The sequence below is a fragment of the Leptothoe spongobia TAU-MAC 1115 genome, from assembly GCF_018739885.1.
GTDB lineage: Bacteria > Cyanobacteriota > Cyanobacteriia > Phormidesmidales > Phormidesmidaceae > Leptothoe > Leptothoe spongobia.
Window position 1 is genome coordinate 57,672 of sequence record NZ_JADOES010000004.1, and the last position, 57,671, is coordinate 115,342.

Annotated in this window: 35 protein-coding genes (2 of these 35 cut by a window edge); 18 read left to right on the forward strand and 17 right to left on the reverse strand. The window is 47.4% G+C overall.

Features of this window, described 5'->3' with window-relative positions; all coding sequences use genetic code 11:
* The 9 genes from IXB50_RS03155 to IXB50_RS03195 form a co-directional block, all read left to right on the forward strand.
* Positions 1 to 142, forward strand: partial view of a hypothetical protein gene (locus IXB50_RS03155; RefSeq protein ID WP_215607484.1) — the 3' portion only. It extends 98 nt beyond the left edge of the window; the window shows 142 of its 240 coding nt (coding positions 99-240); its start codon lies beyond the left edge, outside the window; the stop codon is at positions 140 to 142.
* Between the two features lie 976 nt (positions 143 to 1,118).
* Positions 1,119 to 1,877 carry a DUF928 domain-containing protein gene (locus tag IXB50_RS03160; RefSeq protein ID WP_215607485.1) on the forward strand — a complete coding sequence of 253 codons (759 nt, stop codon included), beginning with the start codon at positions 1,119 to 1,121 and terminating at the stop codon, positions 1,875 to 1,877.
* A 63-nt stretch (positions 1,878 to 1,940) separates the two neighbouring features.
* A complete protein-coding gene (locus tag IXB50_RS03165; protein WP_215607486.1) occupies positions 1,941 to 5,861 on the forward strand; it encodes a CHAT domain-containing protein in 3,921 nt (1,306 codons plus the stop codon).
* A 62-nt stretch (positions 5,862 to 5,923) separates the two neighbouring features.
* Entirely contained in the window at positions 5,924 to 8,464 is a 2,541-nt protein-coding gene (locus IXB50_RS03170; RefSeq protein ID WP_215607487.1) for an EAL domain-containing protein, read from the forward strand.
* A gap of 263 nt (positions 8,465 to 8,727) precedes the next feature.
* Positions 8,728 to 10,011, forward strand: coding sequence for a polyamine aminopropyltransferase (gene speE, locus IXB50_RS03175; protein ID WP_215607488.1), 1,284 nt, complete (start codon positions 8,728 to 8,730; stop codon positions 10,009 to 10,011).
* A 1-nt stretch (position 10,012) separates the two neighbouring features.
* Positions 10,013 to 11,110 carry an agmatinase family protein gene (locus IXB50_RS03180; protein ID WP_215607489.1) on the forward strand — a complete coding sequence of 366 codons (1,098 nt, stop codon included), beginning with the start codon at positions 10,013 to 10,015 and terminating at the stop codon, positions 11,108 to 11,110.
* Positions 11,111 to 11,261: 151 nt separating this feature from the next.
* Entirely contained in the window at positions 11,262 to 13,448 is a 2,187-nt protein-coding gene (locus IXB50_RS03185; RefSeq protein WP_215607490.1) for an NHLP family bacteriocin export ABC transporter peptidase/permease/ATPase subunit, read from the forward strand.
* A 199-nt stretch (positions 13,449 to 13,647) separates the two neighbouring features.
* Entirely contained in the window at positions 13,648 to 16,551 is a 2,904-nt protein-coding gene (locus IXB50_RS03190; protein ID WP_215607491.1) for an NHLP bacteriocin export ABC transporter permease/ATPase subunit, read from the forward strand.
* A gap of 342 nt (positions 16,552 to 16,893) precedes the next feature.
* Positions 16,894 to 17,718 (forward strand): phycobilisome rod-core linker polypeptide, encoded by an 825-nt coding sequence (locus tag IXB50_RS03195; protein ID WP_215607492.1) that lies wholly within the window; start codon positions 16,894 to 16,896, stop codon positions 17,716 to 17,718.
* A gap of 159 nt (positions 17,719 to 17,877) precedes the next feature.
* Here the strand turns inward: IXB50_RS03195 and IXB50_RS03200 are convergent, their stop codons facing one another.
* Both IXB50_RS03200 and IXB50_RS03205 read right to left on the reverse strand, forming a co-directional pair.
* Complete coding sequence (locus IXB50_RS03200; RefSeq protein WP_215607493.1) at positions 17,878 to 18,891, reverse strand: SDR family NAD(P)-dependent oxidoreductase; 1,014 nt, start codon at positions 18,889 to 18,891, stop codon at positions 17,878 to 17,880.
* A 404-nt stretch (positions 18,892 to 19,295) separates the two neighbouring features.
* On the reverse strand, positions 19,296 to 20,876 hold the full coding sequence (locus tag IXB50_RS03205; RefSeq protein WP_215607616.1) for a cation:proton antiporter: 1,581 nt from the start codon (positions 20,874 to 20,876) through the stop codon (positions 19,296 to 19,298).
* Between the two features lie 472 nt (positions 20,877 to 21,348).
* On the opposite strand from IXB50_RS03205, the gene IXB50_RS03210 reads away from it, so the two are divergent.
* The 3 genes from IXB50_RS03210 (at position 21,349) to IXB50_RS03220 (ending at position 28,093) form a co-directional block, all read left to right on the forward strand.
* Positions 21,349 to 24,243 carry a DUF4347 domain-containing protein gene (locus IXB50_RS03210; RefSeq protein ID WP_215607494.1) on the forward strand — a complete coding sequence of 965 codons (2,895 nt, stop codon included), beginning with the start codon at positions 21,349 to 21,351 and terminating at the stop codon, positions 24,241 to 24,243.
* Between the two features lie 195 nt (positions 24,244 to 24,438).
* Complete coding sequence (locus tag IXB50_RS03215) at positions 24,439 to 26,307, forward strand: hypothetical protein (RefSeq protein WP_215607495.1); 1,869 nt, start codon at positions 24,439 to 24,441, stop codon at positions 26,305 to 26,307.
* A 112-nt stretch (positions 26,308 to 26,419) separates the two neighbouring features.
* The gene (locus IXB50_RS03220) at positions 26,420 to 28,093 is read left to right on the forward strand and encodes a DNA repair helicase XPB (protein WP_215607496.1); all 1,674 of its coding nucleotides are present in this window, start codon (positions 26,420 to 26,422) and stop codon (positions 28,091 to 28,093) included.
* Positions 28,094 to 28,999: 906 nt separating this feature from the next.
* On the opposite strand, the gene amt is transcribed toward IXB50_RS03220, so the two are convergent.
* From amt to IXB50_RS03240, 4 genes are all read right to left on the reverse strand, one after another.
* The gene (gene amt / locus IXB50_RS03225; protein ID WP_215607497.1) at positions 29,000 to 31,612 is read right to left on the reverse strand and encodes an ammonium transporter; all 2,613 of its coding nucleotides are present in this window, start codon (positions 31,610 to 31,612) and stop codon (positions 29,000 to 29,002) included.
* Between the two features lie 286 nt (positions 31,613 to 31,898).
* Positions 31,899 to 33,500, reverse strand: coding sequence for a gamma-glutamyltransferase family protein (locus IXB50_RS03230; protein ID WP_215607498.1), 1,602 nt, complete (start codon positions 33,498 to 33,500; stop codon positions 31,899 to 31,901).
* 30 nt (positions 33,501 to 33,530) lie between these two features.
* Positions 33,531 to 34,394 (reverse strand): hypothetical protein, encoded by an 864-nt coding sequence (locus IXB50_RS21965; protein WP_246564060.1) that lies wholly within the window; start codon positions 34,392 to 34,394, stop codon positions 33,531 to 33,533.
* Positions 34,395 to 34,501: 107 nt separating this feature from the next.
* The gene (locus IXB50_RS03240; protein ID WP_215607499.1) at positions 34,502 to 35,608 is read right to left on the reverse strand and encodes a nucleoside 2-deoxyribosyltransferase domain-containing protein; all 1,107 of its coding nucleotides are present in this window, start codon (positions 35,606 to 35,608) and stop codon (positions 34,502 to 34,504) included.
* A 684-nt stretch (positions 35,609 to 36,292) separates the two neighbouring features.
* Here IXB50_RS03240 and IXB50_RS03245 point away from each other — a divergent pair.
* From IXB50_RS03245 to IXB50_RS03270, 6 genes are all read left to right on the forward strand, one after another.
* Complete coding sequence (locus tag IXB50_RS03245) at positions 36,293 to 38,035, forward strand: ABC transporter ATP-binding protein/permease (protein ID WP_215607500.1); 1,743 nt, start codon at positions 36,293 to 36,295, stop codon at positions 38,033 to 38,035.
* Between the two features lie 315 nt (positions 38,036 to 38,350).
* Entirely contained in the window at positions 38,351 to 38,845 is a 495-nt protein-coding gene (locus tag IXB50_RS03250; RefSeq protein WP_215607501.1) for a Nif11-like leader peptide family RiPP precursor, read from the forward strand.
* A 5-nt stretch (positions 38,846 to 38,850) separates the two neighbouring features.
* Positions 38,851 to 40,110, forward strand: a complete 1,260-nt coding sequence (locus tag IXB50_RS03255; RefSeq protein WP_215607502.1) for a nif11-class peptide radical SAM maturase 3 — start codon at positions 38,851 to 38,853, stop codon at positions 40,108 to 40,110.
* Between the two features lie 455 nt (positions 40,111 to 40,565).
* Complete coding sequence (locus IXB50_RS03260; RefSeq protein ID WP_215607503.1) at positions 40,566 to 40,898, forward strand: hypothetical protein; 333 nt, start codon at positions 40,566 to 40,568, stop codon at positions 40,896 to 40,898.
* Between the two features lie 199 nt (positions 40,899 to 41,097).
* Positions 41,098 to 42,186 carry a hypothetical protein gene (locus IXB50_RS03265; protein WP_215607504.1) on the forward strand — a complete coding sequence of 363 codons (1,089 nt, stop codon included), beginning with the start codon at positions 41,098 to 41,100 and terminating at the stop codon, positions 42,184 to 42,186.
* A 14-nt stretch (positions 42,187 to 42,200) separates the two neighbouring features.
* Positions 42,201 to 43,220, forward strand: a complete 1,020-nt coding sequence (locus IXB50_RS03270) for an iron-containing redox enzyme family protein (protein WP_215607505.1) — start codon at positions 42,201 to 42,203, stop codon at positions 43,218 to 43,220.
* A gap of 85 nt (positions 43,221 to 43,305) precedes the next feature.
* On the opposite strand, the gene IXB50_RS03275 is transcribed toward IXB50_RS03270, so the two are convergent.
* From IXB50_RS03275 to rfbF, 11 genes are all read right to left on the reverse strand, one after another.
* Positions 43,306 to 44,529: a calcium-binding protein gene (locus IXB50_RS03275; RefSeq protein WP_215607506.1), complete on the reverse strand. Its 1,224-nt coding sequence runs from the start codon at positions 44,527 to 44,529 to the stop codon at positions 43,306 to 43,308.
* A gap of 423 nt (positions 44,530 to 44,952) precedes the next feature.
* Complete coding sequence (locus IXB50_RS03280; RefSeq protein WP_407658785.1) at positions 44,953 to 46,140, reverse strand: class I SAM-dependent methyltransferase; 1,188 nt, start codon at positions 46,138 to 46,140, stop codon at positions 44,953 to 44,955.
* Between the two features lie 116 nt (positions 46,141 to 46,256).
* Positions 46,257 to 47,471 (reverse strand): L-2-hydroxyglutarate oxidase, encoded by a 1,215-nt coding sequence (gene lhgO, locus IXB50_RS03285; RefSeq protein ID WP_215607508.1) that lies wholly within the window; start codon positions 47,469 to 47,471, stop codon positions 46,257 to 46,259.
* Positions 47,472 to 47,504: 33 nt separating this feature from the next.
* Positions 47,505 to 48,740: a class I SAM-dependent methyltransferase gene (locus IXB50_RS03290; RefSeq protein WP_215607509.1), complete on the reverse strand. Its 1,236-nt coding sequence runs from the start codon at positions 48,738 to 48,740 to the stop codon at positions 47,505 to 47,507.
* 57 nt (positions 48,741 to 48,797) lie between these two features.
* Positions 48,798 to 49,655 (reverse strand): FkbM family methyltransferase, encoded by an 858-nt coding sequence (locus IXB50_RS03295; RefSeq protein WP_215607510.1) that lies wholly within the window; start codon positions 49,653 to 49,655, stop codon positions 48,798 to 48,800.
* A gap of 21 nt (positions 49,656 to 49,676) precedes the next feature.
* Positions 49,677 to 51,833, reverse strand: a complete 2,157-nt coding sequence (locus IXB50_RS03300; RefSeq protein WP_215607511.1) for a hypothetical protein — start codon at positions 51,831 to 51,833, stop codon at positions 49,677 to 49,679.
* 8 nt (positions 51,834 to 51,841) lie between these two features.
* A complete protein-coding gene (locus tag IXB50_RS03305; protein ID WP_215607512.1) occupies positions 51,842 to 52,660 on the reverse strand; it encodes a PIG-L deacetylase family protein in 819 nt (272 codons plus the stop codon).
* A gap of 4 nt (positions 52,661 to 52,664) precedes the next feature.
* Positions 52,665 to 54,743, reverse strand: coding sequence for a glycosyltransferase (locus tag IXB50_RS03310; protein WP_215607513.1), 2,079 nt, complete (start codon positions 54,741 to 54,743; stop codon positions 52,665 to 52,667).
* Positions 54,744 to 54,836: 93 nt separating this feature from the next.
* Positions 54,837 to 56,081: a class I SAM-dependent methyltransferase gene (locus tag IXB50_RS03315; protein WP_215607514.1), complete on the reverse strand. Its 1,245-nt coding sequence runs from the start codon at positions 56,079 to 56,081 to the stop codon at positions 54,837 to 54,839.
* A gap of 200 nt (positions 56,082 to 56,281) precedes the next feature.
* Positions 56,282 to 57,325, reverse strand: a complete 1,044-nt coding sequence (locus tag IXB50_RS03320) for an NAD-dependent epimerase/dehydratase family protein (protein ID WP_215607515.1) — start codon at positions 57,323 to 57,325, stop codon at positions 56,282 to 56,284.
* Positions 57,249 to 57,671, reverse strand: partial view of a glucose-1-phosphate cytidylyltransferase gene (gene rfbF, locus IXB50_RS03325; RefSeq protein ID WP_215607516.1) — the final stretch only. The gene runs 435 nt beyond the window's last position; 423 of the gene's 858 nt are visible here — the last part of the coding sequence; the start codon falls outside the window, past its right edge; it ends in the stop codon at positions 57,249 to 57,251. Before rfbF ends, IXB50_RS03320 begins: the two co-directional genes overlap by 77 nt.

Here is a 57,671-nt window from a genome sequence, read left to right on the forward strand (position 1 = left end):
TGATTACAATGAGCAACGGTTGAATCAAGCTCTAATTGATTACATTGCTCGTGAATCCAGAAGTAAGAGTAACTCTAGATACGGTAGTCAGTCCAACGCTAAGTCTGGGAAAAAGAGCTTAAAATCAGATAAGCGACGCTAATATCTAACGATTTTTCGATAACTGCACCTCAGCCGTCTTGAACCTGTTTCAAGGCGGTTTTTAGCTTTAGGCATCTGTTTAAAAGAATGGCGACACCGGTATGTTGAGTTATATAAATAATCCATTCTGTTATCTGTATATCCGATTAAGGAGCCATCAAAGCGTCTAATGATGGTTCTAATGATGGTTAATATCCCCTGATGTCACTTCATAAAAGTTAGATGTATGGCTAATGACAATCATCTATGAGCTGGGGTAAAGACTTGCCCAAAATGGTAACTTCAAGGATGGTTCAGGGCCCCAGCCTCCTGATGTGATCAGATTTCTGTACCCCCTACTCCGTATCCCCTACGTAGTTGAATTATTTGCAATTAGGCTACCGAGGAAATAAAATCATTGTATTCGCTTATTTTTATACAGGTCATCTACGCCAAATGGCGAAACTCTCTGGTTGACTTTTACGCAGGAAAATCTCTATAAGTGACTTCTTATTCTTAAAATATCCACACTAAAAAACTCTAATTGAGAGGTTTTTAGCGAATCTAAATCCCTTGATTTAAGTCGTGGATCTCTCTACTTTTGCCTAAATAGGGCTACGCATTTTCGCATAAAACACATAATCAGGTAAGTACTACCACGGTTTTGATCAGGGGGTTTGATGCCCTAGAAAAGTTACAGAGAGGCATGCATGGGGTGATTGAATTTAGCGTTACTGAATCTTTAGAATAGCTTGAACTGCCAAGCACTAGTCCATAGTGAACAGAACAGATTAAGACTATTCTCTACCTCAGCAACGACTTAAAATTCTGACTTCATCGATAGAATGTGAATGTAACTTTGTTTTTCTATCTGCGTCCAGTTTTATACGCTTTATTGGGCAGTATGTCTCCTATGGGGGATCTCTAATCTAAAGTCTCATAGAAGACTAACGATGCATATGCCATTTACCAACAGGACGTCAGATTCACTATCTCATATGACACTTTTTAATGTTTTATTTGCGCAAACTCCCTTGGAGTTTCCCAAGCGGTTTTGCCGATGCACTGCCCTAGGGCTAGTAATTGCACTAGGGGCACTATGTTTCTCTCCTACATTAGCTCAAGCTGAAGACGATCAGGTACGCCAGGGGTTGCCGGGTAGACGCATCAGCGGTGCGTCTCGGCTACCCACATCTGCCTGTGCTCAAAATGCTAATCCGCTAGTGGCTATTGTTCCTGAAACTAATTTGGGTACAACGGCGGTGGCAGAGCCAACACTGTGGCTCAGCGTGCCGAAAGTGACGACGGCTAAACAGCTAGAGTTTCGTTTGTTTAATGCTCAAGACAAGATTATTTATCAGACTAGCGTTACAGTAGAACCTACGGCTGACTTAATGGGGTTGGACCTAGGTACTATGACCAATGCGCCTAAACTAGAAGTCGCTCAGCGTTATCGTTGGACTGCTTCAATTATCTGTAATTCCAACAATCCCTCGGAAAATATTTCAGTAGAAGGATGGGTTGATCGCGTTGATGTATCTAACCCTGGCGGTACTGGTTCAGGGAGTATAGACCTCTGGTACGATCGATTAGGATTATTAGTTGAGGAACTTCAACGTCAGCCCCACAATCAGGATGTATTAAGCCAGTGGGAGACGCTGATGGCATCAGCAAGACTTGATCAAATCGTTCCTTTATCTGTAGATGCTGACTCTGTGGATATTACGTTACCCATAACCGTGGTCGAACCTGATTAGAGAGTCGCGACAGGAGCGAAACTGTTATGGCGCGTCCCAGTCACCGGAGCAGTAGCAATTGTCATGGACAGCTTGCAAGTGTTATGGCGCAGTCGCTTTCAAAAGATATGTGCTGTTGGGATAACCACTACAACCCTTTGGGCTGCGATTCATCAATGGGCTCATGGCCAAGTTATTTCGGCCCCAGACTCTATCCAAACCCAGGTTGTTCAACAAGGCAATCGGTTTGACATTGTTGGAGGGACTACTGCAGACGATGCTACGTTGCTATTCCATAGTTTTGAGCAGTTTGATTTAGACCGTGGTCATATCGCTGGATTCCAGGTAGCTCCTGGTATAAACACTGTTTTTGGCCGGATCACTAATGGCCTACCCTCCCATATCAATGGACTGGTTGAGGTAGAGGGTGCTCCAGCTAGTCTGTACTTGATGAATCCAGCTGGAGTTTTATTTGGACCTGATTCATCGATTAACTTGGCGGGTGATTTTGCCGTTTTAACGGCTGATCGGTTGGACTTTAGCCAAGGTAATTTTGCTTTAATGGGTCACCCCCATGGCGTGCAGGGTAATATTCTGCAACTGCATTTCAATCCTGACCACCCTGGTACCATTGTCAACTTGGGCGATCTTCAAGTTGAGGAGCATCATGCTTTATCTCTAATTGGTCATACTGTTGTTAATCATGGAACTTTAAAGGGTGGGGTCATTAACATCGCTGCTGTTGGTGCCCACAGTGATGTTCACCTTACCGAAGGGAGATTTCAGTTTTCTCCCGTACAGACTGTACAGACATTGCCACCGTGGCTGACGTCTGCTGGCACTGAGCATGCAGCCACGATAGAAATCGCTAAGAATGGATCGCTTTATCTGAGCGGATCATCACTACCAGAGCTGCCCCTTGGCACTGCGTTAGTCGATGGTGAACTGGTGGCAACCAATCGTATTCGGGTTTTAGGCGATCATGTTGCCACGATGGGAGCCACGCTACGTGCGACTGACGGTGGGCAAATTTTAATCGGTGGTGACTATCAGGGGAGTGGCGTCATACCCACTGCTCAATCCACCTTTATTGATGCTGCTACCACCATTATTGCCGATGGCGAGAGGGGGGGGCAGGTAGTTATTTGGTCCGATGAAATTACTCGATTTAGAGGCTCAATCAGTGCTCAAGGGGTGACAGCTGGTGGCAAAGTTGAGATATCGGGTAAGGAACAGCTTGACTTTGGCGGGCGAGTGGATCTGCGATCGCACGGTCCCCCAGGCACCCTCCTGCTGGATCCAGAGAATCTGGAGATCCGAGCCGGTAGCAATCCCAACGGTACTGACACCAGCGAGCCCGACGTTCTGTATGAAGATACCTTAGAATCCTCCATCATCGGCAATGTCAATTTAATCTTCCAAGCAGACGATGACATTACCATCGCCCCCCTCAGCGATGGTGCGTTAACCTTTACCCAGGGAATAGGTAGTATTAGCTTTTTGGCCGATGGAGATGGAGACGGCAATGGTAGTTTCACCATGGCCCCTGGCAATCGGATAGCGGCACCGGGGCAAGATCTGGTGATTAAAGCAGCTGACATTATCGCTGGTGACCTAGATACCAGCATATTTTCAGCGATTGACAATTCTGAGGGGGCTGGTGAGATTCGGTTGACGGCTACCCAAGGAAGCATCAATGGTGGCAATCTGACCGCTACAGCTCGCGGCGTTCTCAATAACAATGGCAACGGCGGCATGGTTGTTTTGTCGGTAGCTGACGCTATTACTGTTGGAGATATTACAACTGCCACTGCTGGCCTGAGTAACAATGGTAGTGCTGGTGCCATTACCCTCAATGGGCAGACGGGGACCATATCCACTGGTCTTTTAGACGCGAGCGCCTCAGGTAATAATAATACTGGAGCTGGAGGAGATATCACGCTCACGACGACAGACAGTATTACGATCGGTGATGTCATTTCATCAGCAAGTGCAACCACCAATAACTCAGGTGATGCCGGGGCTGTTGCCCTGACTAGTAGAGTAGGTAATATTACAACAGCTGCCATTGCTGCCGATACGAGAGCCGATAGTAGCAATACAGGCAACGGTGGGGCCATCTCTCTAAATGCGACCCAAGGGGCCATCTTGAGTCAACAAATCACGTCTACAACCGTTAGCCCTGATTTGGCATCAACCCAGGGAGGTGATGTCCAGCTTACGGCGGCGGACAACATTGTTATTGACTTTATTAATGTTGAGGGGGAGGGGCAAGGGGGAGATATTGACCTAACTACGCAACAGGCATTGCGAGTGTTGAAGCGTATTCCTGATAGGAATGCTCCCATTAGTCTGTTGACTACAGGAGATGGAGCCATTCGTTTAACCTATAACCTGGACCCAACGACTCCGTTTAATTTGGGTAATAGTGATATCCATGGAACATCGGGGAATATCACCACAGGGGTAGATACCTTGACGGCTCCGCAAACGGTTACCCAAATGATTAATTTGAGTACCATCAAACTCAATAATCTATTTGAGCTTCCCCCAGTATCCTCTCCTCTAGTTGAACCTCCCGTTTCCACACCAGACGCTCAGCCTAATCATCTCCCAACTCCTCAGGGATCGAAATCTCCATCATCAAACGATTCCTTGTCAGAAAATCCATCGTTAGAACAGCTATTCTCAGACAGTCTAAACCCATCTGAAATTGAGATTCTTGATGCTCTAAATAACAGACAAAATGAGACGAAGACTAACACCGAGAGAGAACGCGAAAGTGCCATTAGCAACGGCGAGCTGATCTGGGCCCAAATAGAAAATTCATTCTCGACCGACTTTGTCAAAGCCCTAAATTTACCCATGCCTGCAGCTCCATCGTTGCAGACCACTCAGCAGGCTTTAAAACAAGTGAGTGTGAATCAAGGTATTGCGCCAGCCCTGATGTATATCCGGCTCAAAGATACCCATATAGAACTTGTGTTGGTGAGTGGTGAGGGACCACCGGTATATCACCCCGTTGCGGTTAAGGCAGCAGACGTGCAAGCTGTCGTAGAGACCTTTCACCAAACCATTACCAATCCAGTATTGCGGTCTGCTCAATATTTACCCGCAGCACAGCAACTGTTTGATTGGTTGATTCGACCGATGTTAGACGATTTGGAAATGGCCAACATCGACCATATTGGCTTTATTTTGGATGCAGGGCTACGGTCTTTGCCGATGGCGGCACTCCATGATGGACAGCATTTTTTAATCGAGGACTATAGCATTGGATTGTTGCCTAGTGTCGGTTTGACCGCCCTAAGCACACCACCGGCTCTGGAGATATCATCGGGTGCTGAGGCGACCCTGGCTATGGGAATTGCCAATTTTGCAGAGCAGGCTGATCTAGCCGCTGTTCCTTTAGAACTGGAACTAGCCAGCCAAAGTCAGAGCGATGAACAGTACTTAGACCAGGAAGCAACCTTAGCCGCGCTAGAACATCGTTTAGCCCAAGGTAAATTCACGAATGTTCATCTCGCTACCCATGCTGTATTTCAACCGGGTAACTTAGATAATTCCTATGTTCAGCTTTGGGATCAAACGGTAAAGCTCAATCAGTTGCAAAAATTACCGCTTGATGAAATCGATTTCTTGATTTTGAGTGCCTGTGCTACAGCCCTTGGCGATCTATCGGCTGAATTTGGATTTGCCGGATTAGCGGTAAATGTCGGCGTGCAAACCGTTTTGGCTAGTCTGTGGTCCATTAGCGATGAAGGTACCCTGGGGCTAATGTCAGAATTTTATCGTGCCCTTGAGCCACCGTTAACCCGGAGTGCGGCATTGCGTCAGGCTCAAATCGCTATGCTGCAAGGCAAAATAGGCGTTACAGACGGTACCGTATACGGAGATGGGGAGCGTATAATTGGACATTTACCTGACTTAGAGGTCAGTGGTAGTTGGGATTTTAGTCATCCTGCTTATTGGTCTGGTTTCACGATGATTGGGCATCCTTGGTAAGCGCATCTATTGCCTGGTTGTCCGTTATTTTGAATCCAATTTACTTGATTCCCTACTCTTAGGTGGTCCTATTGCGCTTTGGTAGACTTTACCGACGTAGTTTTCGTTCATTTCAGCTGTTGCTATGGCGACAGCTGCAGCAATATGGGTATGTATTAATTGCCTGTGGCGTGGCCCTTTTTGTGATTGGAATCCGTCAGTTAGGAGGATTACAGGGGTTAGAGCTAAAAACATTTGATAGTCGAGTTCGCCATTATGCAACGGATGTAGAGTTGCCTGAAGTCATTGTTGTGGGAATTACTGAGGCGGATATTCGTCACCATAATCATTGGCCATTAAGTGATAATACGGTAGCGGAACTTTTAGAGCATCTACAGACCTATCAACCGGCAGCAATTGGGTTAGATATATATCGGGATATTGATCATCCTCCTGGGCGTGAACGTCTGGTCAGTCAGCTGACCAGGGAGAATGTCTATGGTGTTTATGATGTGGGTCTGAATCCGGCCCGGAGTAATCCTGCACCTCAAGGTATGGAGCACGACCGGACAGGGTTTGCAGATTTTGTTGCAGATACTGACGGGGTGATCCGACGCAACTTTATGTTTGCATCGATTAAACCTGATGAATTTTACTCTCTGGGATTGCGGCTCAGTCTACATGTTTTAAGACAGCGCTATGGTCCAGATATTTTTGAGAAGAGTTTGGATGGTCTGACAATTGCAGGCACATTGTTTCCTACGCTGAAACCCAATACCGGGGGATATCAGAATGAGGATACGGGTGGTTATCAGGTCATGTTTAAATATCAGACCCAAAATGATGCCATTCGCCAAGTCTCTTTAATGAGTGTGTTAAACGATGAGGTCGACCCCGATTGGTTTAAACATAAGGTGGTTTTGGTTGGGACCGTCGCTCCCAGCATTAAGGACACCTTTTTTACATCGCTCAATACTCAATCTAAGTCTAAGGCTACGACCCCTGGTGTGATTTTACATGCCCATGCTGTTAGCCAAATTTTGTCGGTGGTGGAGGGAAATCACGCTCTGATTTGGACCTGGAACCAATGGCAGGAAATGGTGTGGATTGGGTTTTGGTGTCTAATTGGCGGGGTATTAGTCTGGCATATTCAGCGATTTGTATTATTAACGTTGACCGGTGCGATCGCACTGATCATTCTGGTCAGTACTGGCTGGTTGGTATTTCTCTATGGAGGCTGGATTCCTATTGTCCCAGCGGTTTTAGGCTTTGCCATGGTGGTTAGTAGCACCATTACCTATCAGGTTTTCTATCGCACCTTTTACGATCCCCTCACCAGCCTTCCCAATCGAATTTCCAGTCTGAAACGGCTACAGCATTATCTAAATCAGCGCAATACCCCAGAACCGATGGTAGCTTTGCTGCTGATCGATTTGGATTTATTCAAATCAGTCAACGAAAGTCTAGGGGTCAATGTAGCCGATCGGTTATTACAGATCGTTGCAGAACGGATTGTTCAACAAATGCCTGGGGCTTCAGTGGCAAGGGTTGGAGGCGATCAATTTGCTGTGATCTTGCCAGCAATAGCCCATACCCAAGCAGCCATAGCGATGACTGATCGCCTGCAAAAAAGTCTGATGAGTTCGATTCATATTGATGGTCAGGCTGTGAGTACTACTATCAGTATTGGGATCGCACTGCATCAAAAGGGACAGGGCTATCGGGCCCATGAACTTTTGCAAGATGCCCACCGAGCCCTTGGCAAAGCTAAAAACCTGGGTCGTGATCGCCATGAAGTCTTTAATGAGGACATGCGGACCCACTCGGTTTCTCAGTTTCAGTTGGAAATGGAACTGCGTCGTGCTGGCGAAGGTGAGCAGTTTCAGCTGTACTATCAACCCATTATAGATTTGGTCTCTGGCGAAATTGCCGGGTTTGAAGCCTTAATCCGTTGGCAACACCCTGAACGGGGGACAGTTCCCCCCAATGACTTTATTGGTATTGCCGAAGATACAGGGATCATTTTAACCATGGGAGACTGGATTCTAGATGAAGCCTGTCGTCAAATTCGACAGTGGCAACAGCTATTCCCCAAGGTCAACCCTCTATTTATTGGCGTCAATCTCTCCAGTCGTCAGTTTGTGCAACAAGATCTTGCAACGACGATTGCGTCGGTTGTTCAGGAGCATCAAATTGATCCCCGTGGTCTCAAATTAGAACTGACAGAAAGTGTGGCTATGGAGGATGTCGACTCAGCTATCCTACAGCTCCTCAAGTTGAAGAATAGGGGATTACACATTAGTCTTGACGATTTTGGAACGGGTTATTCATCCTTGAGTTATCTCCATCGGCTACCGATTGACTCCCTGAAAATCGACAAGTCATTTGTTGATCGGATGGAAATTATTAGTGAAAATGCAGATATTGTTGGCACCATTGTTTCCTTAGGTCATCGTCTCAAGTTAGATATTATTGCTGAAGGCGTAGAAACGATGGCTCAAGCACGTCTGCTAAAACAACTGGAGTGTCAATATGCCCAGGGGTACTTCTTTGCTAAACCGTTGCCCAGGGAGGCAGCGGCTCAACTTCTGATTCAAGATAAGCACTGGCATATTGAGAAGTAGTGTTGGTTGAAGGGCACTGTGCGCTTTCGTCGAGCTACAGGCCATCTATTATTTTTTTATAGAGAATTGTTATAACAACTAGACTTGTTCAAGTTTATCCATTTAGTTATAAACTGATTGAGCTAAGTTACTTGAACAGTCTGCTATTGGTCTTTATCTCTTTACTTTCTGGTTCGTCTTTGCTCTGGGTTCATCGTTGGCATCGAGACTGTTCGATTCTCCTGAGGGTAACTTTTAGATAGGTTGTATCGGGTTTTACGTTCATGAAATCTCTTGGTCGCCATATTTTAGTTGAATTCCACGGCTGTTCTTCAGAAATACTTAATGATGTGCCATGTATAGAATCCAGCATGGTCAATGCGGCTAAAGAGTCAGGGGCTACCATTATCAGTTCTGTATTTCATCATTTCTCACCCTTTGGTGTATCAGGGGTCGTGGTTATTCAGGAAAGCCACCTGGCAATTCATACCTGGCCAGAATATCGCTATGCTGCGGTAGATCTATTTACCTGCGGTGATTCGGTCAATCCGTGGACGTCTTATAAAATTCTCAAGCAAGCGTTTCAGGCTGAACATGGCTCAGCTGTGGAGATTAATCGAGGCCAACTGGATCTTTTAGAAAAAGCTAGTATTGAATTGGGAGAACTCCGTAATGAAGCTACGCAGCAGCTAATAGTCCCCAAATATAGTCGCAGCGTTTGGTTTACGGATCGCAACGAAAATATGGCCTTGTCGATTCGGCATAAGGGGGACTGCTTATTTCGAGAGAAGTCTCCCTATCAGACTGTTGAGGTGTTTGACACATTTGAATATGGCAAGCTATTGGCCGTTGACAAGATGGTCATGTGTAGTGAAAAGGATGAGAAGGCCTATCATGAAATGATTATTCATGTGCCGATGGTGATAGAGCCACATGTGAAGAATGTTTTGGTGATTGGCGGTGGTGATGGTGGTAGCATTCGTGAGATTTTGCGGCATGCTCATGTTGAGCGCGTCACCATGGTAGAAATTGATGAGGCTGTTGTGAGGGCATCTAAAGAATTTTTGCCTAGTTTATCCTCGGCCTTTGATCATCCTAAACTTAAATTGATTATCGATGACGGTATTGAATATGTGAAGCAGTCGCCTGAGAATCACTTTGATATGATTGTTGTGGATTCATCTGATCCAGTAGGGCCTGCTGAGGGGTTATTCTCGAAAGAATTTTATCAGGATGTATATCGTTGCCTGCGGCCAGGAGGGGTGATGACGGCCCAAAGTGAGTCGCCTCACTTTAACCAGAAGGCATTTGTGGAACTAAATCACTGTCTCAAGGAGATTTTTGATCCTAAGAGTGTGTTTTGTTATTTAGCTTTTATTCCCACCTATCCTACTGGTATGTGGAGCTTTACCTACTGCACAAAGGGAGGCAAACATCCTGTGACAGATTTAGATCAACAGCGGTCCCAGCAGATTTCTAAGGAATTTAATCTACAGTATTACAACAGTAATATTCACGGGGCGGCGTTTTGTCTGCCCACATTTATTAGCACCATGCTTGGGGAATAGTATGGGTAAACAGTCTCAGTCTGGAAATATCTCTTCTGAGTCGGATCAAAGTGTTTTAGATAAAATTGTCAACTTTGATCCGGGGGGAGTGGGTGAAGTCAATGGCAACTTATTTGGGTTTCCCCATGACTATACCCATGCCAGTACGGTGGTGATTGGGGTGCCTTGGGATGTGACGACGTCCTATCAGGATGGAACCTGTCAAGGGCCAGCGGCCATTTTGCGGGCGTCGCCCCAGCTTGATTTTTACGATTTTGATAATCCAGAGGCATGGCGACAGGGGATCTACATGCTGCCGATTCCTGAGTGGTTGCTGGCTGAGAATCGACGGTTACGACCGGATGCGATCGCAATTATCCGCGAGGCCGAGCAAGGCATTACGGCTAAGGATAACCCTGACTTGGCCACAGCCCTGGAGCGCGTAAACCAGGGCTGTCGCACCATGAGCCGTTGGGTTAGCGAGCAGACTCAAGCAGCCCTAACACAGCAAAAAAAGATCATCATCATGGGTGGTGACCATAGTGTCCCCTTGGGAGGGTTAGAAGCCCTGGCTCAGGAATATCTCAGTTTTGGTATCCTCCATTTGGATGCCCATGGTGATCTGCGCAATGCCTATGAAGGATTTCAGGAGTCCCATGCCTCCATTATGTTTAATGCGATGCAGCTACCCCAAATTTCAAAGCTGGTGCAGGTGGGCATTCGGGATATTTCCCATGGTGAAATGGCGTTTATCCAGCAGTCCGGTGGTCGGATTGTGCTCTATCTGGATACTCAGCTCAGACAGGCAGCCTATGCTGGCCAGAGTTGGCTGCAGCAGTGCCAGGCCATTGTCAGTAACTTGCCCGAGCATGTTTATATCAGCTGTGATGTGGATGGACTGGATCCAAAGCTATGTCCCCATACGGGGACTCCTGTACCAGGGGGTCTAAATCTTGAGGAAGTCTATTGCCTATGGCGTGAAGTGGTGCGCAGCGGTCGACATATTATTGGTTGTGACATCTGTGAGACGGGCAACCACGAGTGGGACGGCAATGTCAGCGCTCGCATTCTCTACAAGCTATTTAGCTTTATGAATATGGACGCATTGAGTGGTCGGTAGCTTCGGCGTCCCAAGTTAAGAAGTATTGACTTCTCAACGTTTTCTAATTATTTAATCAGATGCTTGTTCAGATGCTGCTCCAATGGTGATTGAGTTGCTAAAACTGGGGTTGAGTATTCACTTATAAGCTTTCTATTAGAGGAGTATTTGGATGGCGCGTCGGATTAATTCGCCAACAGTCTTGCAGATGGAAGCGGTGGAATGTGGTGCTGCTGCCCTCAGTATGGTGTTGGGCTACTACGGGCGCTATGTGCCATTGGCCGAGTTGCGCCATGCCTGTGGTGTGTCGCGGGACGGGGTGACGGCAGCGAACGTACTTAAGGCGGCACGGACCTATGGACTAGAGGCGAAGGGCTTTAAGAAAAGTCTGGATAGTTTAGAACAGCTCAAGCCACCGTTCATCGTATTCTGGCATTTCAACCACTTTTTGGTGGTAGATGGATTTGAGGCTAACCATGTCCGGCTTAATGATCCAGCGACGGGTCCGCGTCGAGTCACCCGGCAAGAATTTGATGAAGGTTATACGGGGATCGCCCTGACATTTACCCCCACTGAGGCATTCGAGCCGGGGGGGCTGAAACCCAACGTGATCGGCTCCCTGGTACGGCGACTGGCAGGTTCGACGGGGGCGCTACTCTATTGCACGTTGGCAGGTTTTTTGCTGGTATTGCCCAGGCTGGCGCTGCCTGCGTTTAGTCGCATCTATATTGACAATATTCTGTTGGCCAAGCGTCTGGACTGGTTGCCCTATGTGCTGGTAGGGATTGCCCTGATAGTAATAGTCCAGGCCCTGTTGACCACGCTGCAGCTGCGCTTTTTGCGGGCACTCAAGATTAAGCTGGCGGTGGGTATGGCCAGCCGCTTTGTGTGGCATGTGCTGCAGCTGCCGGTGGGGTTCTATGCCCAGCGATTTGCGGGGGAGATCAGCGGTCGGATTAGTCTGAATGACAGTGTGGCGACGGTGCTGTCGGGGCGACTGACGACGACGATTATTAGCTCGGTGATGATCGTGTTTTATGCGATCGCAATGCTCCAGTATGATATCCCCCTCACCATTATCGTCATCTCCTTTGCCATCATTAATGTCGGCGTTTTACAGTGGGTATCCCGCCAGCGTAAGGATGCCAACCTACGACTGGTGCAAGAATACGGTAAAGCCTCAGGTATTGCTGTAGCCGGGTTGCAAGGAATGGAAACCCTCAAGGCAGGAGGGCTAGAGTCTGACTTTTTTGCTCGCTGGGCTGGTTATCACACCAAGGCGGTCAATGCTCAGCAGAACCTGGGATTAGCCAACCGGGTGATTGGTTTACTACCCTCGCTACTGTCTACATTAGCTGCGCTATCCTTGCTGATCATTGGCGGTTGGCGGATTATCCACGGCAGTCTCACTGTCGGTATGTTGGTAGCTTTTCAACTATTGATGCAAAGCTTCCAGGGACCGGTGAATGCCCTAGTGCAATTTGCCGGGACATTACAAACACTGCAGGGCAATCTCGACCGTTTGGATGATGTCCTGGAAAATGAGACAGATATCGCTTTTTGTCAGCACTGTAAGCACAATGTCTCCGAAGCAGAGGAAGCGGTCAATAATCATCGTCTTTCAGGGGCGGTGGAGATTCAAAATCTTTCCTTTGGCTATAGCCCATTGGATCCCCCTTTAATTGATGACTTCAATCTGACGATTAAGCCAGGGCAGCGAGTTGCCTTAGTTGGCGGTAGCGGCTCGGGTAAATCTACGCTAGCTCGGGTGATTGCTGGGCTTTATCAGCCGAGAAGTGGTGACGTTTGCTTTGATGGCCGACCCCGACAAGAGATTTCTCAAGCGACATTAACAAACTCCATTGCTATGGTGGAGCAGGATATTTTGTTGTTTGCCGGTAGCGTGCGGGATAATCTCACACTTTGGGATGATACGGTATCTGATCAAGACTTAAAGCAGGCTTGTCGAGATGCGGCGATTGAAGACGTGATTTTGGCAATGCCCTATGGGTATGATGCCAAATTGTTAGAAGGGGGACAGAACCTTAGTGGTGGTCAACGGCAGCGGCTGGAGATTGCACGGGCATTGGTGAGTAATCCATCGATTTTGATTATGGATGAAGCGACAAGCGCGCTGGATACGGAGACTGAGAAGATGATTGATCAGAATCTACGACGACGTGGCTGTACGTGCATTATTGTTGCCCATCGATTGAGTACGATTCGGGATGCGGATGAGATTATTGTGTTGGATCGAGGAAAGGTGGTGCAAAGGGGGAACCATGATGAGCTTTGGCAAAAGGAAGGTCATTATGGGGATTTGATTCGGAGTTCGGGGACGGCATTGGCGGCTGTCTAGTGAGAGGATTTTGGGGAGGATTGGAAAAATAATGCAATACTCAAGGCAAAAACCGATGCTTTATCCCCTCCTGGGAGGGGCTCCGGGGTGGGTTAGCCATTGTTGCTAACTCTCGATACTCCCCATCCTTTTAGTCACCTTTCTCCAGAGAGGATTTAACTTAAACACCTTTTTCTTCTTAGACACCTTATTAAATCCCATGGTTCTTGCAGATTCACAAAGTACGTCTAATACGTCTGACATTTATTCTATTAACAGTAATGATGTTTTTCCTTTGCTGTCTTCCGGACTTTGGCGAGTAAAGTCTGGTCGCCTGGGCATATTTGCTGTGGGTTGGAAGAATGGCGAACCTGTGGGTGAACGTCGCTACCTGTGGACGGTAGATGTCGGGGATTTGATCATTGAGACTGAAGCGCGGTCGTGTGATCTAGCCTTAGTGGCGGTGGGGTTTGAGGCGAGTGAGATCGAACCTATTGCTAGGGACGCAGATGCTAATGGAGATGGGGGGATTTGTGGCCATGTGACGATACCGTTGCTGAGGCAGGTTGAGCGATGGGTGGGGGGTCTGACTCAGGTGAAGGGATTTCCTGGGAGGTCGATTGCAGAGGTGTCTGAGATTGTTGGGACGGTAAGTCTTGAACCGACTGGAGGATATAGTCCCAAGGCCGCAATGATGTGGGTAAAGCCAACAACGAACCAAGCTTATTGGTTGGATGTGGAGCAGTTTGTGCTGGATCCTTCGTCTCCCTTATTTCCAATTTCACGGACGACTTGGTTACAGGCTCCAGATCAGCCAGTGGAATTAGAGGTTGTCTCAGCTGACCAACTTTGTTCAAAGAGTTCCTATAAGGAATTTATGCGGGGGTTAAACCTGTTTCACCAATATGCATTGGAGGTGATCAACGAGGGTTGGGAAACTGATCGCCAACGGGGGGAACAACAGTTTACAGCTCGGCAGCAGTTGAACCAGGATGTCACTCAAACGACGCTACAGGGGTTGGTTTCGGTACTACAGCCTAGTTCGGGGGATTATTTGTTAGCGGACACGCCGCTGTTGAGAGTGGCGGGGGCTGTGGGCCATGCCTTAGGCTTGAAGATTGAACCGTCGGCGGAGTCTGAGCAGGCCCAGCAGGTGAAAGAGCCCTTGGAAGCCATTGCCAGAGCGTCTCAGCTACGCATGCGGCAGGTGCTGTTGCGGGGTCGCTGGTGGCGGCAGGATGCGGGACCGTTGGTGGCTTACACTCAAGATGGACGTCGTCCGGTGGCGTTGATACCAGTGCGGCAGACTCACTATGAGCTACTAGAGGCGAGTGGTAAGCGAGTGGCTGTCAATGAGACCGTGGCGAGAACGGTGGAACCGGTGGCGTTTATGTTTTATCGCCCTTTGCCTGAGGGGCATTTGACGGCCTGGGATTTACTGAAGTTTGCGTTTCAAGGCCGTCAGAGAGACTTAATGATAGTAGGTTTGGCAGGTGTTGTTGTGACCCTGCTGGGCATGGTGTTGCCCCAGATGACGGCAGTGCTGGTGGACGATGCGATTCCGTTTGGTAGTGAAGGGTTGCTATTCCAAATTGGTTTGGCGTTAGTGGCGGTGGCCATTGGTCGGGCTAGTTTTCAGCTCGTGCAGGCGATTACCACCATGCGCTTAGAAACAGGGTCTGATGTGGCATTGCAGGCGGCCGTGTGGGATCGCTTGTTAAAGCTCCAGACGTCGTTTTTTAGGGACTATGCCACAGGCGATTTGCTATCGCGGGTGTCAAGCATTACGTCGATTCGGCGGTTGCTTAGTGGTTCGGCCTTGGATGCGATTTTGTCAGGAACGTTTGCGCTACTGAATTTGGGGTTGTTGTTTTATTACAGTGGGAAGTTGGCTGCACTGGCGCTGGCAGTGGCGCTGTTGATCATGGTTGTTACTGTGACTTCTGGGGCATTTTTACTCAAGAAACAGCGGCCTATGCTGGAGATTCGAGGAGAACTATATGGTCTGATGGTACAGCTGATCAATGGGGTCTCAAAGCTGCGGATTGCTGGAGCGGAGTCGCGGGCGTTTGCTCAATGGGGTAATAAGTATCGTCGACTGTTGGAGATAGAACTAAGTACCCAGCGATTGGAAGACTCAGTCAATGTGTTTAATACGGTTATTCCCACCGTGACGACGATTGCTCTGTTTTGGGTGGCCAGTACGCTGGTGGGACCATTTGAACTATCGACGGGGCGATTTCTGGCATTTAATGCGGCCTTTGCCATATTCATTAGCGGTATCACCAATCTGAGTTTGACGATGATCGATGTGATGGATGTGATTCCATTGTGGATGCGATCGCAACCTATCCTCGAAGCGTCTCCTGAGGTCACCACTGAAAAAAATGATCCGGGGGCATTATCGGGAGCCTTTTGCATGGATCATGTAACGTTTCGTTATCGAGATGACGGGCCGCTAATTCTCAATGATGTCAAGGTAGAGGCTAAGCCTGGAGAGTTTATTGCTTTAGTGGGTCCGTCTGGCTCGGGTAAGTCAACGGTGTTACGGCTATTATTGGGCTTTGAGAAACCTCAATCAGGTACTGTGTACTTTGATGGTCGGGATATGGCTGGCTTGAATTTGACCGCTGTGCGGCGACAGCTGGGGGTGGTTTTGCAGAATGGTCATATCAGCGCTGGATCGATTTTTGAGAATATCTCAGGTGGGGCATTGATTACCCAGGATGATGCTTGGCGAGCGGCTGAGATGGCTGGGTTTGCGGATGATGTGCGTAATTTTCCGATGCAGCTACATACGGTGGTGAGTGAGGGGGGCGGTAATCTATCTGGGGGGCAGCGGCAGCGGTTGATTATCGCGAGGGCTTTGGCGCTAAATCCAAAATTGTTGTTGTTGGATGAGGCAACCAGTGCTTTGGATAATAAGACTCAGGCGATTGTGAGTGAGAGTCTTGATCAGCTGAATGTTACCCGTGTGGTGGTGGCTCACCGATTGAGTACGATTCGGAATGCTGATCGGATTTATGTGATTAAGGCTGGACGGGTGGTGCAGGTCGGTAGCTTTGATGAGTTGGCCAAGCAGCCCGGTGTTTTTGCCGAACTGATTAAACGACAGTTAGCGTAAGACCCGACTGAGTGATGAACGAGGCGGTATTGGCGTTTGCTCTTTGGGGGTAGGTGAGTTTTCGTTTGTATTTGTCAGTGAGGGTGAGCACTTAGTGACACTATTCATAAAGTAATAATGTCAATATAATGTCAATTATTTTTAGTTAAGTAAAATGCTTATCTCTTTGCTGGCGTTTGATAGTTGGTAGCAATATAGAGTACAGTTTCTTCAGTACAAATCTGATTAGTTTGATCCTGGTAGTCCTAATAACCCCAGGCTTTTCCATGCTGAACCATCCGAACAAATTCAGATTTGACCTCTCTATGTAAGGGGAGTTACAAAATTTAAGGATTAATAAAGATGCTCAAAAGTTTCAATATTGAGAATGCCTTTAATGTTGAGCAGGCAGACTTGGTCATTTCAACTGCTTACAAGCAAGTATTTGGTAATGCCCATCTCATGGAAAGTGAGCGGTTTTTAGAAGCAGAATCAAAACTCCGGAGTGGCCAAATCACCGTCATGGAGTTTATTCGTCAATTAGCTAAGTCAGAGCGTTACCGAGCTTTAGTATTTGAGAAGAATTCAAACCTACGTGCGGTTGAACTCAACTTCAAGCATTTACTGGGTCGTGCACCTGAAAGCTATGCAGAAGTCTCGGAACACGTCGCTCGCTTAGCAGACGAGGGATTTGATGCAGAGATTGATTCTTACATTGACAGTGACGAATACTTAGAAGTCTTTCAAACTGATATCGTTCCCTATTATCGAGGCTATCAAACTCAAGCAGGTCGGAATCTTGTCGGCTATACTCATTCGTTCCAAATCATGCGAGGTGCGTCAAGTAGCGATAAATCAACGCCTGTATCATCTTATCAAAAGTTAGATGAAGGCTTGCTCAACAGTGATGCCATTACGGCATTGCTGGACAGCATGGATGTATCAGAGGTACTACGAAAATTTCCTCAATCTTCCCCTGCTCCGCAATCTCAGGCTCGTAGATATTGGCCCAAAAGAATATGCCCTTCGGCCAATATCTATGAGCCTGAGCAGATCATTCGAAGAGCCTTAAACCTTAACTTCCCCTGTCAGCAACAAGAATCTCCAATGGCTTTAGACGATACGCTAACGATGCCTGCTGTGGATGCTGCTGTTGAGATCATTCGAAAAGCCGTAAACCTTAAGTAATGCAGAAACGTCCTAAAACGCTTTTAGTGTGAGCTGAATTGGGTTGAAGGTTGTGCTCACCTATAACTTGTAATTTGGATTCCTCGAAAGTTTCCAATGGCTCTATCTTGTAGAAGGTGGAGCCATTTTTTTTGACTGTCTGCAAACGATGCTTCTGTACTATGTATCACGCAAGTATCCATTTTGCTGATACCATTGCACCGTATCTTTCACGGTGTCTTTAAAGGGACGATAGGAGGTTTTGAGTCCCTGGGAGGCCTTGCTAGCATCAAACCATTGTCTTGATAACATCACCCTCACCATATCTCCAGGTAAAAAGGGTTTTTGACCTTTGATCCGTCCGATTAGGTTTTGCATAAAGGCCCATAGACGGACGGCAAATCGAGGCAGTTTTTTCTTGGGTACAGGCTGGCCACTGGCTTCGGAAATGTTGCGCATAATCTCACCGACTGAGTAGTATCCGCCAGTTACCAAATAACGTTCATTGGCTTGCCCCGAGTAGACGGCAGAGAGCATAGACATGGCCACATCTCGGGCATCAACAATGGGAAAACCACCACTGGGTATCAATGGAGCCTTACCTTTCATGAAATTTAAAATAAAGCGTCCCATCTCAGTGGGAGCCGCATCATTGGGGCCAATCATGCCCGCTGGCAAAATTAGCACGACGGGTAGTTCGTGGGTTTTGAGAAAACTAGCAATGGCTTCTTCAGCCATCAATTTACTCTTAAAATAAGGGTTTTTGTGGTTGAAATCTTGATATGGAGTGGCTTCGTTACTGGGGGCTCCGCCACGGATAATACCGACACAGCCACAGGCGCTACTGACATAGATCACCTTGGAGACACTTGCTTTTTCGGCTGCTTCGAACAGATGAATCGTGGCATCTACATTAATGGCCTTAAGCTGCTCCCAATGGTTGCCATAGTCGAATGATTCGCGAAAATATGACGCTGTATGAAACAAAACATCACAGCCCTGCAGATACTGCGCAAAGCCACCGACCTCTTGCATATCGCCCTGGACCACCTTTAGGTTTGGATGCTCCCCTAATACCTTGCTGGCTTTGGTCAACTCACGTGTTAGCGCAATAACCTCAAACCCCTGATTTAACAATAGTTGGGTCAGGTTGCTACCGAGCAGTCCGGTACTGCCAGTTACAAACGCTTTCATAAAAACTCCTATATCTGCATAAACTGGCTGGCCATGGGTTGTGCCCTCAGGTCGCACGGTTTGTCGACGGTAAGCTTACCCTGAGTGGGTAACAGTGTAAGGCACTTATATAGCCCAATAGAGTACTTCGCAAGATATTTCCATCACCTTGTACACCAGCACCATATACAAAGTTCAATACCCGTAATCCTGATTCAATATAAATTAAATGATTAAGTTCAACATAAATGATAAACGGCCTCTGATATTTGGCCTAAATATAGGGTTGGTCACATTGGCGAAAACAATTCATATCCTGTGGATGCGTTCAGTTACAACCTCAACGTGACCTACAAACGTCCTATATAGATCAGGACGTTTGCTATATATCATTACAGATGCCCTTTTAACCGGGTGGGTTCCTCCTAATCTGATGACAAGACATCTTGTAATAAGGGTGCGAGTTCATCCTTAATCTGCCCTGCTCGGATAAATTCTGCATAGGTATCGGACTCAATGGCTAATAGTTCTTCCTTGATTTGTTCGGCAGCAAATGCTTGTAGCTCAGGATTACTTGACTGCATTTTCTGCATTTCTTCCTGGAGCTTTTCGACCTGTCCTTCCACCAGGGCCAACTGATAACGGCCAAATTCAGTGTCGACTTCCTGACGTTCTATGAGTTCTTTAACCCGGCTAATCACTCGATTGAGGGCAACGCGTCGGGCAATGCCCTGCATGTATTTTTGCCGGAGAGGCTGATCCCCTAGCAGGTCGAGGGCCTCTAGCAGGGGCTTGGCGGTTAGTCCTTGAACCAGCAACGTAAATAGCATTACCCCAAAGACGGTGGCGATAATTTCTTCTCGCTCAGCCAGAGCCACGGGCACACTCAGGGCCAGGGCCACGGATACGGACCCCCGTAGCCCTCCCCACCACAGTACGGTTTGTCCTTGCCAGCTGATGTCTTCGTTGTCAGGGGTGATCATATTGCTAAAGAAGCTCAGGCCAAAGACACTGATCAGTCGGGCTAGGAGCATGGTTGCAATTGCGATCGCAATAGAGTCCACATAGTTGCCCAAACTACTGAACTGCACCTGGTCTCCAATCAACAAAAACACAATGGAGTTAACAAAGAAGGCCAGAAACTCCCAAAACTCTGATACCACTAGTCGCGTACGAGGATTCATACCGATGCGCGACCCAAAATTGCCTAAAATCAGCGCCGTAGTCACCACCGCAATGACGCCTGATCCCCCCAGTTCCTCCGCCACGATATAGGTGCCATAGGCAGACACTAGCGTTAAAGATTGCTCCACTAGAGGCAGATCAAATCGCTGGGTCAAAAAGGAAATGCCAAATCCGATCAGGGCACCAACACTCACACCAATGCCGGTAAAGACCAAAAACTGAGCAATGGTTACCGACACATCAAACTGATCAATGCCCAGGGCGATCCCCAGGAGCAGGTTAAAGGCAACCACCGCCACCCCATCATTAAAGAGGCTTTCTCCCTCCATCAGCGTGGTCAGTCGTTTATTAACCCCCAGCTCTCGAAATAGAGCCACCACCGAAACCGGGTCAGTGGCTGACAGACTAGCGCCCACCAACAACGCCGTGGCTAGCGAAGCCCCAGCCACATTAGCCAAGCCCCAAAACAATCCCCCGATACAAATCACCACCCCAATGATGGCGTAGAGCACGATGGGGACCCAGTCCTGCTTTAGGTTTTTCCACTTAATATTCCAGGCCGCCTCAAACAGCAGTGGCGGTAAAAATATAAACAGAATTAGCTCAGGTGAAAGGTTGACCAACCGTACATTCAGGACAGCCAAGCCTAAACCCACCAGCAATAGCAATAGCGTATAGGGGATATTGCGTAGCCAGCTGACTACTCGCGATAGGGTAGCTACCCCCAGGGAAACCGATAGCACCAGCAGGAATTGACGCAGATTTTCCTCAATAGCTTCATTTTCGAGCACTAAATCTGCCGCTGTCTCCGCCGTAGCCATGACAGTCTGGGACCCAAGTGAAATGCTATTGAACGCCGTGGCCATGACAGTCTGGGACCCAAGTGAAATGCTATTGAACGCCGTGGTTACGACACCATGAAAATCGAGCAAAACTCTATCTAAAAGCATGACAAACGGATACCGGTGGTCAGGCTACATCATATAGCAATGTCCTCAGTCCTCAGTGCATAAACTCAACCCTATGGAGCAATACTTCCCTTGCAGGCAAATCTGCTGCTAGAGAAGAAGAGATTTTAATAACTCTCTCTGACTAGCCATCAGCCGGTTGGCCAATGTAGCCAATGTGCCAGACGCTGGTGCCAGACACGATAAACCTTGTGAGTCTCATAAAGCTGCGTAAACGTTTGGTGTTATTTGCCTGACAACTGGATCAGCATACTGATGCTGATCGAAGCAGCTGGACATGTTGATAAGGAAAAGACTCATTCCTGACCAGTTTATAAAAGCTCCTATGACATCTTCTATGCACACTGCTAAGTCTGATGCTCGTCAGCCTCTGGGACAGCGGGTCCAGATTGACGAAACAGCCCTTGCCATTTTTGACAGTCGTGTGAATGATTTGCCCCTGTTGTTGGCAGGTCTACGACCGGGAGTGAGCGCCCATGTTCTCGATCCAGATCGCGATGGCATAGAACAGATTAGTGAGCTGATCCAACATCGACCAACTGCATCGCTGACCCTAGTGGCTCACGGTGCTCCGGGAGAGTTGCAGCTGGGTTCCGGCCATCTAGAACTAGGGAATTTAGAACAGTATTCTCACCATCTACGTAACTGGTTTAGGACGGCAGAGGCCTCCCAATTAACGTTGTTGGCCTGTCATGTGGCAGCCGGTGATGCGGGCATGGAGTTTGTGGAGGAGCTGTCAGCGCTGACAGGTACAGCTGTGACAGCTGCGGCCACAGCTGTGGGCAATGGCCAATGGCCCCCTGTCGCCGCTCAAACATTTCGACGCACTGTGCTGGAGCAGTACACCGCCACATTGATACTGACATTTAAAGAAGAGATTAAAGATGGCACCCTTGATGGGGGGAGTGAGGCTGCCAATCGGTTGTTTGGCACGTCGGGGGTGACGGTGAGCCCCGATGGTACCCAGGTGTTTGTCACCAGTGCTGTTGATGCGGCTTTAACGGTATTCAATCGCGATCAATTTGGCAATTTAACCTTTCACCAAGTGATTCGAGACAGCTTTGAGGTGGACGAGTTGCTGGGGGCATTTGGGGTGACGGTGAGTCCCGATGGTGGCCAGGTATTTGTCGCCAGTGTAGGCGATCATTCCTTGACGGTGTTTAGTCGGGATGAGACGGGCACCTTAACCCAGCAACAACTGCTGAGAGATGGTCGGGGCGAGATTGAACAGCTGAATGGGGCGATTGATGTTGCGATCACACCCGATGGCCAACAGGTCTTTGTCGTTAGCCTGGTAGACTCCGCCATCACGGTACTCGACCGCGATGCCTCTGGCAATTTAACCTTTCGACGCACCTTCACCGATGGCCTCGGCGGGGCCGATCAGCTAGCGGGCGCTGCAGGCGTCGCCGTCAGCCCTGACGGCACCCAGGTGTTTGTCACCAGCCATGTGGATGGCGCGATCACTGTATTTGACCGCGACCCCTCCGGCAATTTGACCTTTCGGCAAGCGATTAAAGATGGTACCGGCGACGTCCAGTCACTATTTGGAGCCTCAGGTGTGGTCGTTAGCCCCGACGGCAACCAGGTCTATGTAGCCAGCGCCACAGATGCCTCCCTGACGGTATTCGATCGGGATGCAGCGGGAGCCCTAACCTTTGCCCAAGTCATTCAAGATGGCGACGAAGGGGCTCAGCTGTTTGGCGGAGCCAGCGACCTGTTTGCAGGCACGGGCGTTGCAAATATTCCGACCATTAACGGCTTTAGCGGCGTCACCGTTAGTCCCGACGGCAATCAGGTGTTTGTCACCAGCTTTGCGGACAATGCCATCACCGTATTTGACCGTGATGCCGTTGGACGATTGACCCTTAATCAAGTGATTCAGGACCAAGATGGCCTCAACGGTGCCGACGAGCTGGCCGGGGCCGTTGGTGTGGCTGTCAGTCCTGACGATGATCAGGTATTTGTCGCCAGTATTACTGACTCTGCTTTGACAGTCTTTGATCGAGACCTCGCCCCTAACCTACTCAGTATTACTCGGCAAACTCCGGTCACCACCACTACCGATGCCGACAGTCTAGTCTTTCGCATTACCTTTGACGAGAGTATCCAAGCGATTGATGTGGCCGATTTTAGCGTCACAGGCGGTACTACAGCCACTGTTACCGAGGTGAGGGCCGTAAGCCCTACTGAGTACGACATCACTGTCTCTGGGGGAGACTTGGCCAGCTTCAACGGTACCGTTGGTCTTGATCTGGCCGCCAATCAAGACATTACAGATCCCATAGGCAATAATCTACCCACAGAAGAACCTGCTACGGATGAGACCTATACCCTCACCAATGACGGCACCACGAATCCCACATCCCCCGCTAAACTGACTCCCGTATCTGGTCTAGAAATCACGGGTCTAGGTGATGCCAATACGGTCCGTCTACTGGTAGACCAGGTAACTATTGATCAGATTGGTGAGATTCTCGTCTTTAGTGTTGACTCGACCAGTCGTACTCAGATTGCCAGCTTCTCCATTCTTGAAGGGGGACAGCTGCCTGACTCCTACGCTCCCACCTTTAGCATTGATAACGGCCAGGTTACTGAGGGACAGTTTTTAGAGTTTGAGTTGGTGGTCAATGGAGTAACGCGTTTGGCCACAGCCACGGCGATTAGTGAGACTCAAATCTCCCTCGATTTTGGTGACGGTACTCAATTAACTGCAGAAACATTTACCCAAACGTCGACCACAAATCTCTTGGTGGGGGATGCCACCGCCATTGACCTCAGTGGCCAAACTGGTATCGTCAATGTTGAGTTTACGGTGTACCGTGAAGCATCCAGGGCGAATACGGTTGGTTTTTACTCAACTGACTTTGCCGATGGGAGCATTCGTGATGCCCTCACAGGCAACATGCTACGTCCTGGTGATGCGGGCTATAAGGATGCGGCCTTAGCTAATCAGATCGATGTGCAACTGTCTGGAGAGAATGGCCAGGCAAGAACATTTTCTGCTGGTCTTACCGGTGGGGGGTTCTTAGGGATCTTTCTGGTGGCTGATGGGAGTAACCCAGCGACGGGAGAGGTGTTCTTTAGCCATGCTGGGGCTAATGGTAACAGCCATGATCATGCCAGGCTATTGGGTGACAATGCCTTTGGCTTTGAGGATTTGAACGGTCTTGGGGATCAGGACTTTAATGATACAGTTGTTCAGTTTTCTATTGTCTAATCATCAATATTAATGGCTGGAATTGGCATTTGGCATTGGGTAGTGGGTTATTTTTAGTGGTTTTAATACATTTGAGTGATTTACGTTCTGTATCTTCATTTTGGGAAGGAGTATGGGGTGGTCAGATAGATGGACCGCTAACATACTATAGTGACGGCTGCATTGGCCGTTACTGCATGTCCAACCTGTTGACCCATGGCAAGAACCTCAGACATATCCCTGCTAACCACCGTAGACGAAGGGTTATCCTTTGTCACAGTGGACCAACTCAAAAAACTGCTGCCCCTCTTGCCCAAGTCCGTTAAAGCCACCCGCAAAGCAGACCTAGTTGCCGCGATTGCAACCCAACTAACCGGCAAATCCCTCAAAAAACTATGGCAAGGCCTGGACGAAATCCAACAGGCCGTCGTCGCAGAAGCCGTGCATGTCACCAACGGCACCTATGCAGCTGGGCCATTTATCGCCAAATATGGCCAAAAACCCAGCTGGGGTACCTATGGCTCCTACAGCTATCGAGCAGAACCGTCGCTATTACAGCTATTTTTCCTACCGACAGGGACCTATGGCAGTGGTCTCCATATGCCCATCACTATGCAGCTTGAACTGCAAGCCTACGTACCAGAACCAAAACCATTAGCCTTAAATACTCTGGAGCATCCCCCCAGTGGTTTCAAGGTCGTTGACAACTACTACGATTATAAAAATCGTCGCCCGGTCTCCCAGGAAAGAGACGTGGAAGTCCGCCTGTGTGAAACAGAACGGCTGGCCCAACAAGACTTACAAGCCGTACTGCGATTAGTAAACCTGGGTAAGGTCAGCGTCAGCGACAAAACCCTGATGCCCACCAAGGCCACCCTAAAAGCCATGGCTAGTGTAATCCAGGGAGAAGACTACTACACCGAAGCCGATGCAGAACCCGATCTGGATTACCTAGACCCCATTGGCACCATTAAACCCCTGGCCTGGACGATGCTGCTACAGGCATCAGGCTTGACCATCCTGGAAGGCAAAAAACTCAAGCTCAGCAAGGCAGGCCAAAAGGCCCTGACAGCGTCTCCTGAAAAGACATTGAAAACCCTATGGAAGAAATGGCTTAAAACCACCATCCTGGATGAGCTGCGGCGGGTAGACAACATTAAAGGCCAAACGGGTAAAGGTAAACGAGGTCTAACGGCAGTGGCGGGACGGCGCAGTGTGATTGTCCAAGGGTTAATGGATTGCCCGGTGGGAAAATGGGTGACCTATGACGATCTACAAGACTATCTGGTGGCCAGCAGCCAAACATTTGAGGTGAGTCGTTACCCTGAGCATCTATACATTAGCGACTCAAACTATGGCCGCCTATACGATGCGGGTGGGTACTGGAGCATTTTGGAAACAGTCTACACACGCTGTTTTTTGTTTGAGTATGTGGCCACGCTGGGATTGGTGGACATTGCCTATGTGCCGCCCTCCGATGCTCCTCAGGATGAGTTGAGTAATTTTTGGGGAGGGGATGATCTCAGTTTTTTAAGTCGATACGATGGATTGCTAGCGCTACGGCTGACGCCCTTGGGGGCATTTTGTCTGGGTCTGACGACGGACTACACGGCTCCAGAATTGACCACCGATACAACACTGCGGGTCTTACCCAATCTGGATATTGTGCTGACGGGACAACCGCTACAGCCGACCGAGTCGATGATCATGGATACGTTCACCCAACAAACGTCAGATGCGGTTTGGAAGCTGGACCGGGAGACGGCGCTAAAGGCGGCAGCCGACGGGCATTCCCTGACAGAATTTCAAACCTTTTTAACGGAGGCCAGCGCTGATGGACTACCGAATACGGTGCAACAGTTTTTTGAGGATTGTCTAGAGCGGACCACGAGTGTGCAAGATCGGGGTTTGGCACGATTGATCGAGTGTAAGGATAAGACCCTGGCTGCCTTAATTGCCAATGACTCGCGGACGAAAAAGTTTTGTTATTTGGCGGGGGACTGTCACCTGGTGGTACCGACGGAGAAGGAGACGAGATTTCGGACGGCGTTGCGGAAGGTGGGGTATACGTTGCCGTTGGGGTGAGGTGGAGAAAGGATGAAGGATGAAGGATGAAGGCGGAATTTAATTCATCGTTCCTCGTTCCTAATTCATCGTTTATAGAGGAGACAAGGAGATAGGGTGAACGGGAGATGGGATGAGCTATTCGCCTGATAATGCGTTAATTATTCAAAGCGATCGCACCGTTCTGCTAGATGTGCATGCGGCTAATGCGGAGCAGGCTCAAGTTGCGATCGCACCCTTTGCTGAACTGGTCAAAAGTCCTGAACATATTCACACTTATCAACTCAGTCCGCTAAGCATTTGGAATGCACGGGCAGCGGGTATGGCCGTAACCGATATGGTGGCGGCCCTGGAGGAAAATGCCAAGTATCCCATGCCGGAGTCCGTGGCTCAGGAACTGGAGACCATGGGGCAGCGCTATGGGTTGGCAGTGCTGCGACAGCATCGAGAGCAGGGACTGGTATTGATGGTGGTGGATGAGGCCCTGGCAGAACAACTGCAGCGTCATGAACAGGTGGGTCCGCTATTGGGTGAACGGTTTTCGGGGATTGAGTTTGCGATCGCCCTAGCCCATCGCGGTAGTCTCAAGCAGGCTCTACTGGCAGCTGGTTACCCGGCAGAAGACCTGGCTGGGTATGTGACCGGTGATGCCCTTACCCTGTCCCTGAGAGAAAAAACTCTCTCCGGTCAGCCGTTTAGTTTACGATCTTATCAACAAAAAGCAGCTGATCTATTTTATCAGTCGGGCCATGCCAAGGGTGGCAGCGGTGTGATCGTCTTACCCTGTGGTGCTGGTAAAACCATGGTAGGTATGGCAACCATGGCAGAGATCCAACAACACACCCTGATTCTCACCAGTAATCTCACATCGGTGCGCCAATGGCGACGGGAACTGTTGGATAAAACCAGCCTAACGGAGGACCATATCGCCGAATATAGCGGTGACCGGAAGGCAACGGGACCAGTTACCTTAGCCACTTACCAAATTCTCACCTACCGTGCCCATAAGGACGAAGAGTTTCGCCATTTGGGTCTATTTGATCAGCAGGACTGGGGATTGATTATCTACGATGAGGTGCACCTGCTACCGGCCCCTGTTTTTCGGATTACTGCCACCCTTCAGGCCCGTCGGCGTTTAGGTCTGACCGCCACTCTGATTCGAGAAGATGGCCATGAAGGAGACGTGTTTTCTCTGATTGGTCCCAAACGCTACGATGTGCCCTGGCGCGATCTGGAAACTCAGGGCTTTATTGCCACAGCCCACTGTACTGAGATTCGAATTCCTCAGCCGGAGGATTGGCAGATGGACTATGCCATGGCTCCTAGACGGCAACAGTTTCGCATTGCTGCGGAAAATCCACGTAAGTTGGAGGTGGTCAAGACTCTCCTGGAAAAAGAGGCGGGTCATCGGATTCTGATTATTGGTGAGTATATTAGTCAGCTTAAATCCATTGCTGCCCTGGTAGATTTTCCCTTGATTACGGGTACAACCAGTCAAGCAGATCGGGAGAAAATCTATGGTGCTTTTCGCCAGGGAGATGTTTCTGGCCTGGTGCTATCGCGGGTGGGAAATTTTGCCCTGGATCTACCCGATGCAGATGTGTTGATCCAGGTATCGGGTAAATATGGCTCACGCCAGGAAGAAGCGCAGCGCTTGGGGCGGATACTCCGCCCTAAACAGACAGGCAACAATGCTCAGTTTTATACGCTGGTATCGTCACGCACCTGTGAAGAAGACTTTGCTCAACATCGACAGTTGTTTTTGACTGAACAAGGTTATCGCTATCAGATTGAGGTTCTCACATAAGTAGGTCAGCATAATCTTTTATAAAATACGAATAAACTGTTTAACCTCTTAGGATATGCCCCCAAACCCCCAATTTGCCTACTTTGGAAGACTTAGTTGCTTCCATTGAAGGGTGCCTCGGTATATGGAGCCTAATTTGGATAACCTACTTAAAAGCGGTTTTATCCATGGGGATCAAACTCTCATGCCCTCGTGGAGGAAGGGATAACTTTTTTCTCTCCAGGGAGGGGCGATGGGGTGGGTTGGCTGATAGTGTTACTTCAAGCTTACTGGTTAATAGCGAGGTGGGTTGCTCAGGGCTTTCCTCCCCGAACCCCTCCTGTTCGTGGGGGCCTTAACGCCCCCACACCCCCTGCAAAAATTGGTGTCTTATCCCTTTTAGGCGATTTTAGGTGCTCGGTGGGGCGGTTACGCTGCTCCGCGTTCGCTCCACACCGTAAAAGGGAAGTGATCTCATTGCCCTTTTACTAAGTCTCTCCAGAAAGAATTACCTACCTGAGAATCGAGTACTGATGCTTTTTTAATTTTCTGTGACACGTCACAGAAAATTAAAACTCACGTCACCGACCACCTCCTCTTCACGCCATTTGAGATAACGTTACTATTTTTATGAGGGTTGTAGGGCGGCATCCCGCCCTGCCCATGGGAAACCCCATTATGCCTCACCTTCAGAACCTGAATGCTTCCGGAAAGGGAACTCGAAGGGACCCCAAGCAACACCTTTAAACTCCTCTCCGACCCTACCAAGCAAGAAAACCCCAACCAATCCTTCTCACCATTACCCACGCCTCTGAACCACCACAAAACTATTGACACACCATCGAAACCCCTTGCACAAGAGGCTGGCCGAAGTATGGCTCAAAATAATTGCACTAGTGGTCGGCGAGGTATTGCTGGGCATTCGGTCTAAACAGTTGAAGCAGGCAACGGAATCTCGATGACAAAGGTGGTTTCCTTTCCTGTTGTGGTATAAATCTTACCGTGATGCTGTTTGACGATAATTTGATGGGTTGTCGCTAGACTTAAGCCAGTCCCTTCACCGACGGGTTTGGTGGTAAAAAATGGGTTAAAGATATTGGATTTAATTTCTGGAGGAATGCCTGGTCCGTTGTTCTTTATAGTAATGGTGACAATTTGATCGGTAGCGTGGGTTGCGATCGCAATTTTAGGTTGCTCACAGGCATGCATCGTTACGGCATCCACCGCATTGGTCAAAACATTGAGAAATGCTTGGTTTAAACTTCTGGCATAGCATGGCACTTTAGGTAGTTGTCCATAGTGGCGTTCGATGACAACGGGGGTATGGGCTGAGTCCAGGCGATGGGTTAAAAGCAGTAGTGCATTTTCTAACCCCACATGGAGATCGACTGCTTTAAGATCTGCTTTGTCTTGATGTGCAAAGGTTTGCAGTGATTTGATAATGCTACCAATACGTTCTGCACCAACTTGCATAGAATCAATTAGCTTTGGAAAATCATCTAGCAAAAAATCGATTTCTTGATCGTCAATAACAGATTGAGTCTGTAGTTGAGCCTGGGCCTGGGGCGGTAAAGTTTGGTATCCCTGGCGATAAAGGGACACCAACTGGATCAAGTTCTGAGCATAGTCAGCGGCATGGGATAGATTACCCTGAATGAAGGTCGCCGGATTATTAATCTCGTGGGCCATGCCAGCGACCAATTGCCCCAAGCCTGCCATTTTCTCACTATGTACTAACTGGGCCTGGGTTTGTTTCAGTGTATTGAGGGTTTTAGTTAGTTCGATAGTCTTATTGCGTTCGCGTTGTTCAGAACGGCGTAGTTCAGCCTCGGCTACCTTTCGTGCTGTGATGTCACGAATCATGATGGTATAAAAAAGATCGTCAAAAACCTGTGTCTGGGTAACGGTTATTTCAAGGGGAAATAAATGCCCTTCAATATGTCTTCCTAAGATTTCATGGGGTTGTTGACTTTCGCTAGTTAGCTTCAGTAAACGTTTGAGACAGATTACTTTATTGTTCCAGTCACAGTTTTCCAAATAGATAAAGTGTGAAAAATTGTGTCCGACCATCTCTGACTTGGAGTTGCCAAAGATGCGCTCAACTGAAGGGTTTGTGGTTTGAATCAGGAGCTGATCAACAGAAACTGATAAAATCCCTTCACCCGCTGTTTCAAAAATTGCTTCTGTTTTTTCAACTGCTTTTTCTAATGTTGTGATTACCTGAAAATACCATTGGGACAATTGCCCTTCTTCATAAAAGGTATCGACCGGTATGCGCCGTGTTCGTTTACCGGTGCGGGCATGGTGACTGATGGTGGTGTAAAAATCTTGCAATGGGTTTCTGGCCTGATGTTCAGTGATATTAAGTCCCACATACTCTTGCCGAGGCGTAACCCTGAGGGCAAAGCAACGATCCAGAAGTACCAGGGCCAATAGTGTTGCTGTAAAGCTCCAGAGGCCACAGGTCAGAATGCCAGAGGCTTGAACTTTAAGCTGTGCTAGCGGGCTAAGACCTGTGTTGAGAATTGCCGGATCTGCAAAAATAGCAACGGCTAAGGTGCCCCATATGCCGGCCCCTAGATGCACGGGAATTGCACCAACGGCGTCATCAATATGCCAGTGCTCCATTAGGTTAGTTAGCCATAACATGCACAAGCTGCCGATGCCGCCAATCAGGAGGGATTCAGCTGTGGATACAGCGTGACAGTTGGCTGTAATTGCGACTAGCCCTGCCAGGGCTCCGTTCATGGTTGTGCTAACGGTCAGGGTTTTTTGGCGAATGAGAGCTATGAGTATTGGGGTAACGATGCCAGCAGCCCCGGCTAATAGGGTATGGGTCAAAATGTTGGGAACATTATCATTCAACGCCAAGGCGCTGCCCCCATTGAAGCCGAACCAGCCAAACCAGAGCAGCATTGTGCCGAGAAATGAAAGGGGAAAGTCGGAGCCTGAGATACTCTGGTGCGATCGCTTTTTCGAAAACCGGCCTAAACGGGGACCAATAAATAAAATAGTTGCCAGGGCACTCCACCCCCCTACACTGTGCACCACGGTGGAACCTGCAAAATCAACAAAGCCTTGCTGTCCTAGCCATCCCAGCATTTCCCCCTGAAACAATCCATTCCAGCTCCAGTGGCCAAATAGGGGATAGATCAGACCTGAAATAATTACGGAGATAGCAACGTAACCTTTGAAACTGATCCGTTCAGCGGCTGCTCCCGACAAAATGGTTACGGCTGTGCTACAAAACATGGCCTGGAAGAGGAAAAATGCATTAAACCAGGCAGATAATTGTTCTAGGGGTGGCCAGTAACTATTGTTACCTAACCATCCACCGTAGGATTGGCCAAACATAAGACCATAACCAATGGTCCAGAAAATGAGGACTGAGACACTGAGATCAGCAATATTTTTAATAACAACATTAATGCTATTTTTACGACGAGTTGCCCCGGCTTCTAGACATAGAAACCCTGCTTGCATTAAAAAAACCAGGCCAGCGCTGCACACCAGCCACAATATGTCTATTTTGCCGTGCATTTAATCAGTCAATAGAGAAATATAGCTTTGGTTGATTTGAGCAGATGCAACGTTTGGGAATAGTGAGTGTCGGAGGCAAATGCATATTGGGTTGGATTGCAATATGACTTGCATCTATTCTATCTGTGATTTACATCAATATACTGTATGCAAATTCTACGCTAAGTGCTCAAATGCCGATAGTCTAGCGAAACTTGAGCACATAAATTTCAGTAATTTAACTTCAGTAGTGTAAATTTTGGCACTACCCGTTCTACTCCGGCTCACAAAAACCACAAAACAAAATTTACAAAACAATGGCTATTCCATCTGCTCGCGGCTCCGATCCCGCCACCAGCACCCCATTCTCCAACCGCAAAATCACCTGCCCCTTCCCAAACATCCCCGGCTCCGCTACAACCTGCACAGCATGACCAAGATCACTTAACCCCAACACCACATGTCGCGGTACTGTCTGTTCCAAAAACACCCGATTACCCTGATCAAACCGCCAGCGGGGCGCATCCAAAGCCGCCTGCGGATTTAACCCATGGTCCACCAAATTCGAAACTACCTGCAAATGCCCCTGGGGCTGCATCGACGCCCCCATCACCCCAAACGGCCCTAACGGTTGTCCATCACGACTCAAAAAGCCAGGAATAATCGTATGGAAGGGACGTTTCCCAGGCGCGATCGCATTCGGATGTTCCGCATCTACCACAAACCCAGCCCCCCGATTTTGCACCGCGATCCCCGTACCCGGAATCACAATCCCACTGCCAAACCCCATAAAATTTGACTGAATAAACGACACCATCAGCTGATCATCCGCTGCCGCCAAATACACCGTACCCCCCTTGGGTAATCCTGGCTCAGCCAACGGCATAGCGCGATCGCCAATCAGCTCCCGACGACGGGCCCCATAGGTCTTATCCAACAACTCCGCCGTCGTTACATCCATCGTTCTCGGATCTGCCACATACCGATGGGCATCCGCAAATGCCAACTTCATCGCCTCAATCTGTTGGTGATAATTAGCCACTGAGTCCCTGGGTTGGGCTGTCAGGTCGAATCCCTCAACTATATTCAGGGCCATTAAGGCCGCAATCCCTTGACCATTGGGCGGCAGCTCCGATACCGTCATCCCCCTATAGGTGGTGGAAATTGGCGTCACCCACTCTGCTTGATGGCGTTGCAAATCATCCAGCGTAAATACACCACCAGTTTTCTCTGAAAAGGCAACAAATTGTTCCGCTAATTTACCTTGATAAAAACTCTCTCCTTCTGTTGCCGCTAATTCTCGCAGGGTGGCTGCCTGGTCTGGACAGCGCCAGATTTCGCCAGCCCGAGGAGCCCGATTACCTGGAAAGAATACTTCTAGAAAGGGTTGGTGTAACTCACCGGTTAACGACGAGTAGTTTTTTACCTGCTGCTGCCAGCTACGGGCCGTAATGGGTGAGACCGGAAAGCCATCTTCTGCGTGACGAATGGCCGGTTCAAATAAGCGTTCAAAGGGTAGTTGCCCCCAGCGTCTCCATAGGGTTTGCCAGGCCGAAACAGCCCCTGGTACCGTGGCTGCTAACCAACCGTGCAAGGGTAGTTGCGCCATGGTTGCCCACAGGTCTGGTGAGAGGGCCTGGGGACTTTTGCCCGATGCATTCAGGCCGTGGAGTTTGTCGTCCCATACCAATGCAAAGGCATCTGAACCCAAGCCGTTGGAGGTGGGTTCAACGATGGTGAGATCAATGGCCATTGCGATCGCAGCATCCACAGCATTGCCACCTGCTAGCAAAATTTCTGCTCCCGTTGTTGTTGCTAGCGGCTGAGAAGTTGCCACAGCTCCCCGTTTTCCCAGCATGACAGGACGAGAGGATGGGTAGGGATAGGACGTAAGATTCAAGGGTTGCATGGTTGGGAGTAAACGTCTTTTTAGTGAGGGCTAGTCCTGGGCTTGAGTCTCAGTACTCAGCAACGGGACCCCCGCAATCCTGGCTAAGGCATTGGCGAATTTAGTTAATTCTTGGTTGAGTTGCCTTAACTCTTGACGCATTTGGCTGGCCTCAGGCCATTGGTCCTCATGTTCCTTAGCACTTCGCCCCTCTGGACACTTGGCTTCCCAAGCTCTCAATTTTGGGTGCCATGTAGCTGTAAACGGGCGGATGCCTTCATTCAAGAAAGTAATTGCGATATCACCCACCGACTTTTTTGGCGATGCTCCCACATCAGGCCCGGCATCCTTCAGTATCCCCCTGGTAAGTCCAAATAATGCATACAGAGAATCCAATGCTTCACGCAGCAGTCCTTGATCATCATCCAGTTGTTGAGTCACGATTCGTGTTCTCATCTCAACATAAAGTTTCCAGGCTGCATTTCGTGCGCTTTGAACTGTTTCAAACTCAACCTCACCGACCCAAGGCACTTTTGCTTTGACGGTCTTAACTTTTAGAATATTTCTCTTGGCAAACAGGAAAGCGCCAGCACCTATGGCCAGGAGCGCTAATAGTCCGATAACAGTTTGACGCGTCTGTGTCTGTTGCTGATTCTGTTTGGCTTGACGACTAAAGGCCTCATCATAAATGCTCCTGATATCTTGAGCCGTCAACCCTACTGAGTTATTCTCATATAGTTGAATGACAAACTGACTCCTTCGATCAATGTTGTTGTTAGCATCACTTTTTGCTAACAATGTCAGTTCCTCAACGATGGGGTTACTTGTGTCGATCGCCGTTGACTGACCATAGCTGGGTGAAGCCCCTAGCATTAAAAGCAGAACCAGTAGTTTAATCGAGAATAACTTAACCATGTGTTTCTTGATAAGCTAATTTATCCATAACAACAGAGCTGACTTAGAGATTTTCTGGAATGATATCGGATTAATGACGTCGGTCCGAGATTGATTAGTTGTGTAACTCATCGACTACAATCTATTAACGAAATTTGACCTAACGTCACATAATCGACTAAGTTTTCCTCTATGATTTGCTGTCTGGTCTTTACATATAAGTACGTTTGCTCAGTTTCAGCACGATTACCATGCATTTGTCCCTGTTTGGCGGCAAGGTCATCTATTTCGGAGGAGTCAAGCTCCACCGCCAATAATAAGGCTTTACTCGCCACTAGAGTTGCAGCGAGCTGATGCTCTCCTACAATGCGAAATCGCTCCCGAGAAATCGAAATCCCAGTTTCTTCTTTTAGCTCCTTCATCGCTAGAGATAAGGGATCGATACCAGGCTTAAAGGAAGATCCCCCTGGCAGTTCAAATACAAACCCTTGTTCGTTTATAACGGGTGTTCTGTATTCTTTGACTAAAATAAAACGATCTTGTGCTCTGGTTGTGCCTGCACAATAGGCGCATACCGTTGCCACGCTAGGTCTGATAATGACAGTTTCGTTTGATTTGATTCGATTTTCTCCCTTGACGCGCATCGCAACATGGATAGCCAACAACAGTGGAAAGGACTTGTTGGGACCCACTCGCAGCACCCATTCTATATTGGGTATGTCCTCAAGGATATGGCCTGCTGAGGTTTGTGATTGATACCATCGTTGCAAATGTTCCGTGCGCCAGATGTCTAATGGAATGAGACACTCAGCAGCGGCTCTTTGAGCACCGGTTCCTAATCGTTGGCAAGCTGTTTTCAGGGTTGCTTCCAGGGTGTTATGGGTGGCTATGTTATATTGTCGAGCTAACGTTTCGATGTAACGCGTTTTGTAAGCGCCTGCGGGTATTCCCAGGATGACTTTACCGCTGTGGATCTGGAGCCCAAGTTCAACTCGCGTAGTATTCGCGGGCATCGTGTCTTTCTCTGCTGGAATCCAAAATAGAATGACATCGGAGTGCCGCATGGCGTCTAGCTCCCAGGTCATTTGCTGATCGTAGTCACTCCGGCGCTGGCCATCCTGAGCTTCTGGAATGAAGACGACGCCATCATAGCCAAGCGAGGTCAGAATATCTAAGGCTTGCGGTCTCCAGGAAGAGATTTTGGCATCACGGGGGGTGGGACCCGCTAAGTACAAAGATTTATGAAATTTATTTGGGAATGGTTGACAGGCATATACTGATTTCATTACCAGCTGCAGAATCTATAGTGCAAAACTAGAAGCGGATGGGCCAATACTAGCAAGCTACAGTGGAACAGGCCCTGGGAATAACGCTGCAATAGCGATCGCAGCCAGATCTCCAAAATCATGGATACAAGCAAGGCTTAAGACTTGCTCACAATCCTCCATATATTGGTTGCTTAAGCTACACTTCAGAAGTGATTTTCGCTCGCTAGTGATCAATGCTTTGCAGTGTCAGTCATGCCTATTTTTATAAATGTTTGTTTGAATTAGTTTTTATCTGTGCACTTTGACGATATGTCGTTTGATATTAGCCCCTACCGATTTCAAAATTAGCCGTTATCCATAGGCCATATCATCGAGAGTTTAAAGCCTTAAAGACGTGTTAACCGCAACCTACTACGCGGATAGGAGTATCGCAATGCACATAGATGGACTAGAGAGTGAGCAAATCCACACGATTCTAATGTTAATGGCCTTGAACATTATTGTCTTTGCTGCCCTGATAGTAAAAGTTCAGGCAGAATTTGCATTTTCTTGTTGGTGTCAATTATTCTGATTCGTTAATTTCTGTCATTTTTGATTGAAATATGTTTGAGTACTTGTCCCTGCTCAACGACCGCAATTTTCGCTATCTGGATGCAACGTTTCAACTTTCAAATCTTCCAGCGCTTCTGGACTATTGCCAAAACCTACTGGTTCAGCAACGAAAAATGGAAAGCCCGTGGCCTGCTCCTCCTGATTGTTATCCTTCTACTCGCCTACACCGGTCTCAGCGTCGTCTTAAATAATCAGCGCGGCGAACTGATCTCAGCCCTCTCTGCCAAAAACGAATCCCGTTTCTGGCAAACGGTCATTATCTTTATTGGTGTTCTCGTCATCTACGCCCCGTTGCTGGCGGGGTACACCTATCTGCGAGATCGCCTCGGTCTGGCCTGGCGGCGCTGGCTCACCACCGACTTTGTCCAACGCTACTTTGCTGATCGTGCCTTTTACCAGATCAACCAGTTTCGTACCGATATCGATAACCCCGACCAGCGGATTGCCGAGGACGTCAAAAACTTCACCCAAGAATCTCTTACTCTAGCCCTTGTCCTATCCGACTCAGTTTTAGAAATTATTGCTTTTAGCGGTGTCCTTTTAGGTATTTCTCGTGAACTGGTCCTTTTTCTCCTGGGCTACGCCATTATCGGTACTCTCGCCACGGTCGGTGTTTTTGGTCAACCCCTTGTCCGTCTAAACTTTGAGCAATTAAAACGAGAGGCTAACTTTCGCTTTAGCCTCGTCCGCGTGCGGGAGAATGCTGAAGCCATCGCTTTCTACCAGGGGGAGGCCCAAGAATCAACCCAGGTCAATAACCGCTTTATGGCCGCTTTTGACAACTATAAGCGTCTACTGGGCTGGGAGCTGGGTCTCAATGGTTTAACGAATGCTTACGAATTTATTCCTTTTATTCTCCCGGCTCTGGTGGTTGCTCCTGGTATTTTCAGTGGCGATGTGGAGGTGGGAAAAGTAAGTGAAGCTCAGGGGGCATTTATCCGGGTTTTCTTTTCTCTCAATCTGATTGTTGCCCGTTTTCAATCCCTCAGTGCCTTTGGTGCTGGAATTGACCGTCTCTATGACTTTGCCACCTCCCTGGGGCATGTTGAATCGTCAGAGGGTTTAGCAGACGATGTGACTACTCAACGTCAGGAGAAAAAATCTGGCCATCCTGTCATTGGGTTTGAAGCGTCATCAAAGCTAACTCTAGATAATGTAACCCTGCAAACGCCCAACTATCAGCGTACGTTGATTGAAGCGCTATCCCTGGAACTCGATGCTCAAAGTTCCTTGCTGGTGGTGGGTCCCAGTGGCTGTGGTAAGAGTTCATTGATGCGTGCGATCGCAGGTCTCTGGAATTCTGGCACCGGCACCATCCAACGTCCCGATCTAGAGCACCTGCTATTTCTACCCCAGAAACCCTACATGATCCTGGGCAGTCTTCGCCAGCAGCTGCTTTATCCTTACCCCGACATCGAGATTAACGACACGCAGCTCAAAGCGGCCCTAAAACAAGTCAACCTGCCTGATTTAGACGAACGCTTTGGTGGCTTTGATGCCGAAGAAGAATGGAGTGATGTATTGTCCCTGGGCGAACAACAGCGGTTGAGCTTTGCCCGTGTGCTGTTGCACGAGCCTACATATACCGTTCTGGATGAGGCCACCAGCGCCCTTGATCGAGATAATGAGAAACAACTCTATGATCATCTGGCCGCAACCAAAACCGCTTACCTCAGTGTTGGTCATCGGAAATCTTTAGAAGATTATCACAGCTCTATACTAAGGCTGGCCGAAGACCACACCTGGAAGCTACAGCCATTGGCTAAGGAATCCGGTTCCTAGGAATTTAAAAGTAGTCGTCAGAAATTAGTCAGAACATGTCAGCAAACTATCTCATAATTTAGATTATACGCTCAAAAACTTCTGTAAGACATAGTTCAGGATCTATATAATCGACCCCGCCGTAACCCCAACTTAACGCTATTAGGAATAACTCAGTACGTTCAGGGATTGCCTCTATGGGATTGTCCATCCCCACGTAGCAAAAATAAATGCCATTTTGGCAAGTTTGATATCCCCTCCACAGCTATACCTTTAATTAATCACACTAAACGCTATCACCAACCATTTAGCCAATCATCAATGGGGATAAGGGGTATGCTACCTAACAACATCCTAGAAAAAGTCAAAGAGTTTTTGGTGCGCCTGGTCAAAGACTCTACATTTATCACCCAGCTGCAACAACGATCGGCAGATCAGGTGCAATCATTTTTACAGGACGCTGGGTATGACTTTTCCCAGGATGAGTTTGAATCTGCCACCCTAAAGATCCTAGATCTCAAAGAACAAAACCAGTTTCATGAACTCTCCGAAGCAGAGCTGGTAGGTGCTGTGGGTGGCTGGTTGCGACTATACCCCAAGTATTCTGGTTGGTTGTTTAAACGACCTGGGAGATTTCCCATCGATGACCCCATTGCTCAGCCCATGTATGGTGTTGTGATCGAACCACCAGCAGACGGTCACCCCGTTCCTATCCCTGAACCACCTCCTATTCCAGGGCCACAACCCATGTATGGTGTTGTGATCGAACCCATTGATGGTCCCATTTTTCAGCCAATGTATGGCGTGATTACTCCCCCTGAGATTCTTTAGTGGCCATGGCATATCATCGCACAAGCTACGCTGTCTGGGAGATTACCTTAAAGTGTAATCTGGCCTGCAGTCACTGTGGCTCACGAGCAGGACAGGCTCGCGCTAAAGAGCTCTCCACTGAAGAGGCCCTGGATTTGGTTCAGCAGATGGCTGAGGTAGGTATTAAAGAAGTCACCCTCATCGGTGGAGAAGCCTTTCTGCGGCCAGATTGGTTGGAGATTGCAGCAGCCATCAATCAGGCTGGCATGCGCTGCACCATGACCACGGGGGGCTACGGCATTAGCCTGGCCACCGCCACCAAGATGAAAGCAGCGGGGATTGCCACTGTCTCTGTGTCCATTGACGGATTAGAGGCCACCCACGATACTCTTCGGGGCCGGAATGGGGCTTGGCGGTATGCATTTCAAACCATGGGACATCTGCGCGAAGTGGGCATTCCCTTTGGCTGTAATACCCAAATTAATCGACTGTCTGCTCCAGAGTTGCCATCTATTTATGAGCATATTCGAGCTGCGGGGGCTGGGGCCTGGCAGCTGCAGTTAACGGTGCCTATGGGCCATGCGGCTGACCATGCGGAGATTCTGCTGCAGCCCTATGAGTTGTTGGATCTGTATCCGATGCTGGCTCGGATTGCGGTAAGAGCCCAACGCGAAGGCCTCCAACTGCAACCGGGCAATAACATTGGTTACTACGGTCCCTACGAGCGCTTATTGCGGGGCCGTGGCAAAGACAATGACTGGGCCTTTTGGCGGGGATGCTCGGCAGGACTTTCCACCTTGGGGATTGAAGCTGACGGTGCTATTAAGGGATGTCCTTCGCTGCCAACGGCGGCCTATACGGGAGGGAATATTCGCGATCGCAACCTGCGCGATATTGTTGAATCCACAGAAGAATTACGCTTTAACTTGGGGGCAGGAACTCCCCAGGGAACCGCCCATCTGTGGGGATTCTGCAAAACCTGTGAATTTGCCGAACTCTGTCGCGGCGGCTGTACCTGGACCTCCCATGTGTTCTTTGACCGTCGCGGTAACAATCCTTACTGTCATCATCGTGCCTTGACTCAGGCCCAACAGGGTAAGCGAGAACGGTTGCAGCTTAAGCGACAGGCCGATGGTCTCCCCTTTGATAACGGTGAATTTGAGTTAATGGAAGAACCGGTTGATGCCCCCTGGGATAAAACAGACTCGCTGCACTTCACTGCCGATCAGGTGCAATGGTCCACCAGTTGGCAAGCAGAAGAATCCTTAGCATTGACAACATCATGAGGTAGATATGGAGACGACTATCAGCAATCCCCCAAAAGACATAGATAATTCAGATCCACAGTCTATTGAGCCAATTCCGCTCTTGCCTCGTTCTGCCTGGAACAGTCAACTAACAAAAATGCGGATAGTATTAACAGTTAAGCAATTGCTTGATCAACAAGAAAGAGTTTTATAGATATCATCTTTGCAAACGGGCCCCTTATCCATAGTTGTCGACCTCTCGTCCGAGAGGTCGACATTTTCTTTGTATGTGAACTCCGGAAGGCAGTGTTATCGCTATTGCCTGGATTTAAAAGACTGGATTTTCTCCCATGGATCTAACCGGATTGAATCAAACCAGTTCCCATGCCAAATTGGCAACATATCTCTTGCTGCAAGGAACAGAATAAGAGGCAATATAGCCAAATAATCTTGGCGAAATGTAACCGTAGATAGTGAAAACCAGGGGGAATATCATGGTAAATAAGCGCTTTAAAATTGAGAATCTGGATAATTTAGAAGACCTCACATCTGAGGAGCTTTCCCTTATTCAAGGTGGGATGACAATTGCTGTAGCTGAGCCTCAAGCTGGGCCAACTGAGGCTAAAGCTGATTCAGTGGAGCTTCAAGCAGAAGAACTGATTGCTTATCCACTCCCCCTTCCTCCCCAGCCGATTCCCTATCCACTGCCGATTCCTTGCTATCACGGTGGTCACCGACCTTATCCAAAACCCAAATATATTCCGTGTGTCTGTAGTCCCTACCCTACCAAAGACGGTGACTTACCTTGGTGTGCTGTCATCTTATAAGTTTCTATGGGCATCACCCTAGGAGTGTGTGCCTTAGCCCTGTAATTTTGAGGCATCCTGTTCTACAGGACAAACACCTTAGAGACTTTCTAGATATACCTGGAAAGTCTCTAGACATAAAAAAATGCTTATATCTCAGATATGGCCAGAGCATAAGCAATACAGCCCGATAACGACTTAATCTTTAGAAAATCAGTCGATGTCTAATATTACAATTCCTAACCTGCAGGTAAATAGCACCTCAGATTCAGGCCAAAAGACTAAGCTAAGCACCAAAAAGCCAAAGCAGACAGCTGCTTCAGATTTTTTCCCTCGATTAGCCTGTCAAATTAATCTCTACAACAATCAGCTGATTCTTTCTCAGTATGGCCAAGAGTTTGCTTTTCCAATCAATCAGCCATCGGGGAAAGGATTATACAAACTATTTTTGCTGATGGATGGAACTCGAAGCTTACATGAACTCCAGCAGCTATGTTCTCCTGAGGAACCTACAGCGATTACTAAACTATTGTGTAGTTTAGATGATCAGGGGTTAGTCGATAATGCTGCGGCAGTGACAATCCATTCAGGTCAAGAGACTTTACTAGAGTTAGAAGCATTATCCCAGAAATTACTAAATCAAAAATTATTTGGCCATAGTGTTAAAGATATTGCTTTATGGCAGTTACTTCAGCTAGCAAATCCTGAAATATCAGATAACGTTATCTCTGGCTTTGTGTTAGAACATTACCATTTGTTCTCCCACATCAGCTCTTTCCAGTCTCCCACACTGGGTTTTCAGGGCTCCACCAAGGTTCGATACCTACTCAATGAATTCTATGCTCAAACCTATGGCTATGAGCAGATAATGGTGAAAGCGCTCCATAACATTGACATTACGCCTGAAGAATTGGCTTCTACATTGCCACTGCCAGAGACAATGTCAATGTATAACGGGTTGACGTTTTGGGCAAACTTTGAACCGTTGTTTTTCTTCAGTATTCTAGGCCTCTTGCTCGATAGCATATTAAATTGCTTTAAATGTTATCTTACGACAATTTCAAGGGATGAATTAGGGAGTTGTTTTATTGAAGCTATAGGAGAATTAGTCAGTACTCAACAACAACATAAGCAAATTAATTTGGGTCGGAGTATTTTTCAAGAGATTCCCCATATTGATCCAGAAACAGTGCAACGATTTAAGGGACAAATTCATCTGTTTGTGGAAATGTACAGTAATTTCTACAGAGCTATTGGCCACTACTATCTGGAGACGCCCAATTTATTACGACGACTATTAATTAATTAATGGGGAAAGATGACATGCCATCAGCACAAAGGCTAGAAGAAAAACCACTGTCATTTAAGGATCAGGTACTCTTTAAGTTTAAAGATACGCAGATTGAAATTCGCCATCGTGACCAGGGGTGCGCTATCACCATTCCAGAGGAAGGCCAGCAGGAGATCCTTCACTTTTTAAGGCTATTACAAATTGGCAATTTATCGTTAAAGCAGCTAAGCCAGGCTTGTCCAGATATTCAAAACCAAATTCCAGAACTACTGGATGAGTTTATCCAGCGTGGATTATTAACTGAGACCCGAGATCTATCCAGGGTATCTGGAGTCACCGGACGCCAATTTTATCGAGAACTTTCCCGATTTCTGAAGCGATTTAAGCAACAGTTTCCTCCGTCACCCTTATCGCAACAGTTGGCAGATGGTACGCTGTCTAGAGAGCAGTTAATTGGCTATGCCCTGGAATCCTATCATGTTACCCACCTCTGTCCTCGGCTGTTAGCCCCTGCCTTGGCTCAATACGAAACAACAATGACTCAGAATTTGCTTCAGGAGTTTTTTGTCTCTGAGCTGCATCATGATCATTTAATTAAGAAGTCATTAAAAAGTGTTGGTATTGAGTCAGAACAACTGGCACAGCTCCAACCCCTGCCTATGACCTTCACGGTATGTGCCGCTCTAGGAGTCTTTGCTAGACAGCATCCTCTTAGTTTTAAGACGGCTCTGATGCTATTTGAAGAGGATGATAAGGTATTTCATGAATTGTTCAAACAACGCTGTCAGGCATTGAATATGCCATCTGATTTTTATCGTCCTATCTTGCTCCATGCCCATATTAATGAGGAAGGTGCCCATGATCAGATTACGGCAGATTTACTAACAGACGTGCCTTATGTCTCACCAGAAGAGCAGCTTTTGGTCAAGAAAAATATGACACTGTTAATAGAATCTATGATCCTGCGAACCTATGAAATTCTAGATTACTATGGTAACCCTGATAATATAATTCCTCGTTGTTTTATGACTACTAAGGAGAGCCGGATATGACTTCAAGCCTTAATGGCTAAAGACCTTGAATAATAAGGATCTTGGCTACTAAGGCTTGAGTATGATTGCCAACTTTGAAAGGTTATTAAGCGAAGAGTACATCGGCACTGCCCAGTTCAGCCACAGTTACCCCTGAAAACAACACTTGTCCGCCTGTTTTAGATGTGAATTGAGCACCTGAGGATGTATCTGTTATGTTTTGGAAAAGCCTCCGTTTAACAGCAGAACTATCGACCCCTTGCACCAGGATTTTATCAGTACCAACCTCAAAATCGAGAATTTTATCAACTTCGCCTGCTTTCAACCGATTAAAGACAAACGTGTCGGCATCATCTCCACCCGCAAGCAAATCACTGCCTGAGCCGCCCCAGATAACGTCGTTACCATCTCCACCATGGATTTTATCGTTTCCAGCATTGCCCCACAGTCTATCCTTTCCTAAGCCACCTTCGAGAATATCGTCCCCTGAGCGTCCATAGATGCGGTCATTCCCTAAACTGCCATATATTCTATCTTGACGGTTGGTGCCATGAAGCTTGTCTCTCCGAATTGTGCCATAGATAACCCCTGGTCCCAGGTTGCCGATCAGGGTATCACCGGCAAATTTAGTTTCACTTTCAGTCAGTTGTACAATGGTGACTCGAGAAACATCTTGCTTGAAGGTCTTTTCATAGGTGCCGCTAAAATCAGCTGAGATGAAATCATTACCATTGTTACCTCCCACATCTTTCACTAGATTCTTTTCTATATTGGAGAGTGCGGTTCGAATTCCGGTACTTTTTCCTTTTCTAATATTACCGATTTGTTTCGATGTAACTAATCTCCCTCGAAAGCCAAAATAGTCTAACACCTTAGCCTTCGGTTGGGAGGTATCTAACACCAGAAAAGCTGTTTTTGCAGTGGCCCGATTATATTCAGCATCTGGATTTTCAATTTCTTTAGCTTCAAGATCAATATAGGTAGAAAAATCGAATGAAAGGGGTTGCCGGTCACTCACATCAAACGTTACAACCACCTCTGTTTCACTAGAGCTACTGCCTCTATAGCCGCCGTCAATGCCTTCACCCGAGGCTTCACTAGCACCAAAAATCGTCGCAAAATTGGAATCGCCGGAGAAAAATGCAAATGCATCGGAAATAGCAGTTGCAACTCCCCCTTTAACTAAAGCCTTTGTCTCGGAATTTGTCAGTGAGTCAGTTGTTGTTAAACTATAATTAGAAAAGGCAACACCTTCAGATTCGGCTCTTACATAATTAGGCGTATAGGAAACGGCTCCTGTAGGCTTCATAAAGAGTGTCGTCGATGCCATGTCAATTACCTTTTTTTATAAGTGGTTGCTAATCTGACAAGGTAGGAAATATAGGGCGTTGCTGATCCTCGAGATGATTTCATCTGAAAGATACTGTCATATGGCATATCTAACTGAGCGGTTCATCCCCTAAATCAGCAACGGCAATATAGAACTCGATAGCTGCCAAGCCAGAAAGTTACATTACTATAGACAAGTCAAAGAAAGAAAATCTGCCATTTTGGCAGATTTTCACCTGAGGGGCACCCAGTTTAGGTTCCGCAACTATGGTTCTTGTGATCCGAATCCTGGCTGTTAGACCCCGGTATCCTAGGACTGGCAAGGCACAGCCCCTACAAGACTATCTATATTGAATCGGGTTTAAGGAATTAGGATTTGTAAGCATTAAGCTCATAAGAACCATGAACTTAATGCTTACAAATCTTAAACACTTCTCAGCTCAGGATTTAATCCTAAACTTTCCAAAGTTTGTTGAATCTCATGTTTGTATATCGAATTCATAATAAGTACAACGTCTGGTTGATAGTCTTGCAAGAATTCTGGGGAGACGATTCTTTGCCCCGTTCCAGCTATATACATTCCTTGCTTGCGTGGATTAATATCAACTACATAATCAATTCGGCTTTGAGTTTTGAGTATATTCAAAAAGGTTACACCTTTAGAACCTGCTCCCCATACGACAACACGGTGCCCTTGGGCCAGACTCTTTTCAAGTTCGTGCTGCCAGGTTGTCACCTTACTCCGAAACTTTGTTGCGAAGGTATTAATGTCACGAGTAGTTTTTTTGACGTCATCTGTTAATGAGTTAGTCGTGGCTTCTAATGAATTTCCAGGGGAAACTTCTATGCAAAGAAATTGCCCACGAAACTCTTCAGTTAGGTTATGAATATTAAATCCACTGCGCGTGAAGGTATAGGACAAAGAGATCGGCGTAAAATAGCAGCAGTGCTCATAGATAATATCCCATATTGCCATATGGTGAAAGGTATCTAGCCCATTGGGCACCTCAAAAAAAATGGTTGTGTTGGAGCGATCGCCAATGGCCCGCCGAAGGTTATTTAATAGGGCCGTTGGATTTTGAATATGCTCAAGGGTGTGTCGGCAGACAATAAAGTCACCTTGGTAGTGTGCATAGTCCTCTGAGTAAAGATCCTGGATAAATTGAACGCGATTGCCTAGTCTCTTGTGTTCTGGTAAAGGGACATAGGTCGGATCGAAGCCAACGCCGCGATTGTCCCCCATCTCGCAGAGAGAAACGAGAAAATCGCCTTTGCCACAGCCAATTTCAATGATAGCTTTATGATGTAAGTCGTGATTATTGATTAGCTTCAATGCCAGGTTTTTTGCATATTCTTGAAAACGAGGAGAGAAGTCTAGCGAATTTTCATAGAATTCTGTATATTCCAGAAGCTCTGGATTGAATTCACTATTGCCGATGAACCCGCAGTGATGACAAAAGGAGAGGCGGATATTCCCTCTAGCACAGTCGATGGCTGCTTGACGGTCTGACCAAAGTACATTGCAAAAGATTGGAACGTCTAACATTTCAAAAAAAATGTTCCAATCTGAAGTGCTACATACAGGACACATGCTACGCACCTGGTCTGACATCTGATTTTCAGAGGCGTATATTTCTTTTTCAGCTTTATACTTTGTTGATAGTGTATGCATTTGTAGCCGGATAAAGAGTTGATATGATTGTTGGTGTGGTTTATACAGATCACTGGCTAAACAGTCTTCACCGTCGTTAAACCAGCTAGTTTGTAAGCTTGCTGAGCGATCGTCTTGCCAATCGTCAGGGACGATGTGGCGGCTGGAGAAGGGGCATTACATACATGCAGTGCATTCTGTGCTCGCATAATGAGAAAATCATCCACCAGCCTGCCATCATTTCTCAGGGCTTGAGCCCGTACCCCTGCCTCGGTGGAAATTATGTCGTCAGCCTGAATTTCAGGAATCAATTGTTGTAAGCTTCGCACAAAGGCCGCTTTACTAAAGGAGCGAATCATTTCCTGGATGCCTTCACTGGCATGCTTTGTGGCTAATTTCCAAAAGCCTGGATAAGCTATAACTTCAGCAAAATCTTGCCAATCAAAGTCGGTTTTCTTGTAGCCCTCTCGCTTCAAGCTAAGGACGGCATTAGGACCCGCATGCACACTGCCATCAATCATTCGGGTGAAATGAACCCCTAGAAACGGAAAGTTGGGATTGGGCACTGGATAAATTAGCCCTTTGACGAGGTAACGCTTTGTCGGGGTGAGTTCATAGTATTCTCCTCGGAAGGGGACAATCTGTGCCCTTGGATTCATACCAGCGAGCTTAGCAATGCGATCGCAATAGAGTCCGGCGCAATTAATCACAAAACGGGCTTTAAAAGCGCCCTGATTCGTTTCTAAAATTTGACCATTACCATCATCGACAATCTTTTGAACCTTTGTATTCAGTCGCAATTCTCCCTGTTGTTCTCTAATCAGCTCTACGTATTGTTGGCAAACTTGTTTGTAATCCACAATGCCAGTGGAAGCCACACGAATACCAGCCAGGCAGTTAACATGGGGTTCAATCTCCTGAACTGCCTGGCGGCTAAGTTTAGTCAGCTGAAGCCCATTTTCTAGACCCCGGCGATAAAGCTTTTCCAGCTGTGGTAACTCTTCTGATTTGGTGGCAACGATGACTTTGCCGCAGACGTCGTGGTCAATGCCATAGGCCCGACAAAATTCCACCATGGAGCGATTGCCATCGCGGCAAAATGTTGCCTTTAGGCTACCGGGCTGATAGTAAATTCCTGAATGGATAACACCGCTGTTATGACCGGTTTGGTGGTGGCCCCAATGGCTTTCTTTTTCCAGAATCAGAATCTTCACATCTGGATACCTCTGGCCTAGCTGCATAGCAGTCGCTAAACCGATAATGCCTCCACCAATAATTCCAAAGTCATACATAGCTCAAATAGAAAAGAAGACAGATGACACTCATCATACCGACATCACTTGAGTGATAACGCCGAGGGAATCAAGACTATGCTGAATCTCGCTAAGATAGATGGGGTTCATCACAATTACGTGGTCTGGCTGATAGTCTGTGAGAAATTCTGGTGCCATAATTTCTTTGCCAACACCCGGTATAAATTTACCTTGACGATGGGGATTAATATCAACAACGTATTGAATTAGATCAACGGTATCAAGGGTGGTGAGAAAGGAAACACATTTGGAGCCTGAACCCCACACTACCACACGTTTACCACTGGCTTGGAATTGCTCTAAGGTTTGCTTCCAATGGGCCAATTTCTGCTGAATTCGAGTAATAAAGGCTTGAACAGTCTGAACTAGTTGTGCTGGAGTTTCTTCTAGGGGATGAACTTGTTCAGCCCTCGTTGCAGTCGGCTTAGCCTCAATGAGTAAATATTGATCGCCATAGGCTCGATAAAGATCAATAACCTCAAATCCGCAGGAGCGAAATAGGCGAGCTAGGGAGCCAGGGGTGAAGTAGGAGCAGTGTTCGTAGTAGATATCTTCAAACGCTAGATCTTGCAAAACACGGATGGTGTCAGGAACTTCGAAGAAAATAACGGTATCCTGGCGATCGCCAATGGAGGTTCGTACGGTTTTAAGAAACTCAGCTGTGGGCTGAATATGCTCTAACGTATGACGACAGCAAATGAACTCTCCCACATACTGGGCGTGTTTTTCAGAATAGTAATCCTGAATAAAGGTGACCCGACTCGCAGCTTCGTTTTGGACCCGTCCTGGTAGAACACTGGGATCAATGCCGACACCACGATTCCCCCCCAACTCACAAAGCAATAACAGGAAATCTCCTTTACTGCAGCCAATCTCGATAATATCTTGATTACGCAAATCGTATTTATCGATAAGTCGGTTAGCTAAGTCAAGGGCGAACTGATTGAAGGTGGGTGAAAAGCTTTGCTGATCTTCATAATTAGGTGCGTAGGCAGACCATTGTGGATCAAAGGCTACGTTCGTAATAAAGCCACATTCAGCACAAACACCCAAAATGACATCACCCTGAGGAAAGTTAAGGGCATCTTCCTGAGTTGGCAGCATCAAACAGCTATGCACAGGCACCTGGCGAACGTCGTAAAAAATCGACAATCCTTGATGGCCACAATTCGGACAGGTACACTCGGATGGGGTAATTGAGTTTTCCAGAGGTATGTTTTGAGGGATGGATAGTTCTAACGTGTTCATTCCCTTTTCCTTTTTATAATTTGAATAAATTCAGTTTTAATCGCTGTTGGGGCTAGGTCATTCACTCGGTTCTGCTGGGATTGCGATCGCATGTCCGATATGCCACCCAGGCACATCATAGGCTGCTTCAAGGTGGGCGATCTGATACCCTAAGTCTTTAACATAGGCATCCAATTCTTCTTGTTTTTTTTGAAAGTCTCCTAGCTGAGCAGCATCAACTTCATACAGGAGAATAGGTTTAAACGTTCGGATGGTTGCTAACATCCCTTGGATAACCTGTAATTCTGCCCCTTCCACATCTATTTTGACAAGACTGGGAGGTTTTACCTTTTTCTTGTTTATCCAATCATCAATAGAAATTAAATCAACCTGTACCGATCCAGCCATATCCGGAGGCGTACCAACGGTTGAAAGTGTTGCCCCTCCAGAATGCTGGGCTAATAGCAGATTCCCCTTACCACTATTTTGAGAAACTGCCTTTTCAAACACTTTAATCTGTGAAAACTGGTTTAGCTTGCCATTACGACGAATTCTGGCTGCATTTTTCGATACTGGTTCAAACGCATACACCTGCCCCAATTTTCCAACTAATCGAGCCGCCAGGGTACTAAAGAAACCAATATTGGCCCCAATGTCATAAAAGACATCTCCTGGCGTGAGGTGCTGAGCTAAAATCTTTTGAATAGGTAGCTCATAGGTTCCTTGGGCAAAGGTGGGATTAGATTCATCTGGATGAAACTGAAGTCCCGCACCAACACCTTGGGGAATGGTGACGACGTCAGACTGCTTTTTCTTTGGTTTTGGTTTTGGTTGCCGTTTTGGTTGTCGCTTAACATCCGGCTTATCTGCCATCTGATTTAGCCATTGAACAACTTCAGCCGTAGCTCCTAAGGTGAATCTGAAAAATGATTTCATAATCATGACATGTTGATCCCTTCAAGTGATGAGTCCCACTTTTGCTACGAAATTTCTAAATATACTGCCAGTGTCGTTTCCCCACTCCCAATTGGCAACAATCCCAACTCGATTAATGGATAATCTTGGGGTATTGGGATATACATCTGTCAATGCCCGAGAGAGAACGGGTTCACCATTAACAAACACCATGAAGTTCATCCCATCAAATACGGTTCTCAATTGATGAGGCTTGCCCCAAAAAACTCTATCCGCCACATTAGTCCAGACGGCATCATAGAGTTCCTCATAGCCATTCAGGTAGAAAAATGAAGAGATGGAAGCCCCATCATAGACATCGTCTAACCAATTACTGACGGTTATGTAGTTATTCTCATCCTGCCAAAAGATTAAGCCACCACGGCCTCTTTCCCTCTGATACCGGCGATGACCAGGGGGAACAATCTCTACTTGTAAATCAGCAAAATGAGGGTTGTCCCACGGGAAAGTCAATGCCGTACGTCCTGGATTGGGGTGTTGGCGACTAGCTTGTACCTGTACTGCAGAATCCCCAGTCATCATCATCTCACCCCTGCCCAGGGCCCTCTGCCATGTCCGATGCCCAACGGGAGTGACTCTACCGACTAAATTTTGGGCACATCCCGAAAAATCATCAGCAACAGCGATGTGAGTTCCATCAACCTGCCAGGGTTGGCCTACATTCAGGGTTGATGGCATTGGCATACTGCGAGCATGGACCTCAAACGCCCGTAGATATTGCTGAGGATTGGCTTCCGCAGCCATTAGCCCCACACCTGTCGCATGTCCTAAGCGAGGGTCGGTGAATGCCTTGTTAAATATTAATTGACCGTCCAAGTACAAACTGAAGGCATCACCATCATCTGAGATCTGTAAAGTGTGTAGAGTATTTGGCTGCAAATGCCATAATTCGCTGATGGCCACCACCTCATCATGGCCATCGACACAGATGCAAAGCTTACATGTTTTGTTGTCGGTGAGTAACATCCAATAGTTATCTGGATTGTTCACCCGCCAGGCCAGACCTGTACCCGTAATGGCCGTCGATGTTTGAATCAGGACATGAATTAGGCCAGAAGGTTCATTGGGATCCAGCACAGTTAAGCTATCAGGTGCCAGGGCTTTAGCGCCCTGAGAGGTTAACTCAAATTGGCCGTTGTAATCGATCCAGTCTCCCCCCACTTCAGCAGAAGTATCGCTGATGAGCCCTGTGCCGCATAGCTGATCAGCAACGTGAGCCGTACCGTACCATGTTGCTAACGTTGGTATTTGTGCAACCTGAGCACCATATACGCGAGTATCTACTCGAAATCCAATTTGCCCTAAGACACTCTGGTAAATTGCGGCATAAACTTCAGAATCCTGATTAAAGGGATCAATCGCAATGGGGCGCATATTGGGATAACTCACAAACCCCTTCGCATTGGGTACAGAGGCAACATAGTAGGCAGCCCCCTGCTGACGTAAAACAATAACGTAGTAGGTCTGCAGGTTTTGCAGGCCCTGAAACGCAGACATTAATTGTGTTCCGACTCTGGTCAGAAGTTCTCCATTATTGAAGCCAGTAGCATGAACAATTAACCCATTGCCTTCTGTTTTAGGATCTAATGGAACTTCCCTCGGAAACCAGCCGATGGCTAAGTTCTCATTTAGCTTTGGCACGGCAAAGTAGTTTGAAAATTCAGGAGCACTGCGGATCCACCACCATAAACGGCGCATAAATCCCTTTTTTTGGGGTCTTTTTAGCCATTGTTTAAATCGTTTATTGGGTGGGTCTGTTTCGCTGCCGATCCACCAGCGCTGTAAACGACGTTTCAGGGGCTCAATCCGTTCTGCTTGAGACGTGTTATGGCCGTTGGACAGGAGTACTGCAAAGGCTAATCCATGGGTGCGTTGGTAAGGCCCATAGGCAATTCCCTGGCGGCCCCATCCAGGGGTTAATAGGGGTTGAAATCTCAGCGCTCCGTTGTCAATCGCAATTTGATGTTCCAGATCACATCCTCGGCGTAACGTACCATTGGTGCTCAGACTCCCAATGGCTTTACCCGCAGGTTTAGCATCTCCATAGAGATCAGTACAGATAGGTCTTGACGGTTGTGGATGATCCTGTTGCTTCTGTTCTGGTGGTTGAAGCGTGTATTTGCGATCGCGTGTTAACATAACGTCCCCTAATTCAAACGGTAGCGGTAGAAAAACTCATAATCCTGGAAAAAGCACTGCAGAAATTCTCCCTGGGCAATATCTCCAAGTGTTGACCAACCAGAGTCCGGAATCAGACGGGTCATTTGAGATCGATGTTGTTCCAAGGCTATACGTTTCAAATCTAGGACATCCTGGATATCAACAGCATGTCGGAAATACTTCAGCCAATTTAGTCCAGTGTTCCAATGATGACCCAAGGTTGACGATTCTTGTTTCTGCTGGGCTGCAAAATTTGTCCAAGGCCAGTTACACCAAAACCACACAGGATATTCATAAACGGTGGTTCTAAGGCCACATTCTTTTAGCGCAGACACCACAATATGGCATGTAGCATTATGGTCTGGCACACCATCTTGACGGTACGGAACAAACACCTCCTCCGGCAAAGTTGTCAGCAAAATCTCCTTGACTTTTTTGATTACCATGTTTTTGTGATGGGTCAAGGTGCCATCGGTGATGTTGAGAAACATAACGTCTTTGCTGGCAACGCCTAGTTTCTCCGCCGCTGCCAGAGCTTCATTTGACCGAATTTTCCGGAGGTCCTTGGCGGACATAACATGGGAGTGCGATTGGCTCCCATCGGTCATAAAGACAATTTTGATAGGTGCCCCCGCCTGGGTCTTTTTTAGAATAGTACCGCCACATCCTAATGTTTCATCATCTTGATGGGGAGAAAATACAATGGCAGACCGTTTCAAAGAGTCTGGCTGAGCAAAATCACAACGTCGCTGCATTAATGCATGACAGCTACGGCGCACTAAGGTATTGAAGTTGAGGTCTGTCATAGAGTTAACCCGGTCCCATTGTATTTTCCACTTCACAGAGATGTTGATATTGGTGCAGTAAATCACTCGCTACCTTGTCAAAGGTAAAATATTGCACCGCTCTTTGTTGTCCAGCCTGTCCCATTTGTTGCCTGCGCTCACGGTTCGACAACAGCTCTAATATTGCTGCAGCTAATGCATCGCTTTCTCCTCGCTCAACCAGGAGACCAGTCTTGCCATGTTCAACCAGCTCTGGAATTGCGCCTGCCCGAGTAGCAATTACTGGTAGTCCCAACGTCATAGCTTCCGCAATGGGCATGCCAAATGCTTCGTGGCAAATAGAGGGAAAAATAAACAGATCGGCTTGCCGATAGAATTTTGGCAATTCGGACGGTTGAACCAGGCCTGTAAGCGTGACGGGCTTCGTCCCATCCTCGTTCGCCATTTGGTCGAACTTGAGCATCCACTGCCTCAGGTAGCGATCCCAATTGTTATCTTCGTGGAAGGATGACAGTGCTGAAACTTTCGGATCATCACTTAACCCTACCAAGTATTCCAAGGGGATCACCCCTATCGCTCCGATCAGCGTTAGCTGCACATTTGGCTCCTGCTCAATTACTTTTTGGAAGGCTTCTAATAAAACATGGGCTCCTTTTTCTGGGCAGACTCGACCGACAAAAAGTAATCGTTTGACGGACGTTTCAGAAGAGGCTCGATCGTTTCGATAACGGCTTCTAAAGTTCAGATAGCGATCGCTATCTACTCCATTATGAATAGTTAAACAGCGTTCTTCTGCCGCCGGGAATCGCTGTTTAACTTGGTGGGTAATATATTGACTTGGGGTGGTGATTAGATCAACATTGCGTAACCGCTTTTCCAAAACCTTGTGGTTAAGCTGATCGAGCCATTCACAATGCATGTGCAGAACAATCTTGATCTCTGGTGAAAGAGCACGGATCACCGGAGCAAACTGAGAAAAATTATGAATATGAACTACATCATGGTGATGCTTTCTCAATTCATTGCCAATTTGCAAGCTATACCCTAGATAATAAAGACCAGATGCAAAACCAGGTTGGGTGATTGTATTAAATCCTGGAAAACGTTCAAGTTGTTTAAGAATCCCTCGATCCAGTTTAATGGGAATATACCGATAACGAACTCCATCATGAACGGTTTCTTGGAGTCTTTCTCCAGGAGCATAAACCGTGATATCACAGGCTGTTCCTAATCGCTTAACCAATTCATAAGTCAAAATCCCAATTGAGTCAGCAGGTTCTGGAAACACGGTCATCACAAAGGGCTGACAAACAAAGGCGACCTTTAGTTTTTGATTTGAACCTTTGGATTGCTTAATCTGATCAATCTGACGTAACTTTTGATGCACTCGCGTCTCTAATATTGAAGTAGTCTGCTGAGGCAATGCCAAGACATTTTGATAAGTAGAGCTGGCCTCAACAAAATTTCCTTGCGTTTGGGAGATCACCCCAAGCTGATAGTAAGCTTCAGCCAGCTGCGGATTGAGGGTAATCGCCTGTCGATAATAATCAGCCGCTGTCGTTAGATCTCCTGCCCTATGACGATTAATACCCAAGTCGTAATTTAAATATGAAAAATGTATTTCCTCTGCTTCAGAAAGTTTATTTTGACTGTAGAGCACATTGGCCAAGTTTACCTGGGCTTCAGGGAGGTGTGGCTGCAGTTGAAGCGCCTGCTGATAAGAGCCAATGGCCTGGTCAACCTTACCTTGTAGTTGAAAAACATACCCCAGATTATTAAAGACTGGATAGGCCTTAGGTTGTAAGCCAATGGCTTTTTGGTAGGCGTCTATGGCTTCCTGTAAATGACCTTGTATTTGATGCACATTCCCTAAGCTAAACCATGCCTTAAAAGATGAAGGATTGATTTGCAGGATAGAATTAAGCAAATGTTCAGCATCGTGGTAACGACCTTTCTGTTGAGCTACCATGCTGAGGCCATGTAACGCATCTGTATTGCCCGGCTGAAGCCCAAGAACTTGCCGATATATACGGTGGGCTGGTTCTAGATTGTTAGATTTCTGATATTGAACCGCTCTTTGTAGAGCTTCAGCAACAGTAGACATATTATTTTTGTTTTACTAATGGCTTTTGCTAGTTACTGAAGACTTCCTCTATAAGACACCTGTGAGCATAGTCTTCAACTTGGGTATCTGTTTTCACAGAATGTGAGGCTCAGGAATAGGGATAATAAACTGCCCACCTCTTGCCTGATAAGTAGATTGTTGTTGCATAATCTCATCAGCAAAGTTCCAGGCCAGGATCAACACATAGTCTGGTTGATCCTCAATCAATTTTTTCACCGGGAAGATGGGAAGATGATTCCCCCCCATATATTGCCCATGCTTGACTGGATTTAAATCCACGACATAGTCCAACAGTGTTTGGTCGATCCCTACATAGCTCATCAGGGTTGTTGCCTTGGCAGCAGCACCATAGCCAACGATTCGCTTACCTTGCCGCTTTAAATCCTGGAGAATGTCTAAAAGCCCCTGTTTAACACTATTGACTCGAGCAGCAAAATCACGATAGTAATCAATGCTGTCAACACTTCGCTGGTGCTCTAGTCGCAATAGTTCAGTGACTGAATCATCGACAGACTCATGGGGTTCGACAAAGAGTCGTAGGGAGCCCCCGTGAATGGATATACGCTGAACGCGATTTAGAAACAACCCGTGACAACGGAAGAGCCGATCCAGGGCGGTCACCGAGAAATAGCACAGGTGCTGATGATAAATGGTATCAAACTCACAATGGTCCACTAAATCAACAACATAGGGAACCTCAATGACAGCCATCCCCGTGGGTTTGAGTATCGTATAGATACCTTCTACAAACCCATTCAGGTCTGGTACATGGGCTAAGACATTATTCGCTAAAAAAACATCTGCCCTTTTGCCTTCAGCCACTAATTGTTGTGCCAGCTGTTGAGTAAAGAACGTGCATAATGTGGGTATGCCCACCTTGTGGGCAGCGGCCACAGGTCCGTCAGCAGGGTCAATTCCCAATACCGGAATGCCATGCTCAGCAAAATTTCTCAGCATATAGCCATCATTGCTGGCCGCTTCTATCACCAGGCTATCCTTGTTAAGTGACTTCGATTCAATGATGGCCAGAGCGCTGTCTCGAAAGTGTTGCAACAATGATGGTGATACCGACGAAAAGTAAGGATAATCCCGGCAAAATAGAATTTCAGGAGATACACTTTCGGTGATTTGTAATAGCCCGCTACTCGGGGAAAAAGCCAATTCTAGCGGAGCCGTATACTCTGGCTGATCTAATTGGTTTTCGGTGAGCAGCGCATCGGCTAATGGAGTATTTCCAAAAGAAATTACCATTTCCAGGTCACGCAATCCTCCTGAACGGCAGGGTGGTAACTGATCACGGGCTATTAACTCAAGCATTGGACATCATCTCTTTAAAGCGTACAGAATAATATTGTTGAGTACCAACTCAAAGCGGGACGTTTTTCCAAGGATAGTATTCAGAAGTCAGAAGTCAGGAATCAGTACCTCACTGGCTTCTGGCTTCTGGCTCCTGATTCCCCACCTAGCCAGGATTTTCTGGCTTAAGTTGATACCCATATTGTTGAAGCAATCAGATATTAAGCAGCAGCAACAGCGACTTCTTTCCACCGTAAACTGTCATCCAGCTTATCCATCTTCAACAGTTTTTGGATATGGGCAATCCGTTTATATCGTGGACCTTCAAAGTCATCGAGGGTTAACCCGATTGCTTGGTAAGCGTTATAAAGCTCCTGGGCTCCTTTGCGCGCATCCCATTGAGGTTGAAACTCAGGTAATGTGTGAGCAATCTTACTGCAATCAACCCGGTAGCAGCGCTGATCAGGACCTGCATCCGGCGCATAGTCGATCCGGCATCCAGGAACCGTCTGCTGAACAATTTCAGCAATTTCCCGAATCTGATAATTATCCTGATTGCGCCCCACGTTAAAGGCCTGATTGTGGACTTTTTCTCGGGGAGCATGGAGGACCGCCAGAAAAGCTCGGGAAATATCCTCAATATGGACAATTGGACGCCAGGGAGTCCCATCACTTTTCAAGTAGACTCGTCCAGTTGTAAACGCCCAAGCCACTAAATTATTGAGCACCAGATCAAATCTCAGTCGAGGTGAAACTCCAAATGCTGTCGCATTCCGTAGATAGGTGGGGCTGAAATGATCATCGGCCAGCTGATGGAGATCCTGCTCAACCTTAACCTTGGAGATACCGTAAGGAGTCACTGGATTAAATGCCGATTGCTCATCTAACCAGTCTTGTCCCCCAGCGCCATAGTTACTACAGGAGGATGAGAAAATAAAACGCTCCACACCAGCTTGCTTTGCGAGTTTGGCTAACTGGACCGATGCCAGATGATTAATCTCATAGGTTAAATCTGGATTGAGATTGCCCAACGGATCGTTGGATAATCCGGCTAGATGTATAACAGCATCAACTCCCTTCAGGTCAGAAAGCTGAATATCTCGCACATCCTTTTTGAACTCTGGGATAGTAGGTACACTCTCTCCAAAGGTACTTCCTTGGTATAAGTTATTATCTATGCCAACAACATCATGACCTGCTGATAAGAGCAGGGGCGTCATGACCGTTCCGATATAGCCTTGATGTCCCGTAACTAACACTCGCATCTTTTTCTTCCTCCCAAATTTTCCATGGTGGATTGCCACCATCCCAAAGCTTTTGCAGGCGTCTTTTATCCCGCAAAGTATCCATACATTGCCAGAAACCGTCATAGCGATAGGCCATCAGCTGACCGTCTGCTGCCAACCCCTCTAAAGGTCCTTTTTCCCACTGGGTATCATCCCCCTCAATGTAGTCAAACACCCCAGGTTCAAGCACAAAGAATGCACCATTGATCCAACCTTCCTCGGTTTGAGGCTTCTCTGAAAACTCCACCACCTGATCTCCATCCAAGGTTGGTAGACCAAATCGTGATGGGGGTCGCACAACTGTCATGGTGGCTAATTTGCCATG

Excerpts from the sequence above, each read along its gene's own strand:
- IXB50_RS03160 (WP_215607485.1), top strand. The coding sequence starts at position 1,119 with ATGACACTTTTTAATGTTTTATTTGCGCAAACTCCCTTGGAGTTTCCC.
- IXB50_RS03165 (WP_215607486.1), top strand. The coding sequence starts at position 1,941 with ATGGACAGCTTGCAAGTGTTATGGCGCAGTCGCTTTCAAAAGATATGT.
- speE (WP_215607488.1), top strand. The coding sequence starts at position 8,728 with ATGAAATCTCTTGGTCGCCATATTTTAGTTGAATTCCACGGCTGTTCT.
- IXB50_RS03180 (WP_215607489.1), top strand. The coding sequence starts at position 10,013 with ATGGGTAAACAGTCTCAGTCTGGAAATATCTCTTCTGAGTCGGATCAA.
- IXB50_RS03185 (WP_215607490.1), top strand. The coding sequence starts at position 11,262 with ATGGCGCGTCGGATTAATTCGCCAACAGTCTTGCAGATGGAAGCGGTG.
- IXB50_RS03190 (WP_215607491.1), top strand. The coding sequence starts at position 13,648 with ATGGTTCTTGCAGATTCACAAAGTACGTCTAATACGTCTGACATTTAT.
- IXB50_RS03195 (WP_215607492.1), top strand. The coding sequence starts at position 16,894 with ATGCTCAAAAGTTTCAATATTGAGAATGCCTTTAATGTTGAGCAGGCA.
- IXB50_RS03200 (WP_215607493.1), bottom strand. The coding sequence starts at position 18,891 with ATGAAAGCGTTTGTAACTGGCAGTACCGGACTGCTCGGTAGCAACCTG.
- IXB50_RS03205 (WP_215607616.1), bottom strand. The coding sequence starts at position 20,876 with ATGGCTACGGCGGAGACAGCGGCAGATTTAGTGCTCGAAAATGAAGCT.
- IXB50_RS03210 (WP_215607494.1), top strand. The coding sequence starts at position 21,349 with ATGACATCTTCTATGCACACTGCTAAGTCTGATGCTCGTCAGCCTCTG.
- IXB50_RS03215 (WP_215607495.1), top strand. The coding sequence starts at position 24,439 with ATGGCAAGAACCTCAGACATATCCCTGCTAACCACCGTAGACGAAGGG.
- IXB50_RS03220 (WP_215607496.1), top strand. The coding sequence starts at position 26,420 with ATGAGCTATTCGCCTGATAATGCGTTAATTATTCAAAGCGATCGCACC.
- amt (WP_215607497.1), bottom strand. The coding sequence starts at position 31,612 with ATGCACGGCAAAATAGACATATTGTGGCTGGTGTGCAGCGCTGGCCTG.
- IXB50_RS03230 (WP_215607498.1), bottom strand. The coding sequence starts at position 33,500 with ATGCAACCCTTGAATCTTACGTCCTATCCCTACCCATCCTCTCGTCCT.
- IXB50_RS21965 (WP_246564060.1), bottom strand. The coding sequence starts at position 34,394 with ATGGTTAAGTTATTCTCGATTAAACTACTGGTTCTGCTTTTAATGCTA.
- IXB50_RS03245 (WP_215607500.1), top strand. The coding sequence starts at position 36,293 with ATGCAACGTTTCAACTTTCAAATCTTCCAGCGCTTCTGGACTATTGCC.
- IXB50_RS03250 (WP_215607501.1), top strand. The coding sequence starts at position 38,351 with ATGCTACCTAACAACATCCTAGAAAAAGTCAAAGAGTTTTTGGTGCGC.
- IXB50_RS03255 (WP_215607502.1), top strand. The coding sequence starts at position 38,851 with ATGGCATATCATCGCACAAGCTACGCTGTCTGGGAGATTACCTTAAAG.
- IXB50_RS03260 (WP_215607503.1), top strand. The coding sequence starts at position 40,566 with ATGGTAAATAAGCGCTTTAAAATTGAGAATCTGGATAATTTAGAAGAC.
- IXB50_RS03265 (WP_215607504.1), top strand. The coding sequence starts at position 41,098 with ATGTCTAATATTACAATTCCTAACCTGCAGGTAAATAGCACCTCAGAT.
- IXB50_RS03270 (WP_215607505.1), top strand. The coding sequence starts at position 42,201 with ATGCCATCAGCACAAAGGCTAGAAGAAAAACCACTGTCATTTAAGGAT.
- IXB50_RS03275 (WP_215607506.1), bottom strand. The coding sequence starts at position 44,529 with ATGGCATCGACGACACTCTTTATGAAGCCTACAGGAGCCGTTTCCTAT.
- IXB50_RS03280 (WP_407658785.1), bottom strand. The coding sequence starts at position 46,140 with ATGTCAGACCAGGTGCGTAGCATGTGTCCTGTATGTAGCACTTCAGAT.
- lhgO (WP_215607508.1), bottom strand. The coding sequence starts at position 47,471 with ATGTATGACTTTGGAATTATTGGTGGAGGCATTATCGGTTTAGCGACT.
- IXB50_RS03290 (WP_215607509.1), bottom strand. The coding sequence starts at position 48,740 with ATGAACACGTTAGAACTATCCATCCCTCAAAACATACCTCTGGAAAAC.
- IXB50_RS03295 (WP_215607510.1), bottom strand. The coding sequence starts at position 49,655 with ATGAAATCATTTTTCAGATTCACCTTAGGAGCTACGGCTGAAGTTGTT.
- IXB50_RS03300 (WP_215607511.1), bottom strand. The coding sequence starts at position 51,833 with ATGTTAACACGCGATCGCAAATACACGCTTCAACCACCAGAACAGAAG.
- IXB50_RS03305 (WP_215607512.1), bottom strand. The coding sequence starts at position 52,660 with ATGACAGACCTCAACTTCAATACCTTAGTGCGCCGTAGCTGTCATGCA.
- IXB50_RS03310 (WP_215607513.1), bottom strand. The coding sequence starts at position 54,743 with ATGTCTACTGTTGCTGAAGCTCTACAAAGAGCGGTTCAATATCAGAAA.
- IXB50_RS03315 (WP_215607514.1), bottom strand. The coding sequence starts at position 56,081 with ATGCTTGAGTTAATAGCCCGTGATCAGTTACCACCCTGCCGTTCAGGA.
- IXB50_RS03320 (WP_215607515.1), bottom strand. The coding sequence starts at position 57,325 with ATGCGAGTGTTAGTTACGGGACATCAAGGCTATATCGGAACGGTCATG.